The organism is Pseudomonas sp. HMSC067G02, from assembly GCF_001813485.1.
Taxonomy (GTDB): Bacteria; Pseudomonadota; Gammaproteobacteria; order Pseudomonadales; family Pseudomonadaceae; genus Pseudomonas; species Pseudomonas aeruginosa.
The window spans coordinates 57,672-106,339 of the sequence record NZ_KV812625.1; the positions used below are offsets into that span (position 1 = coordinate 57,672).

Sequence of the window (48,668 nt, forward strand, 5' to 3'; positions counted from 1 at the left end):
CCTGGCGCACCGGAATATCCAGCTGCGAAACGATCCGCCGCAGTTCGTCCAGTCGCTCCTGGGGCTGATAGGCGATGATGCTGTTGGTGCGGTCGTCGACGGTGATCGAGCCGCGCCCGCCTTCCTTGCCTTCCTGGCCACCATCGCTGGTCACCGACTGGAACAGCTTGGCGATGTCCGCGGCCTTGGCGTAGTTCACCTGGATCAGTTCCCGACGCAGTGGCGCCAACTCGGCGATCTGCTTCTGCGCTTCCAGCTCCTGGCGCTCACGGGCGGCGATCTCGTCGGCCGGGGCCACCAGCAGCACGTTGCCGAGCTTGCGCTTGTCCAGGCCCTTGGTCTTCAGCACCAGGTCCAGCGCCTGGTCCCACGGCACGTTCTGCAGGCGCAGGGTGATATTGCCCTGCACGGTATCCGAGGCCACCAGGTTCAGGTCGGTGAAGTCGGCGATCAGCTGCAGTACCGAACGCACGTCGATGTCCTGGAAGTTCAGCGACAGTTTCTCACCGGTATAGGCGAAATTGTCCTTCTTGCGCCGCTCGGCGTCTTCCGTGGTCATCGGCTTGATGCTGACGGTCAGGCGATTGTCGGTCTGGTAGACCAGATAGTCGTAGAGCCCGCTCGGTTCGATGGTGATGCTGGTACGGTCGGATTGCGCGCTGGCGTTGACGAACTGCACCGGCGTGGCGAAGTCCTTGACGTCCAGGCGAACCCGCAGCGCATCCGGCAGCTGGGTCTTGGCGAAGTCCAGGCGGATCTTGCCGCCCTGTTCTTGAATATCCGGGCTCAAGGTCGGGTCGGACAGGTCGATGACCACGTTGCCCTCGCCCTTTTCGCCACGCTGGAAATCGATGTTGCGGATGGCACGACCCGCCGGCACGTACGGCTTGGGCTTGATCGGCTGGGCATAGCTGGCCGGAGCCGGGCTTGCCTTGACCGGAGCGGCGGAAGCGACGCTGGCGCCGGCCGGCGAATTGCCGACCACCACGAAGAGGTTGTTGCCTTCCACCCGGGTGGTGTAGGACGACAGCGTGGTCAGGTTGATGATCAACCGTGTGCGATCCTTCGCCTCGACCACCGTGACGCTGCGCGTATTGCCCACGCTCAGCTCGCGATTCTTGGTGCCGAGTTTGTTCTGCACCCCCGGCAGATCGAGGGCGATTCGCGCCGGCTGCTCGATGGTATAGCCACGCGGCGCGGCGACGGGCTCGTCGAACTGCAGCTTTAGCTCGACCCGGTCGCCAGGCAGTGCCGCCACGTCGAGTTTCTCCAGGTCCGCGGCGAGCAATGCCGGCGCGAACATGGCGGCCAGCAAAGCGATCCCGAGGCGCGAGAGGCCACTGTTCATCGTCCGACTCCGTTGTACAGACTGCTGTTGGTTATGCATGTTTTTCCCCGCCCTCAGGAGCGTTCCTTGAGAGTCAGGCTGCGCGGACGCTCCAGCCAGTTCCCCTCTCCGTCAGGAACGATTTCGATCACGTCTATTTTTCCTTCGCTGATGCCGACGACCTTGCCGTCGTTGCGCCCCAGGTAGTCCCCGACCCTCACCCGGTGCACGCCACCCGCGCCCTTCACCAGGGCGAAGGTGCCCTGGGCGTTGGACAGGGTGCCGACCATCTCGAAGGTCTCGATGTTGAAGCCTTCCAGGAACTGCTTGACCCGCGTCTCATCGGGCTTGATCACCTTGTTGCCCTTCTGCCGCACGGTCAGGTCGATCTTCACCGGCGGCTGGAACGGGCTGCGTAGCGACGCGGCGCTATAGGTGAAGGCCTCGTACGGCTGGAACTTCGGCAACGGCTCGATGGTGCCCTTGGGTCGGGCGCGAACCTCGTCCATGTAGGACTGCAGATCGGCGAAATCGGAACCGCCGCCGCATCCGGCCAGGCTGGCGAGCAGCAGGCTGCTCAGAATCAGGCGGGCTCTCATTTCTTCAGCCCCTTGTCGTTGTAGCGATAGGTCTTGGCCAGGATGCTCATGCGCAGCTTGGACGTGCTGCCGGGCGCGACCGGCTTGATCTCGAAGTCATGCAGGGTGACGATCCGCGGCAGGCTGGACACGCCGCTGACGAAGGTCGCCAGGTCGTGGTAGCCGCCGACCACGCTGATCTGGATCGGCAGCTCGATGTAGAACTGCTGGGCAACCTCGGGAAGCAGCTTGATTTCCTCGAACTCAAGGCCGCTGCCCAGGCCGGTACGAGTGATGTCCTCGAGCAGCCCGGGTACCTCGGTGTCGCTGGGCAACTGCCGCAGCAAGGCGCCGAAGGACTCTTCCATCTCCTTCATCTGTGCCTTGTAGGCTTCCAGGTTCGCGGCCTGGAAGGCCTTGGTGGAGAACTGCTGCTTGAGCGTCTCCTCTTCCGCGGCCTGCTGTTCGAGCTGAGCCTGCATGTCACTCAGATGGAAGTTGTAGCCCAGCGCCAGGACCGCCGCGGTCAGCAGCACGCAGACGATGACCTTGACCGCCGCCGGCCAGGAACCGATGTTGTTCAGGTCGAGATCGTTGATATCGATCTTGCGCAGACTTTCCAGGGAACTGGCCAGACTCATTTCTTGGCTCCTTGCGCAACCCCATGCTTCGCCTTGGCGTCTTCCTCGCCGGGCTGCGTCTGCTGCACGGTCAGTTGGAACACGTTGGCCTGGTCCACCGCGCCCTGGGTCACCGCCTTGACCTCGTTCAGGGTCGGGGCGGTCAGCCACTCGGACGCGTCCATGTTGCGCATGAGATTGGAAACGCGGTTGTTGGACTCGGCCGCGCCGGCGATGGCGATGTTCTTGCCGGTCATCTTCAGGTCGGTGAAATACACGCCGTCGGGCAAGGTCCGCACGAGCTGGTCGAACACCCGTCCGATGATGGGACGGTTGCCCTGCAGGTCCTGGATGATCTTCATCCGCTCGAGCAATTGCTGGCGCCGCGACTTCAGTTCGCTGATTTCCTTGATCCGGGCGTCGAGTACGACGATTTCCTTGCGCAGGAAGTCGTTGCGGGCGTTCTGGTTCTCGATGGCCGCGGTGAAGTACTGGTCGCCAAGGAATACCAGCGCAGCCGATGCCACCAGGACGCCGCCAAGAATCACTAGGAACTGCTGCTTGCGCTGCTCGCGCAGCTCTTCGCGCCAGGGTAGAAGGTTGATCCGTGCCATCAGTCGAAACTCCTCAACGCCAGGCCGCAGGCGATCATCAACGCCGGAGCGTCGCTGGCCAGGGCGCCGGCATTCACCTTGCCGTTCAGCGCCATGTCGGCGAACGGGTTGGCGACCAGGGTCGGGGTGCCGATCTTCTGCTGGATCAACCGATCGAGATCCTGGATAGACGCCGTACCGCCCGCCAGGACGATGTAGTCGACGTCGTTGAACTGTCCGGCGGCGAAGAAGAACTGCAGCGAGCGGGAAACCTGCTGCACCACGGCGTCCTTGAACGGACGCAGAACTTCGCTGTCGTAGTCATCCGGAAGACCGCCCTGCTTCTTGGCGAGACCGGCTTCCTCCACCGAGAGTCCGTAACGCCGCTGGATCTCCTCGGTGAGCTGGCGACCGCCGAACAGCTGTTCGCGGGTATAGATGGTGCGTCCGTTGTGCAGGACGCTCAGGGTGGTCATGGTCGCGCCGATGTCCACTACCGCCACGGTCAACTGGTCGGTGTCGGCACCCAGCTGGCTGCTCAGCAGCGCATAGGAGCGCTCCAGCGCGTAGGCCTCGACGTCGACCACCTTGGCGGTCAGGCCGGCCAGCGCCAGGGCCGCTTCGCGAACCTCGACGTTCTCTTTCCGACAGGCGGCCAGGAGTACGTCCACGCGCTCGGGATTGCGCGCGGAGAGTCCCTGGACCTCGAAGTCGATGGCGACTTCCTCCAGCGGATAGGGGATGTACTGGTCGGCCTCGATCTTCAGCTGGTTTTCCAGTTCATCCTCGGAAAGCCCGGCCTCCATCTCGATGGTCTTGGTGATCACCGCCGAACCGGCGACGGCGACCACGGCCGACTTCAGGTTGGTTTTCGCCTTGACCAGCACCCGTGACAACGCCTGGCCGACCCCTTCCAGCTCGACGATGTTCTTTTCCACGACTGCATTCGGCGGAAGCGGCTCGACGGCATAGGCCTCCACTTTGTAGCGGCCTCCGGAGCGGCTCAACTCAAGGAGCTTTACCGAGGTCGAGCTGATGTCGATCCCCAGCAAGGTGTTCGCTTTCTTCTTTATGAGCCCTAGCACGACCAATTCCCTATTAGCGTTCAATACTTACGAACGATTCTTCTTTTTTCACATTAGATACCAGAGCCGAAGGCCAGGCAAATGGCTAGGTCACAGAAAAATTGCTTATAATGTGAACAGCTTTTGCCTTTTTCCTGTCCTATTCGCTTAACTCTTTCTTTTTCCTGGAAATCCGAATCTACCCATGCGCCTGCTGAAGTTCCTGTGGTGGACTTGCGTCACCCTGATTTGTGGAGTGCTGCTCAGTTTCAGCGGCGCCTATCTCTATCTGAGTCCCAGCCTGCCCTCGGTGGAAGCTCTGCGTAACGTCCAACTGCAGATCCCCCTCAAGGTCTACAGCGAGGACGGCAAGCTGATCTCCGAGTTCGGCGAGATGCGCCGGACGCCGATCCGCTTCGCCGACATCCCGCAGGACTTCATCCATGCCCTGCTGTCCGCCGAGGACGACAATTTCGCCAACCATTATGGCGTCGATGTGAAAAGCCTAATGCGCGCCGCCGCGCAATTATTGAAAAGCGGTCACATCCAGACTGGCGGCAGCACCATCACCATGCAGGTAGCGAAGAACTACTTCCTTACCAATGAAAGAAGCTTCTCGCGAAAGATCAATGAAATCCTCCTGGCCCTGCAGATCGAGCGACAGCTGACCAAGGACGAGATCCTCCAGCTCTACGTCAACAAGATCTACCTGGGCAACCGTGCCTATGGCATCGAGGCTGCCGCACAGGTCTATTACGGCAAGCCGATCAAAGACTTGAGCCTGGCCGAGATGGCGATGATCGCCGGCCTGCCGAAAGCGCCCTCGCGCTACAACCCGCTGGTCAACCCGACCCGCAGTACGGAGCGGCGCAACTGGATCCTCGAGCGCATGCTCAAGCTCGGCTTCATCGACCAGCAGCGCTACCAGGCCGCCGTCGAGGAGCCGATCAACGCCTCCTACCACGTGCAGACCCCCGAACTGAATGCGCCCTACATCGCCGAGATGGCCCGTGCCGAGATGGTCGGCCGCTACGGCAGCGAGGCCTATACCGAGGGCTACAAGGTCATCACCACGGTCCGCAGCGACCTGCAGAACGCCGCCAGCCAATCGGTCCGCGACGGCCTCATCGACTATGACCAGCGCCACGGCTACCGCGGCCCGGAGACCCGCCTACCGGGCCAGACCCGCGACGCCTGGCTCAAGCACCTGGGCCAGCAACGCAGCATCGGCGGCCTGGAGCCGGCGATCGTCACCCAGGTGGAAAAGAGCGGGATCATGGTGATGACCCGCGACGGCAAGGAAGAAGCCGTGACCTGGGACAGCATGAAATGGGCACGCCCCTTCCTCAGCAACAACAGCATGGGCCCGATGCCGCGCCAGCCCGCCGACGTGGCCCAGGCCGGCGACCAGATCCGCGTGCAGCGCCAGGAAGACGGCACCCTGCGCTTCGTACAGGTTCCCGCCGCACAGAGCGCGCTGATCTCCCTGGACCCGAAGGACGGGGCGATCCGCTCGCTGGTCGGCGGCTTCTCCTTCGAGCAGAGCAACTACAACCGCGCGATCCAAGCCAAGCGCCAGCCGGGCTCCAGTTTCAAGCCGTTCATCTACAGCGCGGCCCTGGACAATGGTTTCACCGCCGCCAGCCTGGTCAACGATGCGCCGATCGTGTTCGTCGACGAGTACCTGGACAAGGTCTGGCGACCGAAGAACGACACCAACACCTTCCTCGGCCCGATCCCGCTGCGCGAAGCCCTGTACAAGTCCCGCAACATGGTCTCGATCCGCGTCCTGCAGGGCCTGGGCATCGAGCGGGCGATCAGCTACATCACCAAGTTCGGCTTCCAGCGCGACGAACTGCCGCGCAACTTCTCCCTGGCCCTGGGTACCGCGACAGTCACACCGATGGAAATCGCCGGCGCCTGGAGCGTATTCGCCAACGGCGGCTACAAGGTCAATCCGTACGTCATCGAACGCATCGAGAGCCGCGACGGACAGGTGCTGTACCAGGCCAATCCGCCCCGCGTGCCGGTGGAAGAACAGGTCGCTGCGCCGGATGCGGAAGACGCCGGGAATCCTGGCGACCCCGAGCATCCGGAGAGCGCCGAAGGCGAAGGTTCGATCGAAGCCCAGCAAGTCGCCGCCAAGGCCCAGACCACCTTCGAGCCGACCCCGGCCGAGCGGATCATCGATGCCCGTACCGCCTATATCATGACCAGCATGCTGCAGGACGTGATCAAGCGCGGTACCGGGCGCCGCGCCCTGGCGCTGAAGCGCACCGACCTGGCCGGCAAGACCGGCACCACCAACGATTCCAAGGATGGCTGGTTCTCCGGCTACAACTCCGACTACGTGACCAGCGTCTGGGTCGGCTTCGACCAGCCGGAGACCCTGGGTCGCCGCGAGTACGGCGGTACCGTCGCGCTACCGATCTGGATCAGGTACATGGGCTTCGCCCTCAAGGACAAGCCGATGCACACCATGGCCGAGCCGCCAGGCATCGTCAGCCTGCGCATCGACCCGGTAACCGGCCGTTCGGCCGCGCCGGGCACTCCCGGCGCCTATTTCGAGATGTTCAAGAACGAGGACACCCCGCCCTCGGTCAACGAACTGCCGCCGGGCAGCTTCCCTGGCAGCCCGCTGCCGGATGACGAAGGCGCGCCGATCGACCTGTTCTGAACCGGCGCCTGCGCTTCGTCGACGACGACGGAGCGCGAGGCGCAGGCAAAAAGAAACCCCGCCAAGGCGGGGTTTCTTTTTATCCGGCGGATCGATCAGCCGTTGAAGACTTCGTCCACCGATTTCAGCGGATAGTTCTTCGGATACGGCAGGGTAGCCACGCCGGTCTCGATGGCAGCCTTGGCCACGGCATCGGAAACCACGGTGATCAGGCGCTTGTCCATCGGCTTCGGAATGATGTACTCGCGGCCGAATTCCAGCTTGTCCACGCCATAGGCGGCGCAGACGTCCTCCGGGACCGGCTGCTTGGCCAGGTCGCGCAGGGCCAGGGCGGCGGCGATCTTCATCTCTTCGTTGATGCGCGTGGCACGTACGTCCAGGGCACCGCGGAAGATGAAGGGGAAACCGAGCACGTTGTTGACCTGGTTCGGATAGTCGGAACGTCCGGTAGCCATGATCACGTCGTTGCGGGTGGCATGGGCCAGTTCCGGCTTGATCTCCGGGTCCGGGTTCGAGCAGGCGAACACGATCGGGTTCGGCGCCATGCGCTTGAGGTCTTCCGGCTCCAGCAGGTTGGCGCCGGACAGGCCGACGAACACGTCGGCGCCCTCCAGGGCGTCGGCCAGGGTACGCTTGTCGGTCTCGGTGGCGAACACCGACTTGTACTGGTTCAGATCGTCGCGACCGGCGTGGATCACGCCCTTGCGGTCGATCATGTAGATGTTCTCGACCTTGGCGCCCATGCTCACCAGCAGCTTCATGCAGGAGATGGCGGCAGCGCCGGCGCCGAGGCAGACGATCTTCGCTTCTTCCAGCTTCTTGCCGGCCAGTTCCAGCGCGTTGAGCATGCCCGCCGCGGTAACGATGGCGGTGCCGTGCTGGTCATCGTGGAACACCGGGATGTCGCACTGTTCGATCAGCGCGCGCTCGATCTCGAAACACTCGGGAGCCTTGATGTCCTCGAGGTTGATACCGCCGAAGGTGATGGAAATACGCTTGACGGTATCGATGAAAGCCTGCGGGCTCTCGGCGTCGACCTCGATGTCGAACACGTCGATGCCGGCGAAGCGCTTGAACAGCACACCCTTGCCTTCCATCACCGGCTTGGAGGCCAGCGGGCCGAGGTTACCCAGGCCGAGAATCGCGGTGCCGTCGGAAATCACTGCCACCAGGTTGCCCTTGCCGGTGTACTGGTAGGCCAGCTCGGCATCGCGGGCGATTTCACGCACCGGCTCGGCGACACCCGGGCTGTAGGCCAGGGACAGGTCCCGGGCGGTAGCGGTGGGTTTGGTCAGCTCGACACTCAGTTTTCCCGGACGGGGTTGTGCGTGATATTCGAGGGCAGCGGTTTTAAGATCGGACATTTGGGCACTTCCGCTTTATTGCTTGTTGGACAGACGGGGCGACCGAGCATACGCAAGAAGACGACGCCCCACAAGATCGTCAGGACCCGGCTGTCAAGACCTCTAGCGTACGACTTTAAGCCAATCGCCCGGACGGGGTTCACCGCTCGGATAAAGGTCATTCAGCAGACGCAGACGAGCCACGGAGTCACTCAATGACCCCTCGCCGCCAGCCGCCAATTGCTCCAGCGTCTGCCCCGCCTTGACCTGCACCAGATGCAGGCGTCGCGGCTGCGCCAGGGCCCGCTCCTTGTCGCGCAGCGGACGGAAGCTGCGGATCACGCTGAGGAAGCGGTCGTCCTGGGTCTCCAGGGAACCGACCTTGACCACGCCGACGAACAGGTAGGCGCGGTCGCCCTGGTAGATCACAGCAACCCGTCGCGCCGGGTTGCCTGGCACCACCGCCGTGTAGCCGTTCAGCCCGGCCTGCTTCAGCGACTCTTCCTGGGCCAGCCGTTGCCCGGCGTTCTTGCGCAGGAACTCCGCGGGCGTCAGGCGGGAATCATGGGGCACCAGCTTCATGCCGATGAACGACTGCTCGTCCGCCGGATAGCCAAGCAGGGCGCTGGGCTGGTTGAGGATCTTCCAGCCCGCCGGATAGCTCAGGGTGAAGTCCAGCTCGGCATGGTAGAAGTTCTGCCCGCGACGCACCCCGGCCGATGCCGAGTCGCCGAACGGCATGCCTTCCAGATGGCGAAGAAAGACCTCGCGCCCCACTTCCTGCTGTCCGTTGGCCAGCTGCCGGGCCGGGCCGACCACTTCCTGCAGGCGCCGGTCGTTGTCCGGATGGGTATCGAACAACCCGTGGTAGCCGCCGGCCTGTACCGCCTGGCCATTACGCGCGGCCTCTTCGCGAGCGAAGTCCTCCTGGTTCTTCAGCACCCGCACCACCTGGATCATCGCCGTCGGATCGTAGCCGGCGCGGGCCAGGTACTGGGCGCCGAGACCATCGGCCTCCAGTTCCATGTCACGCCCGTAGCCGCGGACGAAGGCCGTGCCGAGCACGTTGGCCAGGTCGCCGGCGGCGCCGACCCCGGTGCCGATCGCCACCGCCTGGCCAAGGATGTTCCAGGCGCTGGCCTGACTCTGCTGGCGCACGCTGTGGCGCGCCGTGACATGGCCGACCTCATGACCGAGCACCGCGGCCAGTTCGGCCTCGGAGCCAAGGTAGGCGATCAGTCCGCGATGGATATAGATGTAGCCGCCCGGCAGGGCGAAGGCGTTGATGTCCGGCGAATCGATGACGGTGAAATGATATTGCAGGTTGCTGCGGTGGCTGCTGCGGGCGACCCGCTCGCCTACCCGTTGCACGTAGGCCTGGAGCTTTTCATCGTTGTAGCGGGGGAACTGCTTGAGGATTTCCTGGTTGTAGCGAGCGCCCATGCCGAGTTCCTGCTGCTCGCTCATCATCACGAAATCGCTCTTGCCGGTGGCCGGGTTCACCGCGCAGCCGCCCAGAGCGCCGACTCCCAGCAACAGCAGCAGGAGCCAGGCGGTCTTCATGGCAACCATTCCAGCATCGCCGGATCGGTCACCGACATCTGCCAGCGCGCCTTGCCGGCCGGCACAGCGCCACGGCGGGAACGATCGACCACCCAGCCACGCACTTCCAGCGAACGTCCCGCCATCTGCATCACCCGTTTCGCATCGAACGCCTTGAGCACCTTCGGCTCGATCCGCAGGACCAGCGGACCGTCCATCTCCAGCCAGATACCGCCCCGGTTGCGTTCGACCTCGAGCACCCGCCCGCGGACCACGGCGAAGCCGCTCTGCGCCAGTCGATCGAGCGAAAGCACCGGCGAACGCTTCCATACACCCAGATTAGCCGAACGCGCGGCACGTTCCGCCGTTTGCTGACAGGCCGTCAGCTCGGTGTTCGGCGCGACCGCCACCAGGTAGCCCAGGCCCTCGCCGAGCAGGCGCGCCTCGAGGTTGGCGCCGCTGGCATCGAACAGGTGCGCCAGGGTCCTCCCGTAGTGATCGCGGGCCTGGCGGCCCGGCTGCAGCGCGAGACGCCCGTCGCTGGCCGATACCAGCGCCTGCAGCCGCTGCTTCGCGGCTTCGGCGAAGGGCTCGGTGGTGCGGCCGTTGTGCGCCAGTTCAGGCGCATTGATACCGATCAGCCGCACGCTGCGGCCATCGCGCAGGCGCACGGTATCGCCGTCCACCACCCGCGCCACCTCGACGTTCTGCAAGGCACCGGTAGGCCGGCAGGCCTCCGCCGCACCGGCGAAGGCGGAAACCACGGACATGAAAAAGGCGCCCACCAGGGACGCCTTTCTCGGTACAGCGACAAGTAGCATTGCGCGCGTTCGCGGCAAGCGGCTTACTTGGTGGCGCCGAATACGCCGAAACGCTGCTTGAAGCGGTCGATACGGCCGCCGGTGTCCAGCACCTTCTGCTTGCCGGTGTAGAACGGGTGGCATTCGGAGCACACGTCCAGGTGGATCGGCTTGCACAGGGTGGAACGGGTCTTGATGACGTTACCGCAGCTGCAGGTAGCTTCGATAGCTTCGTAAGTCGGATGGATGTCCGCTTTCATGATTCAATCCTCGAGGCGTTGTGTGCCGCCACCCAGCGCGTTTACCAGGCACCGCACGTAATTAAGGGCGTGGATCATACCAGACCGATTCATCTATGCAAGCGACCCCGCCCGCCGGTCGTCTGCTAACATCGCCGGCCCAGTCCTCGTTTCCTTCATCCCCGGAAGCCGCTGAGTGTCAGACCTGATCCTACGCCTAGCCCTGCCTTCGCCACTCCGCCGCCTGTTCGACTACCGCGCGCCCCGCGGCATTCCGCGCAGCGCCCTACAGCCGGGGATTCGCCTGCTGCTGCCGTTCGGGCGCCGGGAGCTGGTTGGCGTTCTGATAGAGGTGACGGACCGTTCCGAAGTACCCGAAGACAAGCTCAAGCCTGCCCTCAGGGTACTCGACGCCAAGCCGCCGATGCCGGCGCACCTGCTCGAACTCTGTCGCTGGACCGCCCAGTACTACCAGCACAGCCTCGGCGACACCCTGTCCTGGGCGCTGCCCAACCTGTTGCGCCAGGGCGAGCCGGCCGAGGCGCGCCAGCAGCGCTTCTGGCATGCCGCCGCGCAATCCAGCCTCGACGATCCGCGCCTGGCCCGGGCGCCGCGCCAGCGCCAGGCCCTGGCGATTCTCAAGCAGCATCCGCACGGGGTTTCCCATGAGTTGCTGAACCAATTGGAAATAAACAAGGACAGCCTCGACCTGCTCAAGGAAAAAGGCCTGGTCGAACTGGAGGTGCGGCGCCACAGCACCCCGCCGCGCGAAGGCGGCTGGCTGGCCCAGGCGGAGTTGCCGCTGAACCCCGAGCAGCGCGCCGCCTTCGAGGCGGTTCGCGCCAGCCACGGCGGTTTCCATTGCTTCCTGCTGGCCGGGGTCACCGGCAGCGGCAAGACCGAGGTCTACCTGCAACTGATCCGCGAAACCCTGGCCGCAGGCCGCCAGGCCCTGGTGCTGATTCCCGAGATCAACCTGGGCCCGCAGACCCTGGCGCGTTTCGAACGCCGCTTCAACGCGCGCATCGCCCTGCTGCATTCGGCCCTGACCGACCGCGAGCGCCTCGATGCCTGGCTCGCCGCCCGGGATGGCGAGGCCGACATCGTCATCGGCACCCGCTCGGCACTGTTCACGCCGCTGAAGCGGCCGGGACTGATCATCGTCGACGAGGAACACGACGCCTCCTATAAACAGCAGGACGGCCTGCGCTACCACGCCCGCGACCTGGCACTGGTACGCGCGCGCCTGGAGAATGTGCCGATCCTGCTCGGTTCGGCCACGCCCGCCCTGGAAAGCCTGCACAACGCCCAGGCCGGCCGCTACGGCCTGCTGCGCCTGACCCAGCGCGCCGGTGGCGCGCACCCGCCGAAGTTCATCCGCCTCGACGTGAAGAGCATGCCGCTCGACGCCGGCCTTTCCCGTCCGCTGCAACAGGCCATCGGCGATACCCTGGCGGCCGGCCAGCAGGTCCTGGTATTCCTCAATCGCCGCGGCTTCGCTCCGACCCTGCTTTGCCACGACTGCGGCTGGATCAGCCAATGCCCGCGCTGCGACGCGCGGATGACCGTGCACCAGGGCAGCGGCGAGTTGCGCTGCCACCACTGCGACCACCGCCAGCGGCCGCCGATGAACTGCCCGCAGTGCGGCAAGCTCGACCTGCGTCCGCTAGGCGCCGGCACCGAGCGCGCCGAGGAACGCCTGCGGATTCTCTTCCCGAACCATCCGGTGCTGCGCATCGACCGCGACAGCACCTCGCGCAAGCACGCCATGCGCGACCTCTTCGCCACCATCAACAGCGGTGAGCCATGCATCCTGGTCGGCACCCAGATGCTCGCCAAGGGGCACCACTTCCCACGGGTCACCCTGGTGGCGATCCTCGATGCCGATGGCGGCCTGTTTTCCGCCGACTTCCGCGCCAGCGAACGCATGGCCCAGCAGATCGTCCAGGTCGCCGGCCGCGCAGGACGCGCCGAGGAGCCCGGGCGGGTACTGATCCAGACCCACCTGGCCGATCACCCGCTGCTGGTCCAGCTCACCGAGGACGGCTACTTCGCCTTTGCCGAACAGGCCCTCAGCGAACGCCGCGCCGCCGGCCTGCCGCCCTTCGCCCACCTCGCCCTGCTGCGCGCCGAAGCGCACAAGCCGGGCCAGGCGGAAGCCTTCCTCGACAGCGCCTGCAGTGCCGCCGAGCAATTGCTCGAGCAGATGGGCGGACCGGAGGTGGAACTGCTCGGGCCGGTGCCCGCGCCCATGGAGCGGCGTGCCGGCAAGCACCGCGCGCAACTGCTGCTGCAGTGCATGAGCCGGGCGCCGCTGCATCGCCTGCTGACACCCTGGCTGCAGAGCCTCGAACAGTTGCCCGGCGGGCGCCAGGTGCGCTGGTCGCTCGATATCGATCCGATCGACCTGTTCTGAGCGCCTTCCAGGAAGACGCCCCGCTTGACTGGGGTCAGCCGGAATCCGCGATGTCCGGCGCAAACTGTCGGCTAATCGCCGCAACGGTTGGCAACGCCTGTCCGCCCACGGATAATGCGCGGTTCTGAGCCTCGACCGGCCACCCCGCGCACATCGCGGGGAGTGAACTTCGGAGCGCCGCATCCGCCGGCCCTTCCCCTGCCCGACCGTCGCGCGCCGCCCCTCTGCCCGCGAGCACGGAGAGAACGATGAAAGACACGATTCGCCAGCTGATCCAGCAAGCCCTCGACCAACTGACCGCGGACGGCACCCTGCCCGCCGGCCTGACCCCGGACATCCAGGTGGAGAACACCAAGGACCGTAGCCACGGCGATTTCGCCAGCAACATCGCCATGATGCTGGCCAAGCCGGCCGGGATGAAGCCGCGCGACCTGGCCGCCAGGCTGGTCGAGGCAATCCCCGCCCACGAGCAACTGGCCAAGGTGGAGATCGCCGGCCCCGGCTTCCTCAACTTCTTCCAGGATCACGTCTGGCTCGCCGCCAGCCTCGACCGCGCCCTCGCCGACGAACGTCTCGGCGTGCGCAAGGCAGGCCCGGCGCAGCGCGTGGTGATCGACCTGTCCTCGCCGAACCTGGCCAAGGAAATGCACGTCGGGCACCTGCGCTCGACCATCATCGGCGACGCCGTCGCGCGCGTCCTCGAGTTCCTCGGCGACACGGTGATCCGGCAGAACCACGTCGGCGACTGGGGCACCCAGTTCGGCATGCTGCTCGCCTACCTGGAAGAGCAACCGGTCGACGCCGAGGCCGAGCTGCACGACCTGGAGGTCTTCTACCGCGCGGCGAAGAAACGCTTCGACGAGTCTCCCGAATTCGCCGACCGCGCCCGCGAACTGGTGGTCAAGCTGCAGGCCGGCGACCCCGACTGCCTGCGCCTGTGGACCCGCTTCAACGAGATTTCCCTGTCGCACTGCCAGAAGGTCTACGACCGTCTCGGCGTGAAGCTGAGCATGGCCGACGTCATGGGCGAGAGCGCCTACAACGACGACCTCGCCCAGGTGGTCGCCGACCTGACCGCCAAGGGCCTGCTCACCGAAGACAACGGCGCGTTGTGCGTCTTCCTCGAAGAGTTCAAGAACGCCGAGGGCAATCCACTCCCGGTGATCGTGCAGAAGGCCGGCGGCGGCTACCTCTACGCCACCACCGACCTCGCCGCCATGCGTTATCGGCACAACGTGCTGCACGCCGACCGCGTGCTGTACTTCGTCGACCAGCGCCAGGCCCTGCACTTCCAGCAGGTCTTCGAAGTGGCGCGGCGCGCCGGTTTCGTTCCGGCCGGCATGGAGCTGGAGCACATGGGCTTCGGTACCATGAACGGCGCCGACGGCCGTCCGTTCAAGACCCGCGACGGCGGTACGGTGAAGCTGATCGACCTGCTGGAAGAGGCCGAGAGCCGCGCCTATGCGCTGGTCAAGGAACGCAACGAGCAGCGCGCCGAGCGTGGCGAGGAGCCGTTCGACGAGGTCCAGCTGCGCGAGATCGGCCGGGTGGTGGGGATCGACTCGGTGAAGTACGCCGACCTGTCCAAGCACCGCACCAGCGACTACAGCTTCAACTTCGAACTGATGCTCAGCTTCGAAGGCAACACCGCACCCTACCTGCTCTACGCCTGCACCCGCGTGGCCAGCGTCTTCCGCAAGCTCGGCCAGGGCCGCGAGCAACTGGGCGGGAAGATCGTCCTCGAGCAGCCCCAGGAGCTGGCCCTGGCCGCACAACTGGCGCAGTTCGGCGACCTGATCAACAACGTCGCGCTCAAGGGCGTGCCGCACCTGCTCTGCGCCTACCTGTACGAGTTGGCCGGGCTGTTCTCCAGTTTCTACGAGCACTGCCCGATCCTCACCGCCGAGGACCCGGCGCAGAAGGACAGCCGCCTGCGTCTCGCCGCGCTGACCGGCCGTACCCTGGAACAGGGCCTGGAGCTGCTCGGTCTGAAGACTCTGGAACGCATGTAATCGAACCCGCCCGAACAGGAGTCCGGGAACCCCCATGGCAAAGAAGAAACCCGCCCCCAAGCGCGGCGCCAGCCGCTACCAGGCGCCCGCCGCGAAGAACGGCGTTCCCGGCTGGGTCTGGCTGGTCGCCGGCCTGGCCATCGGCGGCTTCATCATGTTCCTGATGAAGCTCGAACCCGGGCGCAAGGACGTCCAGCGCGAACGCCCGGACGCCCAGCGCCCAGCCGCCGTGCAGGGCAAGCAGCCGCAGCAGAACGGCCAGGCCCAGCAGCCCGCGCAAACGCAGACGCCGGCCCAGGCCAAGCCGAAGTACGAGTTCTACACCCTGCTGCCGGAGTCCGAGGTCGTGGTGCCGCCGGAAGCGGTACCGGAGAAGGCCCCGCCGCCGCCCACCCCCGCCGAGCTGGCCAAGGCCGACGAAGCGCGGGCCAAGGCCGCACTCGCCGGGCAGGTGCCACCGCCGCTGCCGAAAGCGGTGGTCGCCGCCAGCACGCAGTTCTTCCTGCAGGCCGGCTCGTTCCGCAAGCAGTCCGACGCCGACCGCGTGCGCGCGCAGATCATCCTGCTCGGGCAGTCGGTGAACGTCGAGGCCGGCAACGTCCGCGACGAGACCTGGTACCGGGTGATGGTCGGCCCGTTCAACAGCCGCGACCAGTTGTCCCAGGCGCAGAAGACACTGTCCTCCAACGGCTTCAGCAACCTGCTGTTACAGCAACGCAAGGCCCGCTGAACGCGGGCCACGCCGTGCGTTCCGACGCACGGCGGTGCGTGCGGTTGAAAAGCCGCGGATCGCCCCTATATCTCCCAGCATTCCGGGCATTCGGCCCCGCAGTGTGGAGATTTCCCCCTTGACCACCATCGTATCTGTCCGCCGCAACGGCAAAGTCGTCATGGGCGGCGACGGCCAGGTTTCCCTGGGCAACACCGTGATGAAAGGCAACGCCAAGAAGGTCCGGCGCCTGTATCACGGTCAGGTACTGGCCGGTTTCGCCGGCGCCACCGCCGATGCCTTCACCCTGTTCGAGCGCTTCGAGCAGCAACTGGAGAAACACCAGGGGCACCTGGTCCGCGCCGCCGTCGAACTGGCCAAGGACTGGCGCACCGACCGCTCCCTGAGCCGCCTCGAAGCCATGCTCGCGGTCGCCAACAAGGATGCCTCGCTGATCATCACCGGCAACGGCGACGTGGTCGAACCCGAACACGGCCTGATCGCCATGGGCTCCGGCGGCGGCTTCGCCCAGGCCGCGGCCTTGGCCCTGCTGCAGCACAACGCCGAGCTGAGCGCTCGGGAAGTCGCCGAGACCGCGCTGAACATCGCCGGCTCGATCTGCGTCTTCACCAACCAGAACCTGACCATCGAGGAGCTGGACAGCGCCGTCTGAAGCGCTCGTCCCCCGCTGGAGTAAACGAATGTCCATGACGCCCCGCGAGATCGTCCACGAACTCAACCGCCACATCATCGGCCAGGACGACGCCAAGCGCGCCGTCGCCATCGCCCTGCGCAACCGCTGGCGACGCATGCAACTGCCGGCCGAGCTGCGCGCCGAGGTCACGCCGAAGAACATCCTCATGATCGGCCCCACCGGCGTCGGCAAGACCGAGATTGCCCGCCGCCTGGCGCGCCTGGCGAACGCGCCGTTCATCAAGGTCGAGGCGACCAAGTTCACCGAGGTCGGCTATGTCGGACGCGACGTCGAGTCGATCATCCGCGATCTCGCCGACGCCGCGGTGAAGATGCTCCGCGAACAGGAGATCCAGAAGGTCAAGTATCGCGCCGAGGACGCCGCCGAAGAGCGCATCCTCGATGCCCTGCTGCCGGCCGCGCGTCCCGCCATGGGCTTCGGCGACGAGCCGGCACGCGAGGACAGCAACACCCGCCAGCTGTTCCGCAAGCGCCTGCGCGAAGGCCAGCTGGACGACAAGGAAATCGACATCGAGGTGGCCGACAACCCGGCCGGCGTGGAGATCATGGCCCCGCCCGGCATGGAGGAGATGACCAACCAGTTGCAGAACCTGTTCTCCGGCATGAGCAAGGGCAAGAAGAAGACCCGCAAGCTGAAGGTCGCCGAGGCCCTGAAGCTGATCCGCGACGAAGAGGCGGTGCGCCTGGTCAACGAGGAAGAGCTCAAGGCACGCGCCCTGGAGGCGGTCGAGCAGCACGGCATCGTCTTCATCGACGAGATCGACAAGATCGCCAAGCGCGCCAACGCCGGCGGCGCCGACGTCTCCCGCGAGGGCGTACAGCGCGACCTGCTGCCGCTGATCGAGGGCTGCACGGTGAACACCAAGCTGGGCATGGTCAAGACCGACCACATCCTGTTCATCGCCTCCGGCGCCTTCCACCTGAGCAAGCCGAGCGACCTGGTTCCCGAGCTGCAGGGCCGCCTGCCGATCCGCGTGGAGCTCAAGGCCCTCAGTCCGAACGATTTCGAGCGCATCCTCACCGAGCCGCATGCCTCGCTCACCGAGCAGTACCGCGAGTTGCTGAAGACCGAGGGGCTGGCCATCGAGTTCGCCGAGGACGGCATCAAGCGCCTTGCCGAGATCGCCTGGCAGGTCAACGAGAAGACCGAGAACATCGGTGCCCGCCGCCTGCATACGCTGCTCGAGCGGCTGCTGGAAGAGGTCTCGTTCAGCGCCGCCGACCTGGCCAGCGAGCATAGCGACAAGCCGATCCTGATCGATGCCGGCTACGTCAACAGCCACCTCGGCGAGCTGGCCGAGGACGAGGACCTGTCCCGCTACATCCTTTGACCACCGCCGCCGCCACGGCCAACACCGTGGCGGCGGGCCGCGCGGTCCCGAACCGGGGTATCCTTGTACTCCGCCCTTCCGCGAGTCCGATGCGATGCGTATCCCTTCCGCCATCCAGCTGCACAAAGCCTCGAAGACCCTGACCCTGCGCTACGGCGAGGACAGCTACGACCTGCCCGCCGAGTTCCTCCGCGTGCATTCGCCCTCGGCCGAGGTCCAGGGCCACGGCAACCCGGTATTGCAGTACGGCAAGCTGAACGTCGGCCTGGTTGGCGTCGAACCCGCCGGCCAGTACGCACTGAAGCTGAGCTTCGACGACGGCCACGACAGCGGCCTGTTCACCTGGGACTACCTGTACGAGCTGGCGACCCGCAAGGACCAGCTATGGGCCGACTACCTGGCGGAGCTGGCCAGCGCCGGCAAGTCGCGCGACCCCGACGAGTCGGTCGTCAAGCTGATGCTCTGAAGCGCCGGGCCGAGTGCCCCTTCGCGGCACACGGCATCCTGGCGATTTTTCCCCGCTGCCCCGAACGAGGGCACGTCATTTGCAACATTCGCCCCGCAGACTGCCAGACCAGACATCCGGTCGGCGCGGTCGCCACGGCGAATGTCCTACCCTGCACGGCAGCAACGCTCTAGTCCGCAGGTCGGCCGCTCGCCGGGCCAGCCACGCCGGCCACCGATGCTTCTGCCAGCTTGCACGCCAGCGGAAACTCGCGTAACCAAGACGGTGCAGCCCCTTGTCCGGGTTCCCTTCCCTGACGTGCGTCCGCCCCGCCCTGAAACGTGCGGGTGGGCTGGTAGTCGAGCAGTAGCCGGCCGGACACCTGGTCCCCGGTTTCGTTGCGGTCCCCTGTTTCGCCTCGAACAATGGAGCGTTGCCGATGAGTCAAAAGAACAATAACGAGCTTCCCAAGCAAGCCGCAGAAAACACGCTGAACCTGAATCCGGTGATCGGCATCCGGGGCAAGGACCTGCTCACCTCCGCGCGCATGGTCCTGCTCCAGGCGGTGCGCCAGCCACTGCACAGCGCCAGGCACGTGGCGCATTTCAGCCTGGAGCTGAAGAACGTCCTGCTCGGCCAGTCGGAGCTGCGCCCAGGCGACGACGACCGGCGCTTTTCCGACCCGGCCTGGAGCCAGAATCCGCTGTACAAGCGCTACATGCAGACCTACCTGGCCTGGCGCAAGGAACTGCACAGCTGGATCAGCCACAGCGACCTGTCGCCGCAAGACATCAGTCGTGGCCAGTTCGTCATCAACCTGCTGACCGAGGCGTTGTCGCCGACCAACAGCCTGAGCAACCCGGCGGCGGTCAAGCGCTTCTTCGAGACCGGCGGCAAGAGCCTGCTGGACGGCCTCGGCCACCTGGCCAAGGACCTGGTGAACAACGGCGGGATGCCGAGCCAGGTGGACATGGACGCCTTCGAGGTGGGCAAGAACCTGGCCACCACCGAGGGCGCCGTGGTGTTCCGCAACGACGTGCTGGAACTGATCCAGTACCGGCCGATCACCGAGTCGGTGCACGAACGCCCGCTGCTGGTGGTGCCGCCGCAGATCAACAAGTTCTACGTCTTCGACCTGTCGCCGGACAAGAGCCTGGCGCGCTTCTGCCTGCGCAACGGCGTGCAGACCTTCATCGTCAGCTGGCGCAACCCGACCAAGTCGCAGCGCGAATGGGGCCTGACCACCTATATCGAGGCGCTCAAGGAGGCCATCGAGGTAGTCCTGTCGATCACCGGCAGCAAGGACCTCAACCTCCTCGGCGCCTGCTCCGGCGGGATCACCACCGCGACCCTGGTCGGCCACTACGTCGCCAGCGGCGAGAAGAAGGTCAACGCCTTCACCCAACTGGTCAGCGTGCTCGACTTCGAACTGAATACCCAGGTCGCGCTGTTCGCCGACGAGAAGACCCTGGAGGCCGCCAAGCGTCGCTCCTACCAGTCCGGCGTGCTGGAGGGCAAGGACATGGCCAAGGTGTTCGCCTGGATGCGCCCCAACGACCTGATCTGGAACTACTGGGTCAACAACTACCTGCTCGGCAACCAGCCGCCGGCGTTCGACATCCTCTACTGGAACAACGACACCACGCGCCTGCCCGCCGCGCTGCACGGCGAGTTCGTCGAACTGTTCAAGAGCAACCCGCTGAACCGCCCCGGCGCCCTGGAGGTCTCCGGCACGCCCATCGACCTGAAGCAGGTGACTTGCGACTTCTACTGTGTCGCCGGTCTGAACGACCACATCACCCCCTGGGAGTCGTGCTACAAGTCGGCCAGGCTGCTGGGCGGCAAGTGCGAGTTCATCCTCTCCAACAGCGGCCACATCCAGAGCATCCTCAACCCACCGGGCAACCCCAAGGCACGCTTCATGACCAATCCGGAACTGCCCGCCGAGCCCAAGGCCTGGCTGGAACAGGCCGGCAAGCACGCCGATTCGTGGTGGCTGCACTGGCAGCAATGGCTGGCCGAACGCTCCGGCAAGACCCGCAAGGCGCCCGCCAGCCTGGGCAACAAGACCTATCCGGCCGGCGAAGCCGCGCCCGGAACCTACGTGCATGAACGATGAAAAGCGACCAGCCTGAAGAACTGCCGCAGGAGCGATCCGCGGCCTCCGCCGACGAAACCCCGCCAGCGCCTCCGGCGCGGCCCCGCGCCGCGCGGAAGCCGGCCAGGCCCCGTATCGCCGAGCCCGCGGCTGCGCCGCCGAGGACCCCGAGCATGCCCCAGCCCTTCGTCTTCCGGACCATCGACCTCGACGGCCAGACCATCCGCACCGCAGTGCGGCCGGGCAAGGAAGGAAGCACTCCGCTGCTGATCTTCAACGGCATAGGCGCCAACCTGGAACTGGTATTCCCCTTCGTCCAGGCGCTCGACCCGGAACTGGAGGTGATCGCCTTCGACGTTCCCGGCGTCGGCGGTTCCTCGACGCCCAGCGTGCCCTACCGCTTTCCCGGCCTGGCCAAGCTGGCGGCGCGGATGCTCGACTACCTGGACTACGGCCAGGTCAACGCGATCGGCGTGTCCTGGGGCGGCGCGCTGGCCCAGCAGTTCGCCCACGACTATCCGGAACGCTGCAAGAAGCTGATCCTCGCCGCCACTTCGGCTGGCGCGGTGATGGTGCCAGGCAAGCCGAAGGTACTGATGCGCATGGCCAGCCCGCGGCGCTACATCCAGCCCTCCTATGGCGTACACATCGCACCGGACATCTACGGCGGGGCCTTCCGCCGCGACCCCAAGCTGGCCATGGCGCATGCCAGCAAGGTGCGTTCGTCGGGCAAGCTGGGCTACTACTGGCAATTGTTCGCCGGGCTCGGCTGGACCAGCATCCACTGGCTGCATAGGATCCGCCAGCCGACCCTGGTGCTGGCCGGCGACGACGACCCGATCATCCCGCTGATCAACATGCGCGTGCTGGCCTGGCGCATTCCCAACGCCGAACTGCACGTGATCGACGACGGCCACCTGTTCCTGGTGACCCGCGCCGAATCGGTGGCGCCGATCATCATGAAGTTCCTCGCCGAGGAGCGCCGCCGCGCCGTCATGCACCCTCGTCCGTTCCTGCCCAAGACCGGCTGAACTGCTGCGCGGGCAACACCAGGGCAGCAGACACTGCTTCGTCATGGTGCAGGTGCATAGTCAATGTTCCGCAACGGCGCATGGCGCCTGGCTTCGCCGCGACAGCGCAAGCTCTGCGACGCCCCTCCCGGCGTTGTGGTACAGCGCTTGCTGCCCCACTGTCGGGCGGCATCCTCCCTGTTCAGGCAGGTGTGCGGTTCTGCCCCGGGTGAAACGGAATTCACAGGCTATAACTGAGTATTCCGAGCCAGGGGACTATCGCCCATGGCATCCAGACTGTGGTCCTACGACGGAGTGTGGTCCATGCGAGAAAAACAGGAATCGGGTAGCGTGCCGGTGCCCGCCGAGTTCATGAGTGCGCAGAGCGCCATCGTCGGCCTGCGCGGCAAGGACCTGCTGACGACGGTCCGCAGCCTGGCCGTCCACGGCCTGCGCCAGCCGCTGCACAGTGCGCGGCACCTGGTCGCCTTCGGAGGCCAGTTGGGCAAGGTGCTGCTGGGCGACACCCTGCACCAGCCGAACCCTCAGGACGCCCGTTTCCAGGATCCATCCTGGCGCCTCAATCCCTTCTACCGGCGCACCCTGCAGGCCTACCTGGCGTGGCAGAAGCAACTGCTCGCCTGGATCGACGAAAGCAACCTGGACTGCGACGATCGCGCCCGCGCCCGCTTCCTCGTCGCCTTGCTCTCCGACGCCGTGGCACCCAGCAACAGCCTGATCAATCCACTGGCGGTAAAGGAACTGTTCAATACCGGCGGGATCAGCCTGCTCAATGGCGTCCGCCACCTGCTCGAAGACCTGGTGCACAACGGCGGCATGCCCAGCCAGGTGAACAAGACCGCCTTCGAGATCGGCCGCAACCTCGCCACCACGCAAGGCGCGGTAGTGTTCCGCAACGAGGTGCTGGAACTGATCCAGTACAAGCCGCTGGGCGAGCGCCAGTACGCCAAGCCCCTGCTGATCGTGCCGCCGCAGATCAACAAGTACTACATCTTCGACCTGTCGCCGGAAAAGAGCTTCGTCCAGTACGCCCTGAAGAACAACCTGCAGGTCTTCGTCATCAGTTGGCGCAACCCCGACGCCCAGCACCGCGAATGGGGCCTGAGCACCTATGTCGAGGCCCTAGACCAAGCCATCGAAGTCAGCCGCGAGATCACCGGCAGCCGCAGCGTGAACCTGGCCGGCGCCTGCGCCGGCGGGCTCACCGTGGCCGCCTTGCTCGGCCACCTGCAGGTGCGCCGGCAACTGCGCAAGGTCAGTAGCGTCACCTACCTGGTCAGCCTGCTCGACAGCCAGATGGAAAGCCCGGCGATGCTCTTCGCCGACGAGCAGACCCTGGAGAGCAGCAAGCGCCGCTCCTACCAGCATGGCGTACTGGACGGGCGCGACATGGCCAAGGTGTTCGCCTGGATGCGCCCCAACGACCTGATCTGGAACTACTGGGTCAACAACTACCTGCTCGGCAACCAGCCGCCGGCGTTCGACATCCTCTACTGGAACAACGACAACACGCGGCTGCCCGCGGCGTTCCACGGCGAACTGCTCGACCTGTTCAAGCACAACCCGCTGACCCGCCCGGGCGCGCTGGAAGTCAGCGGGACCGCGGTGGACCTGGGCAAGGTGGCGATCGACAGCTTCCACGTCGCCGGCATCACCGACCACATCACGCCCTGGGACGCGGTCTATCGCTCGGCCCTCCTGCTGGGCGGCCAGCGCCGCTTCATCCTGTCCAACAGCGGGCACATCCAGAGCATCCTCAACCCTCCCGGAAACCCCAAGGCCTGCTACTTCGAGAACGACAAGCTGAGCAGCGATCCACGCGCCTGGTACTACGACGCCAAGCGCGAAGAGGGCAGTTGGTGGCCGGTCTGGCTGGGCTGGCTGCAGGAGCGCTCGGGCGAGCTGGGCGACCCTGACTTCAACCTTGGCAGCGCCACGCATCCGCCCCTCGAAGCAGCCCCGGGCACCTACGTGCATATACGCTGAAAGACCCGGCCCGGGCGCCTGGAGCCGGGCACCTCCATCCCCAGAAGAAGTCCGGATGAAGACACGCGACCGTATCCTCGAATGCTCGCTGTTGCTGTTCAACGAACAGGGCGAACCCAACGTCTCGACACTGGAAATCGCCAACGAACTGGGCATCAGCCCGGGCAATCTCTACTACCACTTCCATGGCAAGGAACCGCTGGTGATGGCGCTGTTCGAGCGGTTCCAGGCCGAGTTGGCGCCGCTGCTCGATCCGCCCGAGGAGGTGCGCCTGGGCGCGGAGGACTACTGGCTGTTCCTGCATCTGATCGTCGAGCGCCTCGCCCACTACCGCTTCCTGTTCCAGGACCTGTCCAACCTGACCGGGCGCCTGCCACGGCTGGCTCGCGGCATCCGTACCTGGCTCGGCGCGCTGAAGCGGACCCTGGCCACCCTGCTGGCCCGCCTCAAGGCCGACCGGCAGTTGCGCAGCGACGCGCCGGCACTCGGGCAACTGGTCGAACAGATCACCCTGACCCTGCTGTTCTCCCTGGATTACCAGCGGGTACTGGGCAGCAAGGGCGAGGTGCGCACGGTGGTCTACCAGATCATGATGCTGGTCGCCCCGCATCTGCGCAGCGAGGCCCAACGCTCGGCGGAAAGCCTGGCGCAGCGCTACCTGGGACCGGAATGAAAAACGCCCGGCGAGTGCCGGGCGTGTGCGTTGCCGCCAGGACTCAGCCCTGGCTGCTCGGCGTCGCCGGAGCGTTCGCTGCCGGAGCGCTGGCAGCCGGTGTGGCGGCGGGGGCAGCGGGCGCGCTCGAAGACGCGGCGGGAGCGGCCGGTTTCGCCGCGACGGGCTTGGCGGCCGGCTTCTTCGCCGCTGGCTTTTTCGCAGCCGGCTTGGCGGCAGGTTTCGCCGCGGGCTTGGCGGCGGTCGCAGCGGCCGGCTTGGCTGCCGGCTTCGCGGCGGGCTTGGCTGCGGCAGGTTTCGCAGCAGGCTTCGCCGCAGCCTTGGCTGCCGGCTTGGCCGCCGGTTTCGCTGCGGTCTTCGCAGCCGGTTTGGCGGCGGGCTTGGCTGCCGGCTTGGCGGCCGCGGTCTTCGCTGCAGGTTTTTTCGCCGCGGGTTTCGCCGCAGGCTTGGCGGCGGCCTTGGCTGCCGGTTTAGCTGCCGGCTTGGCCGCTGCGGTTTTCGCCGCGGGCTTGGCAGCCGGTTTCGCCGCAGGCTTGGCCGCTGCCTTCGCCGCCGGCTTGACGCTGACGCCGGTGAGTTTCTCGATCTGCCTGGTCAGCGTATCGACCTTGCCGTGCAGCTCCTTCACCTCGTTGCGGCTCGGCACGCCGAGACGCGAGATGGCGCTGTTCAGGCGCTTGTCGAAAGCTTCCTCGAGCTCGCTCCACTTGCCGAGCGCACGGTCCCGAACCTCGTCGACCTTGCTCTTCGCAGAGCGGGCGGAAGCCTTCGCCGCACCGACCTGCGCGTCCACATCGGACTTCGCTTCTTTTTCAGCCTTCTCGCCGTCTTTCACCAAGGTCTCGAACAGCTTGCTGCCGTCCTTGCTGACCTTCGAGTAGGCCCCCAGACCAGCCAGCCAGATCTGCCGCGAGTATTTCTCGATCTCGCCGATCCAACTGGACTCTTTTTCGCTCTTCTTCTTGCCAGCCATCCTGCTCTCCTTATTGGGTTCTCGCGACACGCTCGAGCACTGCGCTCAGCTCATCCAGCTTAGCAGAGAGTGCTTCGACATCGTTCCGGGAAGGTATGCCTATCCGGTTCAACGTGCTAGCGACACGGCTGTCGAATGCCTGCTCGATCCTGTCGAGCTGGTCTTCGACTTTTCCCTTCACCGAAGAGAGGCCGGTCTTGACACTGTCATTGGCCGAATCGACCTGACTTGTGACCAGCGATTTGCCTTTTTTCTCCAGGGCTTCGCCAGCTTTCACCAATTCCTTGAAGTAGTCGCTGCCTTCGGTGCCCAGGCGGGAATACGCACCCAGGCCGGCAAGCCAGATCTGGCGGGCATAGTGGCGGATCTCGGAGACCAGGGAAGTGGATTTGGAAACGGTCTTTTTCTTCAGGGCAATCTTGGCCATGGGGCACCTCACGCTCGTTGGGTTGAAGAAACCGCAGGCGCCGCCGGAACGCTGGCAGCGTGAGAGCAAGGTATCGGGGAAAATTAGAAACCGCATACTAAGCGGAAGATGGGCGCCGCCAGGACGGCGAACGCCCGGCGGGATCAGGCCAGCGCCTTGTCCAGCGCCTTCTCGATCTCGCCCTTGAGCAGGCCGCTCATGGCCGACAGCATCAGGCCGAGCTTGACGTCCACCGCGACCTTGTCCGCCCCCACTGCGATCCTGCCGTCGACGCCGCTGCGCTTGAAGGTCAGCTCGTCGCCCTGCCATTCGCACTGCACGCCGTGCTCCTTCGCCAGACGTTCGGCCAGTTTCTCCGCCTTGGCCCGTGCGGCGTCCAGCCCCAGGCTGTGCGGACGTTCGATGTGGATACGCGACATGGATCGACTCCTGATTGCAGATCGGAAAACTATACGCGGCCAGACAAAACACCGCACCCGCGCCGTCGGACGGCGGCACAGCACTTTCCCCACATCCTGTTAGAATGCCCGGCATTCTTTCCAGGTGAGAACGTCATGAACGATCCCCGCAAAGGCGCCGACGCCGAACCCACCACCCACTTCGGCTACCAGAACGTTCCGGAAAGCCAGAAGGCGAAGAAGGTCGCCGAGGTCTTCCACTCGGTGGCGGCCAAGTACGACCTGATGAACGACCTGATGTCCGGCGGCATCCATCGCCTGTGGAAGCGCTTCACCATCGAGCTGTCCGGCGTGCGCAGCGGGAACCGCGTGCTCGACATCGCCGGCGGCACCGGCGACCTGACCCGGCAGTTCTCGCGCCTGGTCGGCCCGACCGGCGAGGTGGTGCTGGCCGACATCAACGCCTCGATGCTCAAGGTCGGCCGCGACAAGCTGCTCGACAAGGGCGTCTCCGGCAACGTCAGCTTCGTCCAGGCGGACGCCGAGAAGCTGCCCTTCCCGGACAACCACTTCGACTGCGTGACCATCGCCTTCGGCCTGCGCAACGTCACCCACAAGGACGAAGCGATCCGCTCCATGCTGCGCGTGCTCAAGCCCGGTGGCCGCCTGCTGGTGCTGGAGTTCTCCAAGCCGAGCAGCAACCTGCTGTCCAAGGCCTACGACGCCTATTCGTTCAGCCTGCTGCCGCTGATGGGCAAGCTGGTCACCAACGACTCCGAGAGCTATCGCTACCTGGCCGAGTCGATCCGCATGCACCCCGACCAGGAAACCCTGAAGGCGATGATGGTGGAAGCCGGCTTCGACCGCGTGACCTACCACAACATGACCGGCGGCATCGTCGCCCTGCACCGCGGTATCAAGCCTTAACCGGGGGCGCGCCGATGAGCTCGCTGCTGATCCAGGCCGTGCTGGCCGCCGCCGAAACTGGCATCAATCGCGTCCTGCGCCTCGACGGGACAGCGCTGCCGCGCCTGCGCAGGCTTTCCACCAAGGTCATCGAGGTCGACTGCCTGAGCCCGCCGCTGCGGGTCTTCATCCTGCCCGCCGGCGACGGCCTGCACTTCGCCGCGCAGCATGAGGCGGAGGTCGACTGCACCTTGCGTGCGCCGGCCGGCAACCTCCTGCACCTGGCCCTGGCGCGCGACAAGACCCGCGTCCTGCACAGCCCGGAAGTCAGCATGGACGGCGACAGCGCGGCCCTGCTGGAACTGGCCGGCATCCTGCAGAGCCTGGAGCTGGACTGGGAGTACGAACTGTCGCGCTGGCTCGGCCCGCTCGCCACCCAGGTGCTCGGCAGCGGCCTGCGCGACGCTTCGCGCTGGAGCGCGCAGAGCCTGCACAGCCTGCGCCTGAACCTGGCCGACTACCTTGCCGAGGAAAGCCGCACGCTGGTCGGCCAGCACGAAGCCGAAGCCCGCTTCGCCGAACTGGACCAGCTGAAGCTGGCCCTCGATCGTCTCGACGCGCGCGTCGGACGCCTCAGCCAAAAGACCAAGCCCGACGCATGAAGCTCCTCGCTTTCCGCCGCCTCCTGCGCATCCAGCGCGTCGTCATCCGCTACCGCCTGGACGACCTGATCCTCGAACTGCCGATGCTGCCCTGGTGGCTGCGCCTGCTCGGTGCCACCCTGCCCTGGCGCTGGCTGCCGCGGCGCAAGCTGGAACTGACCCGCGGCGCGCGCCTGCGCCTGGCGCTGCAGGACCTCGGACCGATCTTCATCAAGTTCGGCCAGATTCTCTCCACCCGCCGCGACCTGCTGCCCGACGACATCGCCAACGAACTGGCCTGGCTGCAGGACAAGGTGCCGCCCTTCCCGCCGGAGCTGGCGGTCAAGCGCATCGAGGAACAACTGGGCGCGAAGATCGAACAGGTCTTCGCCCGCTTCGAACGCGAACCGCTGGCCTCTGCCTCGGTGGCCCAGGTCCACGCCGCGCGGCTGAAGAGCGGCGAGGAAGTGGTGGTGAAGGTGATCCGGCCGAACCTGGAACCGGTGATCCGCTCCGACATCGCCTGGCTGTTCATCCTCGCCCGCCTCGCCGAGCGGGTCTCCAGCGAGGCGCGGCGCCTGCACCCGGTGGAAGTGGTCAGCGACTACGAGAAAACCATCGTCGACGAACTCGACCTGCTCCGCGAGGCAGCCAACGCCTCGCAGCTGCGGCGCAACTTCGAAGGCTCGCCGCTGCTCTACGTGCCACAGGTCTACTGGGACTGGTGCCGGCCCAAGGTGCTGGTGATGGAGCGCATCTACGGCATCCCGGTGACCGACCTGGAAACCCTGCGCGACCAGCGCACCGACTTCAAGGCACTGGCCGAGCGCGGCGTGGAGATCTTCTTCACCCAGGTGTTCCGCGACAGCTTCTTCCATGCCGACATGCACCCCGGCAACATCTTCGTCAGCACCCGCGCGCCCTGGAGCCCGCAATACATCGCGGTGGACTGCGGCATCGTCGGCAGCCTGACCGACGAGGACCAGGACTACCTGGCGCGCAACCTGATCGCCTTCTTCAAGCGCGACTACCGCAAGGTCGCCCAACTGCATATCGACTCCGGCTGGGTCCCGGCGGAAACCAAGGTCAACGACTTCGAGGCGGCGATCCGTACCGTCTGCGAACCGATCTTCGAGAAGCCGCTGAAGGACATCTCCTTCGGCCAGGTCCTGCTGCGCCTGTTCCAGACCGCGCGTCGTTTCAACATGGAGATCCAGCCGCAACTGGTGCTGCTGCAGAAGACCCTGCTGAACATCGAAGGCCTCGGCCGCCAGCTCTACCCGGAACTCGACCTGTGGGCCACCGCCCAGCCGTTCCTGGAGCGCTGGATGCGCGAACGGGTCAGCCCGAAGCAGTTGCTGCGCAATTTCCAGCAACAGGTCGAGCAGGTGCCGCACCTGTCGCAAATGGCCCGCGACACCCTCGAACGCCTGTCACAACCGCACGCCCACAATGCGCCGCCGCCGGAGTGGAAAGGTTCCCGCCACGACTGGCTCGGGCGCCTGGTGGGCGCGGTGCTGCTGGTCGGCGCCGCCGAGGTCGGCCTGGGTCAGCAGCTGGAAGCCTGGCCGGCGTGGGTGATGCTGGCCGGCGGGGTGTTCCTGATCCTGCGCCGCTAGCGCCGCGCACGGCCACTAGGCCCGCGCCGATAGCCAGTCGCGCTCCCGGCTGGCACACTACTCCCATTTCCGCCGGAAACGCACGCAACGTACCGGCAACGAACGTGGAAAGACCATGAAAGACTGGCTGGATGAGATTCACTGGAACGCCGACGGCCTGGTCCCGGCGATCGCCCAGGATCACGAGACCGGGCGCGTGCTGATGATGGCCTGGATGAACCGCGAGGCGCTGGCCCTGACCGCCACCGAGAACCGTGCAATCTATTGGTCGCGTTCGCGTGGCAAGCTGTGGCGCAAGGGCGAGGAGTCCGGGCATGTGCAGAAGCTGCACGAACTGCGCCTGGACTGCGACGCCGACGTGGTCATCCTGATGGTCGAGCAGGTCGGCGGGATCGCCTGCCATACCGGCCGGGAAAGCTGTTTCTACCGCGTCTTCGAGAATGGCGCCTGGAAGACCGTCGATCCGGTGCTGAAGGACCCGGACGCTATCTACGAACACGCAGGACACCACCATGACTGACACCCTGACCCGCCTGGCGGCGGTGCTCGAGGAGCGCAAGAACGCCGCGCCCGACAGCTCCTACGTGGCCAGCCTGTACCACAAGGGCCTGAACAAGATCCTGGAGAAGGTCGGCGAGGAGTCGGTGGAAGCCATCATCGCCGCCAAGGATGCCGCGGCCAGCGGCGACTGCCAGGACCTGATCTACGAAACCGCCGACCTCTGGTTCCACTCGCTGGTGATGCTCTCGGCCCTCGGCCAGCATCCGCAAGCCGTGCTGGACGAACTGGAGCGCCGCTTCGGCCTTTCCGGCCACGCCGAGAAAGCCGCCCGCCAACCATCGGCCTGAACCTACACATTGCGAGGAATACGACATGGGCATTTTTGACTGGAAACACTGGATCGTCATCCTGATCGTCGTGGTACTGGTGTTCGGCACCAAGCGCCTGAAGAACCTCGGTTCCGACGTCGGCGAAGCGATCAAGGGCTTCCGCAAGGCGGTGAACACCGAGGAAGACGACAAGAAGGACCAGCCCGCCGCCCAGCCGGCCCAACCGCTGAACCAGCCGCACACCATCGACGCCCAGGCGCAGAAGGTCGAAGAGCCGGCGCGCAAGGACTGACGGGTAGCCATCGATGTTCGGAATCAGCTTCAGCGAACTGTTGCTGGTCGGGCTGGTCGCCCTGCTGGTGCTCGGCCCCGAGCGCCTGCCGGGCGCCGCACGTACCGCCGGCCTGTGGATCGGCCGCCTGAAGCGCAGTTTCAATACCATCAAGCAGGAAGTGGAACGGGAAATCGGTGCGGACGAGATCCGCCGGCAACTGCACAACGAGCACATCCTCTCGATGGAGCGCGAAGCGCAGAAGCTGCTGGCCCCGCTGACCGGCCAGAATCCCCCGCAGGAAACCCCGCCGCCGGCGGCCGAGAGCCCGGCGCCAAGCGTACCCACGCCGCCGCCGACCAGCACGCCTGCGGTTCCGCCCGCGGACGCCGCGGCACCGCCGGCAGTCGCTACCTCCACTCCCCCTTCGCCACCGTCCGAGACGCCGCGTAATCCATGAGCGCCGATAAACCCGAGCAGCCCGAGCACGACCAGGAAATGCCCCTGGTCTCGCACCTGACCGAACTGCGTACGCGCCTGCTGCGCAGCGTGGCGGCGATCTTTCTGATCTTCGCCGGCCTGTTCTACTTCTCGCAGAAGATCTACACCCTGGTCTCCGAGCCGTTGCGCCGCTTCCTTCCGGAAGGCACCAGCATGATCGCCACCGACGTCGCCTCGCCGTTCCTCGCGCCGTTCAAGCTGACCATGGTGGTGGCTCTGTTCCTCGCCATGCCGGTGATCCTCGCGCAGGTCTGGGGCTTCATCGCGCCCGGCCTGTACAAGCACGAGAAGCGCGTGGCGCTGCCGCTGCTGGTGTCCAGCATCATCCTGTTCTACGCCGGGATGGCCTTCGCCTACTTCCTGGTGTTCCCGATGATCTTCCACTTCTTCGCCAGCGTGACGCCCGAGGGCGTGGCGATGATGACGGACATCAACAGCTACCTGGACTTCGTCCTGACCTTGTTCTTCGCCTTCGGCGTCGCCTTCGAGATCCCGGTGGCCACGGTGCTGCTGATCTGGATCGGGGTGGTCGACGTCGAGTACCTGAAGAAGATCCGCCCGTACGTGATCATCGGCTGCTTCGTGGTCGGCATGGTCCTGACCCCGCCGGACATCTTCTCCCAGACCATGCTCGCGGTGCCGATGTGGCTGCTGTTCGAGATCGGCCTGCTGTTCGGCCGCCTGGTACGCAAGCGCGGCGAGCATCCGGACGACCAACCGGCCAGCGACGGCGACCAGCCTCCGGCCACCCGCCAGTGAACCTGCTGCTCCTCGACGACGCCGACTTCGTGTCGGCGGATCGTGCGGTCCTGCACGATCGCCGCCTCAAGCACCTGCACGAAGTGCACCGCGCCGAGAACGGCGACACCCTGCGGGTCGGCCGCCTCGGCGGCTGGATGGGCGAAGGCCGCCTGCTGAAGCTCGACGCCAGCGAGGCGACCCTGGAGGTGCGCTTCGACCAGCCGCCGCCGGCCAAGTTGCCGATCACCCTGCTGCTGGCCTTGCCGCGACCGAAGATGCTCCGCCGGGTGTTGCAGACCATCGCCGCAATGGGCGTACCGAAGCTGGTGCTGCTGAACAGCTACCGCGTGGAAAAGAGCTTCTGGCAGACCCCGTTCCTCGACCCGGCGGCGATCCGCGAGAACCTGGTCCTCGGCCTGGAGCAGGCCCGCGATACGGTGCTGCCGGAAATCATCGTCGAGAAGCGCTTCAAACCCTTCGTCGAAGACCGCCTGCCGGCCCTGGCCGCCGGCAGCCTCGGCCTGGTCGGCCATCCCGGTCCCTGGCCGGCCTGTCCGCGCGTGGTGGAGAAGCCGGTGACCCTGGCGATCGGCCCGGAAGGCGGCTGGATTCCCTACGAGGTCGACAAGCTGCGCGAAGCCGGACTGCATCCGGTGCAGCTCGGCGAACGTATCCTGCGCGTGGAAACCGCGGTCAGCGCCTTGCTTGCGCGGTTGTTCTGAAAAAACTCCGGTAAAAGACTGAAGGTTTTCCCCGCCCGGCCGACATCCTCTGTCGCGCAGGGCTCCGCACGACAACCATAAGACCTCGCCCGCCGGCCACGTACCGGCCCTCCGCGCCCGCACGCCGGACGCGACGACGCTGAGCCATTACCTGTTCCGCCACGCCATGGGGCTGCCAACCCAGGGTGTCGCACTGCCTGGAGTAATGACGATGTACGATTGGTGGGTTCTCCAACTGGCCAAGCTGAGCGTCAGCCGCAAGCTGATGGTCGGTTTCGGTGTCCTCCTCGCGCTGCTTCTGCTGGTGGTGATCAGCAGCAACCGCACCCTCACGCACCAGACCGCCCTCAGCGAGCAGCTCGCCGAAGTCGCCAGCCTGATGGAACAGGCCCAGCAAGCCGAACAAGGCCGCCTGGCATTCGAAGCCGGCAGCGACCCGCGCCAGGCCGAGCAGGTCCGCCAGACCCTGGCCGGGATGCTCCAGCGCCTGCAGGCGCTGCGCGACAACGAGCTTGACCCGGCCGCCCTGGCCCACCAGGCCGAAGCCATCGAAGCCTACCGCAAGGCCTTCGACGACCTCGCCGCAGCCGATCAGCAACGCAGCGCCGCCCGTGGTGTGCTGGTGGGCACTGCACAGCAGGCGCTGGACAGCTTCGCTCGCCTCGAGGAACTGATGGACGCCAGCCTCGCGCAGCAGGCCGGCGACCCGCAGGCGTTGCAACGTAGCCGTGCGGTGGCCGACCTGCACCAACAGTTGCTCATGGTGCGTTACCAGGTGCGCGGCTACGTCTTCGAGCGCAGCGACAAGGCCGAGCAGGCCGCGTTCGCCGCGTTCGACGCCCTCCGCCAGGCCGGCACGACGCTGCGAGGCCAATTGCCCGGCGAGGCCGATGCGGCGCTGGAACAGGCCATGCGCAGCCTCCAGGGCTATCGTGGCGGCATCGAGCAGTTCCGTGCCGGCGTCGTCCGCACGCGCCAGGCGCAGCAAGCGATGCAAAGCAGCACCCAGGATATGGCCCGGGCCGGCCGGACCCTCACCGAAGCCGGTCGCCAATTGCGCGAGAGCACCGCCAGCCGCGACCGCGCCAGCCTCTGGCTGATCGCCGCGCTGGCCCTGGCCTTCGGCTGCGTCGCCGGCTGGGCGATCAACCGGCAGATCGTCCGGCCGCTGGACGAAGCCCTCGCGCAGGCCGAGGCCATCGCCGCCGGCGACCTCGGCAAGCGTCCGCAGAATCCCCTGACCCTCCAGCGCCGCGACGAACTGGGCCAGTTGCAGCGAGTCATGCAGCGCATGGGCGACAGCCTGCGCGAGCTGGTCGGGCGGATCGGCGACGGCGTCAGCCAGTTGGCCAGCTCCGCCGAGGAACTCTCGGCGGTCACCGAGCAGACCCGCGCCGGGGTCAACAGCCAGAAAGTGGAGACCGACCAGGTCGCCACCGCCATGCACGAGATGGCCGCCACCGTGCAGGACGTCGCGCGCAACGCCGAGCTGGCCTCCCAGGCCGCTCGCCAGGCCGATGAAGAGGCGCGCCAGGGCGACGCGGTGGTCGACCAGGCGGTGACCCGCATCGAGCGCCTGGCTACCGAAATGGACGTTTCCAGCGAAGCCATGGCGCGCCTGAAGAACGACAGCGAGCAGATCGGCAGCGTCCTCGACGTGATCAAGTCGGTGGCCGAGCAAACCAACCTGCTGGCGCTCAACGCCGCCATCGAAGCGGCACGCGCCGGCGACGCCGGACGCGGCTTCGCGGTGGTCGCCGACGAGGTCCGTGGCCTGGCCCAGCGCACCCAGCAGTCCACCGCCGAGATCGAGGGCCTGATCCAGCGTCTCCAGCAGGGCGCCGGTGAAGCCGCCGAACGCCTGGAGAACAGCCGCTCGCTGACCGCCAGCACGGTGGAACTGGCGCGCCGCGCCGGCGCCGCGCTGGACAGCATCACCCGCACCGTCTCCGACATCCAGAACATGAACCTGCAGATCGCCACTGCCGCGGAGCAACAGAGCACGGTGGCCGAGGAGATCAACCGCAGCGTCCTCAGCGTGCGCGACGTCGCCGAACAGTCGGCCGCCGCCAGCGAGCAGACCGCCGCCTCCAGCGGCGAACTGGCGCGCCTGGGCACGCAGTTGCAGGCGCAGGTGGGACGCTTCCGCCTGTAACATCCCGAGAGGATCCTCCTTGCATCGGCAGCCCCTCCCGTCCATCGAAAGCGGACAGGAGGGGCACCTTTGCGTAGGATCAGGCTTTCGCCTTTTGGGAGATGACGCCATGCGCCCGATGACCATCGATATCGACGAACTGGCCTTCGCCCTGGATACCCCGGGAATCGACCACTACCTCGACCTGCACAGCGGCAAGGTGCTGCTGATCTCCGCCGAGGCGCCCGATCCCGAACTGGACGCATTGCTGGAAAACGAGCCGGAACGCCTGCTGCTGATCGACCCGCTGAGCACCACCCAGTCGCTGGGACTGATGCAGGATTTCCTCCGCGAGGTGGAAGAGCCGCACGCCTATGCGACGCTCGCCAACGCGCTGCAGAGCCGCAAGCCGTTCAAGGCCTTCAAGCACTCTCTGATGGAGTACCCGGAACTGTTGCAGGACTGGTACCGCTACCAGAACGAGCGCCTGCGCGAATGGGCGCTGGACTGGCTGGAGGACAACGATATCCAGCCGGCCGCGCGGCAGAGTCCGACGTCGCTCCTGCCGCCGCCGGGCAAGCCGTTCGCCTAGCGCGGTACTAGAGGACCTGGCGGAGGAAGGCCTGGGCCCGCGGGTCCTGCGGATTGTCGAAGAACTGCGCCGGCGGCGCGTCCTCCAGCAGCTTGCCGTGGTCGAAGAACAGCACGCGGTCGGCCACTTCGCGGGCAAAGCCCATCTCGTGGGTCACGCAGACCATGGTCATGCCTTCCACGGCCAGGGTCTTCATGACGTCGAGGACTTCGCCGACCATCTCCGGATCGAGCGCCGAGGTCGGTTCGTCGAACAGCATCACCTTGGGGTCCATGCACAACGCGCGAGCGATCGCCACGCGCTGCTGCTGGCCGCCGGACAGGCGCGAGGGATATTCGTCGGCCTTCTGCCCGATACCGACCTTGGCCAGCAGCGCCCGCGCCTTGGCCTCGCGCTCGGCCTTGCCGCGTTTGCGCACCACGCGCTGGGCCAGGCAGAGGTTCTCGAGCACGGTCATGTGCGGGAACAGGTTGAAATGCTGGAACACCATGCCGACTTCGCGGCGGTAGGCATTGATGTCGGTCCTCGGGTCGGCCAGGTCGACGCCGTCGATGCTCACCGAGCCTTCGTCGAACTCCTCCAGGCCGTTCAGGCAGCGCAGGAAGGTCGACTTGCCGGAACCGGACGGACCGATCACCACCAGCACCTCGCCCCTGGCCACGCGGGTACTCACGTCGTCCACCGCGCGCACTACCTGGCCGCGGGTATCGAAGACCTTCAGCAGGTTGCGTACTTCAATCACTTTGTCCGAGCCTCCGCTCCAGTCGGGATGCCATGTGCGAAAGGGGCAGGTTCAACAGCAGGTACAGCGCGGCGACGCAGAACCAGATCTCGAAGGTGGAGAACGAGGTGGTGATCGCCTCGCGGCCGCTCTTGGTCAGTTCGGTGATGGCGATCACCGAGACCAGCGAGGTGTCCTTGACCAGGCTGATGAACTGCCCGGCCAGCGGCGGCAGCACGCGCTTGAAGGCCTGCGGCAGGATCACGTAGCGCATCGACTGGCCGGCGTTCAGGCCCAGGGAGCGGGCGGCCTCGTTCTGTCCGCGGGCGATGGACTGCACGCCGGCCCGGATGATCTCGGCCACGTAGGCGCCGGTGAACAGCGCCAGCGCCGCGACCCCGGCGAACTCGCGGGACAGGTTGAGCACGGTGCCGATGAAGAAGTAGAAGATGAAGATCTGCACCAGCAACGGCGTGCCGCGCACCAGCTCGACGTAGATCGTCGACAGGTCGTGCAGGGTCGGGTTCTTCGACAGTCGGCAGAGGCCGGCGACCAGGCCGATCGCCAAGCCGATGGCACCGGACACCAGCGATAGCCAGAGGGTGGTCCACAGGCCCCAGAGCAGTGGGCCGGCGGCCCAGTGGCGGGTCACCCCGACCGCGTCGCCCTCGGCCACGTCGTCGCCTTCGGAGAATTGCAGGCTGTCCTGGGCGACGGTCACGACCTGCTTCTCGCCGCTCTCGCCAAGCAGCGTGACGCGTGCGTCCCTGCCCTGTTCCTCGATAGCCTCGACCCGGCCGATCTCGTTGGCCCGCAACGGCTCCTCGGCCTGGTAGGCGAAGTACTGCGGAACGCGGTTCCAGCGCCATTCATAGGAAATCAGCGAGGTGGAGAACCACAGCGCCCAGGCCAGGACCAGCAGGATCAGCCCGGTCAGCAGGTGCCAGGGCCAGACGGAACGTTTCTTCTTGGTCACGGAAACTCTCTCGAACGATGGAATGCGCAGGTACGACGGCCCCCTTCGCGGGGGCCGTCAGCGGTTCATTCCATTTCCTTCAGCCACTCGGTGTTCTTGAACCACTTGTCGTGGATGCGCTGATAGGTGCCGTCTTCGCGGATCTGATGGAGGAAGTTGTTGATGAAATTGATGCTGTCGTAGTCGCCTTTCTTCAGGCCGAACGCCAGCGGCTCGTAGGTGAACGGCTGGTCGAGGTAGACCAGCTTGCCGGCGCCGAACTTGCTCACCGCCACCACGTTGTAGGGCGAGTCGTAGATGAAGGCGTCGGCCTTGCCGTTGACCACGTCCATCACCGCTTCCGGCTCGTTGTCGAAGCCGTGGTACTTGGCCTTGCTGATCAGCTTGCGGGCAACGATCTCACCGGTGGTGCCGATCTTCGAGGTGATGCTGTACTGTGGATCGTTCAGGTCCTTGTAGGACTTGATCTTGCCTTCCAGCTCCTTGCGCACCAGCAGGGTCTGGCCGACCACGATGAAGGGCTCGGAGAAGTTCAGGCGCAGGTTGCGCTCCTGGGTCAGGGTCATGCCCGAGCCGATCATGTCGAACTTGTCGGTCAGCAGCGCCGGAATGATGCCGTCGTAGCTGGTGGAGACCAGCTCCAGCTTGACGCCCATGGACTTGGCCATGGCCTTGAGCAGGTCGACTTCGAAGCCGATGATCTGGCCGCGCTTGTTGGTCATCTCGAACGGCATGTAGGTCGGGTCCATGCCGACCCGCAGGGTGCCGCGCTTGACCGCGTCCTCCACCGCGCCGGCCGCCTGGACCGAAGCCACGCCCACCAGGGCGCAGACGCCCAGAACCAATGAAGCAAGATACTTTTTCATTCCCCAATCCCCAGCAGTCTTAGAAACACAGTCGTCGAACGGATGCTCTCGTCGTGTCGCCGTCCCGGGCGGGCAGCAGGCCATGACCGGCTGCGCAAAAGGCGGCCGATAGTACCTCAGCTGGCGAACGATACGAGACTTTCTGGATTGCCGGCGCAGGGTAACAGCAGCGCCGCACGGGGAAAACAGGCAAGAAACAGACCATGCCCCCGGCGGCGTTCCGCCGGGGGCATGGGATCAGGACTGGGCGGCGGGCAGCAGGCCGGCGTCGCCGGGCACTACCTGGGCCAGCGGTACGCTGGCGGCGTGGGGGTCGTCCGCCTCGGCCTTGCGCCAGCGGCCGAGCCAGTCGTCGCGGTCCTCTTCCCAGACCCGCGTATGCAGGCGCGAAAATGCTACCGGGTCACTCAACAGGGCCAGGCGAGTGGCGCCGTCGAGCTGTTCCGGGCCCTTCTCGATGGCCTTGCCGATACGCTCGCCGCGCACCGTCTCGATGGCTTGCGCACGGTTGTGGCGAGCCGTGCCCATGGCGCAGGCCAGGGCGTTGAGCAACGGATCGACGGCGGCCTTGAGGAAGCCATCCTTGAGCGCATGCCAGCGGTTCTCGTAGGTGTACTCGTCGGTGGCGCGCAGCTCGCGCGGCGTGTCGTACTCCTCCGGGATCAGGAACAGCTTTTCATCGCGGGCGCGCAGGCCCAGCTTCACCCGGCTGGAGATCACCGATACCGGGATCGACAGGATCAGCGAACCGACGATCGGCGACAGCCACCACAGGAAGCGCGGGTTGAGCCAGGCCACCAGCAGGGTCCAGGCGATACCCAGCAGGGTCTGCATGCCGTGCCGGCGGATCGCCTCGCTCCAGGGCGTGGCGTCGTCGTCGCGCTGCGGCGAGTTCCACTGCACCGACCAGCCGAGGAAGGCGGCCAGCACGAAGCGGGTGTGGAAGAGCATGCGCACCGGCGCCAGCAGCACCGAGAAGAACATCTCCAGGAGCATGCTCAGGGTCACTCGGATCACCCCGCCGAAACCCTTGGCGCCCTTGGCCCAGATCAGCATTACGCTGAGCAGCTTGGGCAGGAACAACAGGGTCAGGGTGGTGGAAAACAACGCGATGGCCTTCTCCGGATGCCACTGCGGCCAGATCGGGAACAACTGCCGCGGTTCCAGGAAGTACTGCGGCTCCATCAGCTGGTGCACCGCCAGCAGCGCGGTGGAAAGCACCAGGAAGAAGAACCACAGCGGCGCCGACAGGTAGGACATGACCCCGGTGAGGAACACCGCGCGGTGCACCGGGTGCATGCCCTTGACCAGGAACAGGCGGAAGTTCATCAGGTTGCCGTGGCACCAGCGGCGGTCGCGCTTGAGTTCGTCGAGCAGGTTCGGCGGCAGTTCTTCGTAGCTGCCGTCGAGGTCGTAGGCGATCCACACGCCCCAGCCGGCACGGCGCATCAGCGCAGCCTCGACGAAGTCGTGGGACAGGATCGCGCCGGCGAACGAGCCCTTGCCCGGCAACGGCGCCAGGGCGCAGTGGTCGATGAAGGGCTGCATGCGGATGATCGCGTTGTGGCCCCAGTAGTGCGACTCGCCGAGTTGCCAGAAGTGCAGGCCGGCGGTGAACAGCGGGCCGTAGACGCGGGTGGCGAACTGCTGCATGCGCGCATACAGGGTGTCCATGCCGGACGCCTTCGGCGCGGTCTGGATGATCCCCGCCTCAGGATTGGCCTCCATCAGGCGCACCAGCTTGGCTAGGCAGTCGCCGCTCATCACGCTGTCGGCGTCCATCACCACCATGTAGCGGTAGTCGCCGCCCCAGCGCCGGCAGAAGTCGTCGATGTTGCCGCTCTTGCGCTTCACCCGGCGCCGGCGGCGACGGTAGAAGATCTTGCCGAAGCCCTTGGTCTCGCGGCACAGCTCGAGCCAGGCCTGCTGCTCGGCGACGGCGATATCCGGGTCGTTGGTGTCGCTGAGGACGAAGAAGTCGAAGCGCTCCATCTCGCCGGTGGCGGCCATCGACTCGACGGTCGCCCGCAGGCCGGCGAATACCCGCGGCACGTCTTCGTTGCAGATCGGCATGACGATCGCCGTGCGGGCGTCGGCGGCGATCGGCTCGCTGCCGGCGCTGCTGCCGGAGATCCGGTAGCGGTCACGCCCGGTGAGCAGCTCCCAGAAGCCCATCAGCGCGGTCCAGAAGCCGGCCGAGACCCAGCAGAAGAGGATCGCGAAGAGCGCCAGGATGCCGAACTGGATGACATAGGGCAGCACCTGCTGGACGGTATCCAGCAGGCTCTGCTGGGCCAGTTCCTCCAGGTCGACGAAGGCCCAGCCCTGGTAGGGCAGGATGCCTTTCATGTAGTAGGTGGCGACCGAGGTCTGCGCCAGCATCAACAACAGCAGGATGAACCGGCGCAGCGAGCCGACCCGCTGCCAGCGGGCCCGCGGCAGGGCACGCTTGGGCTTGGGCGGGTTGCTGCGTCCGGTCAGCCGACGCCAGCCGCGCACCAGGATGTTGGTGCGCCAGGGCTCGGGAATCACCTTGGTACGGCGGATCGGCGGGGAAATCTTGAGGAAGGTGCGACCCTGGGCGTCGACGCCGAACATCTCGGCGTCGTCCAGCTCAGGGGTGCCCAGCTGCAGGCGGGCGCGTACCGAGGCCAGGGCGGGATCGCCCCCGGCATCGGCAGCGGCGCCTTCCGCTCCCGCCAGGCGAGCGTGCAGCTCGGAGAAGGAAGCGGACTCGCCAAGCCGCTCCCGCTCCTCTTCCGCCAGGGGAAGATGAGCGAGGTAGTCGGCCAGCGGTGCTTTCGTAGTGGATGGGTTATTCATCGGCAGGCAGCTGATAGCTCCAGGTTTCGCTCAGTGGCTTCTGCGCCTCGTCGACCAGCGCCGCGCGCATTTCCACCGGCTTCTTCGGATCCTTGACCTTGATCCGCAGCGTCAGGCGCCAGCCTTTCAGGACCGGGTTGTAACGCAGGCTGTTCTCCACCACCTCGGCGTTGCTGTCGGTGCTGACCTGGGTGGTCACCGGCGCGTCCGGCGCCAGGTCCTTCAGGGCCGGCCCTTCGAAGTCGACGACCAGGGCGGTGCTGCCGTCCTGCTGGCGGATCAGGTTCTTCTGCTTCACGTCGCCGACCGAGCGCATGGTCTGCTTGACCCAGGAGGATTTCGGGTCGTGCAGCTCGTCTTCATCCATGGTCCAGTGCAGGCGGTAGGCGAAGTCCAGCGGCTTTCCGACCTCAGGCTGGGTCTCGGGGTTCCAGAACGCGACGATATTGTCGTTGGTTTCGTCCGGGGTCGGGATTTCCACCAGTTCCACGGTGCCCTTGCCCCAGTCGCCCTTCGGCTCGATCCAGGCGCTCGGACGCAGGTCGTAGCGGTCGTCCAGGTCTTCGTAGCGGGAGAACTCGCGGCCGCGCTGGAGCAGGCCGAAGCCTTTCGGGTTCTCCACGCTGAAGGTGCTCACCGACAGGTGCTTCGGATTGTTCAGCGGACGCCACAGCCACTCGCCGTTGCCGGCATGGATCTGCAGACCGCTGGAGTCATGCAGCTCGGGCCGGAAGTTGTGCTGCTCGGACGGCTGGTTGGAGCCGAACAGGTACATGCTGGTCAGCGGCGCCAGGCCCAGTTTGCTGACCTTGTCGCGGAGGAACACGCGGGCCTGGACATCCATCACCGCATCCTTGCCCGGACGCAGCACGAAGCGGTAGGCGCCGGTGGCCCGCGGCGAGTCGAGCAGGGCATAGATCACCAGTTGCTTGTCCTGCGCCTTCGGCCGCTCGATCCAGAATTCGCGGAAGCGCGGGAACTCTTCGCCCGAAGGCAGCGCGGTATCGATCGCCAGGCCGCGCGCCGACAGACCGTAGACCTGGCCCTTGCCGACCACGCGGAAGTAGCTCGCGCCAAGGAAGGTGGCGATCTCGTCCTGCTTGTCGGCCTTGTTGATCGGATAGAGCACGCGGAAACCGGCATAGCCGAGATCCTTGGTGGCATTCTCGTCGAACTTCAGGGATCCGAAATCGAACTTGGTGCGATCGTACTTGATCGGCTTGACCGTGGTAGCGGTCACCTCGTTGATCTTCACCGGCGTGTCGAAGTGCATGCCCTGGTGATAGAAGCTCAGCTTGAACGGCGTCTTCAGCTTGCCCCAGTAGGCGCGCTCGTTGATGAAACGGATCTGCTGGTAATCGGCGAATTTCATTTCGCTGAATTCCGATGGCAGGTTGCTGGTCGGCGCGGAATACTTGTCGCCGGCCAGGTCCTTGGCCTTGCTCGCCACGTCGTCGATGCTGAACGCCCATACCGGGGCGGCGACGAATGCCAGCGCGGTCGAGCCGGCAAGCAGCAGGGTGCGCACGCGGGCGCGGAAATCGGTGTTTGAAACGGAACGGAAAATCACGAGGCCCCCTCGTCCGTGAACATGAATTACTGAAGACGCCCTGACCGTTCAGGGGTCTCCGACGGCACCGGAGTGCCGGTCGAACATGGTTTCGCCACATTCGCTGCCAAACCCGATAGATAGCCAGATTTGGCGCGATCTGACAAAAAGAATGCCTGTTTCCAGTCATTCGCGTTACGTGCACCGGGCCTGGAAAACCAGGGGGCATGCCGCTCGTCGGCTAGCGACCCCAGAGGTTCCGACCCTGCCCGGGCGGAATGATTCCCGTCCATTGGGTTGCAGGACGCCCCGCCCGGCATCGGGATGCCGGCCGGCCTGTCCTGTACAGCATGAAATCGGCGTGCGGATGATGCACCGAGGTTGTGACAAAAGGCCATGTATCTGTCACAAAAATTCACCGTTCCGGCCCCGCCATCTCTCCCTGAAGCACCTTGGGGAAAATCCCCTCGACGCCGATCAACTCTCCAGCAGGAAGGTCACCGGCCCGTCGTTGACCAGGTGCACCTGCATGTCGGCGCCGAAACGCCCGGTCGCCACCTGCGGATAGGCCTCCCGCGCCAGTTTCACCAGGTGCTCGAACACCGTCTCTCCTTGCGCCGGCGGCGCCGCGCTGGAGAAGCTCGGACGCAGTCCGCTGCGGGTGTTCGCCGCCAGGGTGAATTGCGAGACCAGCAGCAAGCCGCCCTGCACGTCGAGCAAGGACCGGTTCATCTTGCCCTCGTCGTCGCCGAACACCCTGTAGTTGAGCAGCTTGTGCAGCATCTTCGCCGCGCAACGCTCGCCATCCTCGGGCTCGACCCCGACCAGCACCAGCAGGCCGCGATCGATGGAGCCGACGATTTCGCCGCCAACCTCCACCCGCGCCGCGCCGACGCGCTGCAGCAATGCCTTCATTCGGCCTCCGGCGGCAGGTCGAGCAGTCGCCGGCCGATCTCGTTGGTGGCGCGCACCAGCGCATCGACTATCCCCGGCTCGCTGGCGGTGTGCCCGGCGTCGCGGATGATCTGCAGTTCGCTGTTCGGCCAGGCCTGGTGCAGGGCCCAGGCATTGTCCAGCGGACAGATGGCGTCGTAGCGGCCATGCACGATCACGCCAGGCAGATGGGCGATGCGGTGCATGTCCTCGAGCAACTGGTTGGGCCTGAGGAAGCCCTGGTTGACGAAGAAGTGGTTCTCGATGCGCGAGATCGACAGCGCCCTGCCCGGCTCGGTGAAGCGGTCCACCACCATGGGGTTGGGGCGCAGCGTGGCGGTGCGGCCCTCCCAGGTCGACCAGGCCTTGGCGGCGTGCATCTGGGCGATCTGGTCGCTACCGGTCAGGCGCTTGTGGAAGGCCGCCAGCAGGTCGCCGCGCTCTTCCGGCGGGATCGGCGCGACATAGTCTTCCCAATAGTCGGGGAACAGGCGGCTGGCGCCTTCCTGGTAGAACCAGTGGATGTCCTGCGGACGGCAGAGGAAGATGCCGCGCAGGATCAGCGCATGGACCCGCTCGGGATGGGTCTGCGCGTAGGCCAGCGACAGGGTCGAGCCCCAGGAACCGCCGAACAGCACCCACTTCTCGATACCCAGGTGCTCGCGCAGGCGCTCCATGTCCGCCACCAGCTCCCAGGTGCTGTTCTTCTCCAGGCTGGCGTGGGGCGTGGAACGGCCGCAACCGCGCTGGTCGAAGGTGACGATACGGTAGAGGTTGGGATCGAAGAAGCGACGCGACAGGGCATCGCAACCGGAGCCGGGGCCGCCGTGGACGAAGACGACCGGCAGTCCGTCCGGCGAACCGCTTTCGTCGGCATACAGCACATGCGGTTCGTCGACGGCCAGCTCGTGGCGAGCGTAGGGTTTAATTTCCGGATACAGAACTAGCATGATGCGCTCCCGAGGCGATGTGTTCGGCCCCCGGCGCAAACGTCGACAGCGGGGCCCGTCCTTTGCTCTGCCGCGCATGATACTTCGGCGCCGGGAAAAAAACCGAGCGGCTTTCATGTCCGCCCCGGTAGACAGGAAACCATCAATCCAAGCAACGGCGCCTGGCGCCGGGAGAGCGAGCATGGCCGAGGCCTTGCGACACCGTATCCGCGCCGCCGGCCTGCTGGTGGTGGAGCAACGCATCCTGCTGGTCCGCCACGAGGTCGGCGGCGACATCTACTGGATTCCGCCCGGCGGCGGCTTCGAGTCGGAATGCGACGAATCGACGAAGGATACCGTCCGGCGCGAGTTTTTCGAGGAGACCGGCCTGCGGGTGGACGTCGGCCCGCTGGTCTACGTGCGCGAATTCGCCGAACCCGCCGCCGGGCGCTTCCACATGGAGCTGTTCTACCGCATCGACGCCTGGCGTGGCGAGCCGACCCTGGCCAACCTGAAGGGCCTGGGCGGCGACGAGTTCGATATCCGCGAGGTCGGCTGGATCGCCCGCGACGAACTGCCTGGCCTGCCGTCCTTCTATCCAGCCGAACTGGCCGACGACGTCTGGTCGCGCCTGGACGCGCCGACGCCGTCGATCCGCCACCTCGGCCTGCAGCGCTAGACGCTCACTGCACCGGATCGCTGGTGGGGTTCTCGAGGATCGCCTTCAGCTCCGCGGTCATGGGGAACTCCAGGTTCAACCCCTTGGGCGGGATCGGCTGCTGGAACCAGCGCTGGTAGATGCCCTGTATCTCGCCCGAGCGATACAGCCCGGCCAGGGTCTCGTTGACCAGGGCAAGGAACTGCGGGTCGTCCTTGCGCACCATGCAGCTGTAGATCTCCCGCGATTGCGGCTCGCCGACCACCACCCAGTCGTGCGGCTGGCGCGCCTTGGCGCGTTCGCCGTAGAGCAGCGCATCGTCCATGTAGAAGGCCACCGCGCGACCCGATTGCAGCATCTGGAAGGCTTCGCCGTGGTCCTTGGCGCTGACCACGTTCATCCCCAGCTTGTGTTCGGCGTTGTAGTTCTTCAGGTAGCGCTCGTTGGTGGTACCGGCGGTGGTCACCACGTTCTTGCCCTTGAGGTCGTCGAAGTGGGCGATGCCGCTGTCCTTGCGGGTCAGCAACTGGCCCTTGACGTAGATGAAGCCGTAGGAGAACGCCACCTGTTTCTGCCGCTCGGCGGTGACCCCGGTGGAGCCGCACTCCAGGTCGACGGTGCCGTTCTGCACCAGCGGGATGCGAGTCTGCGAAGTGACCAGGTTGTACTTCACCTTGAGTTCCGGCTTGCCGAGGGTGCTTTTGAGCCGCTCCACCACCTTGCCGGCCAGTTCCACCGAATAGCCCATGGGCTGGCCGCTGTTATCGCCAAGGTAGGAGAAAGGCACCGAGGCATCGCGATAACCCAGGGTTATCGTGCCGTTGTCGGCAACCTTCTTCAGGGTGCCGCTGAGTTCCTCGGCCTGCGCGGCGCCGATGGCGAGCGACAGGGAGAGTGCGAGGGTGCTGGATACAAGGGTTTTCATCGGAGGTTCTGCCTCTTTTTTCTTATGGCTATGGAAAGTAAGTCAGCCCCTGGCCGCCACCACGGTGATCTCCACCAGCACCGACGGACGCGCCAGCTCCGCCTGGACGGTGGTCCGGCTGGGTGCCTGGCCGGTCGGCAACCACTGGGTCCAGACCTCGTTCAGGGCGGCGAAATCGCGGGCGATGTCCTTCAGGTAGATGGTCGCGCTGAGGATACGCTCCTTGCGCGACCCGGCCTCGGCCAGCAGCGCGTCGATCTTCGCCAGCACCTCGCGGGTCTGGCCATGGATATCCTCGGCCTGGCCCGGCACCTGGCCGGAAAGAAATACCAGGGCGTCGAAGCAGACCGCGGCGGACAGGCGGTCGTTGGTGGCGATACGGGTCGGTTCCATGGGAGTGCTCCAGTCGAGGGGGGATCAGCCAGCCAGCGCGCCGCGCGGCAGCAGGCCAGTGGTATCGATGCTCGGCGGGCGGCGGCCGATCTGCTCGGCCAGCAGGCGCCCGCTGCCGCAGGCCAGGGTGAAGCCGAGCGCGCCGTGGCCGAGGTTGAGCCAGAGGTTGCGGTAGCCGCCGTTGCCCACCAGCGGTACCCCGGTGGGCGTGGCCGGGCGCATGCCGGCCCATTCGACGGCGGCGTCGAAATCGCCGCCCTGCGGGAACGTGTCCCGCGCCTGCTGGCGCAGCAGTGCCAGGCGCGCGGGCTCGAGGCCGGGGTCGAAGCCGACGATGTCGACCATCGCGGCGATCCGCAGCCGCTCGCCGATTCGCGCGTAGACGATCTTGCGGTCGTAATCGGTGATGCTGGTATCCGGCGCGCGGTGCTGCGCGCCGACCGGCAGGGTCAGGCTATAGCCCTTGAGCGGGTATAGCGGCAGGCGCAGGCCCGGCAGCATCAATTCGGCGCTGCGGTAGCCGGCGGCCAGCACCACATGATCGGCCTCGATGAGATCGCCGCCGACCTCGACGCCACGCACCGCCGCGCCGCCCTCGACGATCTTCGTCACCCTGCGGCCATGCAGTTGCCGGCAATGTCCGGAAGCCTGCAAGCGCTCGGCAAGTTGCACGCAGAAGGCATGGCAGTCGGCGACCTCCTCGTCCGGCGTGTGGATGCCGCCGACGAAGGGCGCGGCGGACAGGGCCGGCTCCAGCGCGAGGCACTCGGCGGCGGTCAGGACGAATTGCGCCGAAGGATCGGCCAGGCCCTGGCGGGCCCGCGCAAAGCTGGCCGGTTGGCGAAACGCCACCAGCTTGCCGTTGCGCCGCCAGTCGAAGCCATCGAGGCCATCCTCCTCGCGCCAGTCCTGCAGGGTGCGCTGGCTGAGCAATGCCAGGCGCAGCAGGTGCGCGGCATTGCGGCGGTTCAGCGAGCCGCGGCAGGCCGCGAGGAAGCCCAGCAGCCAGCGCCACTGCGCCGGATCAAGACGCGGCCGCAGGCGCAACGGCGCATCGTTGCGCAGCAGCCAGCCGAGCGCCTGGGCCGGCACGCCGCTGTCGGCCAATGGCGCCACGTAGCGATAGGACAACTGCCCGCCATTGGCGTAGCTGGTTTCCAGCCCGCCCCGCTCGCGCGCTTCCACCAGGGTCACGTCGAATCCTTCGCGAACCAGGGCGTAGGCCGTGGCCAGGCCGACCACGCCGGCGCCGATGATGCAAACCCGCTGAGCCATGACAATCGTTATCCAGGTGTTTTCCAGGGCTTCGACGATAGGCGCGGATGACAGCGGTAGGACAATGAATAAAGATGGCCAGGGTATAAATCCAGGTTATGGGTTCGCGCCGATGAAGCTCCGCCATATCGAAGTGTTCCAGGCGATCCGCCAGGCTGGCTCGGTCAGCGGCGCCGCGCAGTTGCTGCATGTGTCCCAACCGGCGGTGAGCAAGGTCCTGCAGCACGCCGAGCAGCAACTGGGCTTCCCGCTGTTCTTGCGAGTGCGCGGCAAGCTGCTGGCGACTCCGGAAGCGCTGGAACTGGAGCGCGAAGTGGCCAAGCTCAGCGATAGCCTGCAGGCCGTGCGGCGCCTGGCGCAGAACCTGCGGCGCCAGCCGGGCCACAGCCTGCGCATCGGCGCCACCCCGGCCCTGGCGCTGTCGCTGCTACCGCGGGCGATCGGCGAATGGAGCGCGCGCTATCCGCAGAGCGGCTGCGAACTGGCCACCTTGCATTCGCGCGAGCTGGTGCAGGGCCTGCTGATGCGCGAACTGGACCTGGCCCTGAGCCTGAAGCAGCCGGAACACCCCGGCCTGCGCGGCGAAGCCATCGCCAGCGGCGTATTGGTGGCCCTGGCGCCGCGCGAACACTGGCCCGAAGCGGAACGCCGGCAGCCGCTGAGCCTGGCCGGGCTGGCCGGCGAAGCGCTGATCGGGCTGTCCACCGCCGACCCGCTGTTCGCCCGCCTGGAGGATTACCTCAGCGCCGTGGAGCCACCGCCGCAGGTGAAGATCGCCGTGCAGACCTACGCCCTCGCCCGCGCCCTGGTGGAGGCTGGGGCCGGCCTGGCGCTGGTCGATCCCTTCACCGCCCTCGGCGCCGACCCGCACAGCACCGCGATCCGCCCATTGAGCCCGGCCTTCCCGGTCACCCTCTACGCCATCACCCGCGCCGACGAAACCCCGCCGCACACCCTCGCTCCGCTGCTGCGGATGCTCGCCCGCCAGGCCGAGGAGCGTTTGCGGGCCGTGCAGATGTAGCATTTGCCGCCTGGCCTGCCGCTGGAAACCTTGGACGTCGTTCTGGCCCACGCCTCGCGTACTTACCGCTCCGGCTTCCAGTCTGGGTGGTCCGCGTCGTAGCCCTGGGTGGGATGAGGAGGCAGAGGATAGTCCTCTATCAGATTGGGGAAACGTAAGTCGGGGTCAGCTTCAAGCTTTTTGTAGATTGAATAATACGCTTCTCGCAACTTTTCGTCGGGGGCGTACCACATTGCACTTGCAGGGGGAGTCTCACTTCCGAAGACTCGTGATAGGAAAAAAGCCGCACTCTTGCCCCCCTGAGAGACTGACACCTGATAATAAACCAGTGCCTTTGGGAAATTGTGTTCTACTATCTTGTAATACGCCCCCAGCTCATAACTAGCCGGCGCATAACCCTGACTAGCAGCACAGTGAGTATACGCCAACCCCAAATCCTTTTTTTTGGCCACATATATATAAAGCTTACCTAGTTCAGTTAGTGCCGGCGGATTTCCTAGGCTAGCAGCCTTATCAAGGAAAGTAAGTCCGTCAGTTGCAGGGTTTTTAACCCCGGCGCGATTTCCAATCATTGCTCCCATATCATAGAACCCCTGAGGCACATCCAGATCTATCATCTTTTGATAGAGATCCAATGCCTTCTGCG

47 protein-coding genes (1 of these 47 only partly in view) are annotated in these 48,668 nt (G+C 65.9%); 24 read left to right on the plus strand and 23 right to left on the minus strand.

What is annotated here, in order from left to right:
• The 5 genes in view from pilQ to pilM are tightly spaced (at most 53 nt apart) and all read right to left on the minus strand, a layout consistent with a single transcriptional unit that may run on beyond the window.
• Nucleotides 1-1,348: the 5' portion of a type 4a pilus secretin PilQ gene (gene pilQ / locus HMPREF2914_RS02855; protein WP_003095835.1), read on the minus strand. The gene continues 797 nt to the left of window position 1, outside the view; 1,348 of the gene's 2,145 nt are visible here — the first part of the coding sequence; its start codon is at nucleotides 1,346-1,348; its stop codon lies beyond the left edge, outside the window.
• A 53-nt stretch (nucleotides 1,349-1,401) separates the two neighbouring features.
• On the minus strand, nucleotides 1,402-1,926 hold the full coding sequence (gene pilP / locus HMPREF2914_RS02860; protein ID WP_003095836.1) for a type 4a pilus biogenesis lipoprotein PilP: 525 nt from the start codon (nucleotides 1,924-1,926) through the stop codon (nucleotides 1,402-1,404).
• Nucleotides 1,923-2,546 carry a type 4a pilus biogenesis protein PilO gene (gene pilO / locus HMPREF2914_RS02865; protein WP_003103268.1) on the minus strand — a complete coding sequence of 208 codons (624 nt, stop codon included), beginning with the start codon at nucleotides 2,544-2,546 and terminating at the stop codon, nucleotides 1,923-1,925. The genes pilP and pilO overlap by 4 nt, the downstream gene beginning before the upstream one ends.
• The gene (gene pilN, locus HMPREF2914_RS02870; protein WP_003095839.1) at nucleotides 2,543-3,139 is read right to left on the minus strand and encodes a type 4a pilus biogenesis protein PilN; all 597 of its coding nucleotides are present in this window, start codon (nucleotides 3,137-3,139) and stop codon (nucleotides 2,543-2,545) included. Before pilN ends, pilO begins: the two co-directional genes overlap by 4 nt.
• Entirely contained in the window at nucleotides 3,139-4,203 is a 1,065-nt protein-coding gene (gene pilM / locus HMPREF2914_RS02875; RefSeq protein ID WP_003110888.1) for a type IV pilus assembly protein PilM, read from the minus strand. Before pilM ends, pilN begins: the two co-directional genes overlap by 1 nt.
• A 184-nt stretch (nucleotides 4,204-4,387) precedes the next feature.
• Between pilM and HMPREF2914_RS02880 the strand changes: the two genes are divergently transcribed.
• Nucleotides 4,388-6,859 (plus strand): penicillin-binding protein 1A, encoded by a 2,472-nt coding sequence (locus HMPREF2914_RS02880; protein WP_023092706.1) that lies wholly within the window; start codon nucleotides 4,388-4,390, stop codon nucleotides 6,857-6,859.
• 95 nt (nucleotides 6,860-6,954) lie between these two features.
• On the opposite strand, the gene HMPREF2914_RS02885 is transcribed toward HMPREF2914_RS02880, so the two are convergent.
• The 4 genes from HMPREF2914_RS02885 to rpmE form a co-directional block, all read right to left on the minus strand.
• On the minus strand, nucleotides 6,955-8,223 hold the full coding sequence (locus HMPREF2914_RS02885) for a malic enzyme (protein WP_003095842.1): 1,269 nt from the start codon (nucleotides 8,221-8,223) through the stop codon (nucleotides 6,955-6,957).
• 102 nt (nucleotides 8,224-8,325) lie between these two features.
• A complete protein-coding gene (locus HMPREF2914_RS02890; protein ID WP_003095844.1) occupies nucleotides 8,326-9,765 on the minus strand; it encodes a M48 family metalloprotease in 1,440 nt (479 codons plus the stop codon).
• The gene (locus tag HMPREF2914_RS02895; protein ID WP_003141789.1) at nucleotides 9,762-10,529 is read right to left on the minus strand and encodes a thermonuclease family protein; all 768 of its coding nucleotides are present in this window, start codon (nucleotides 10,527-10,529) and stop codon (nucleotides 9,762-9,764) included. The genes HMPREF2914_RS02890 and HMPREF2914_RS02895 overlap by 4 nt, the downstream gene beginning before the upstream one ends.
• A 59-nt stretch (nucleotides 10,530-10,588) precedes the next feature.
• Complete coding sequence (gene rpmE / locus HMPREF2914_RS02900) at nucleotides 10,589-10,804, minus strand: 50S ribosomal protein L31 (protein WP_003095846.1); 216 nt, start codon at nucleotides 10,802-10,804, stop codon at nucleotides 10,589-10,591.
• 175 nt (nucleotides 10,805-10,979) lie between these two features.
• Between rpmE and HMPREF2914_RS02905 the strand changes: the two genes are divergently transcribed.
• The 10 genes from HMPREF2914_RS02905 (at nucleotide 10,980) to HMPREF2914_RS02950 (ending at nucleotide 24,198) form a co-directional block, all read left to right on the plus strand.
• Entirely contained in the window at nucleotides 10,980-13,199 is a 2,220-nt protein-coding gene (locus HMPREF2914_RS02905; protein WP_022579991.1) for a primosomal protein N', read from the plus strand.
• 248 nt (nucleotides 13,200-13,447) lie between these two features.
• Nucleotides 13,448-15,211 (plus strand): arginine--tRNA ligase, encoded by a 1,764-nt coding sequence (gene argS / locus HMPREF2914_RS02910; RefSeq protein WP_003110892.1) that lies wholly within the window; start codon nucleotides 13,448-13,450, stop codon nucleotides 15,209-15,211.
• A gap of 34 nt (nucleotides 15,212-15,245) precedes the next feature.
• Nucleotides 15,246-15,941 (plus strand): SPOR domain-containing protein, encoded by a 696-nt coding sequence (locus HMPREF2914_RS02915; protein WP_003095850.1) that lies wholly within the window; start codon nucleotides 15,246-15,248, stop codon nucleotides 15,939-15,941.
• Between the two features lie 118 nt (nucleotides 15,942-16,059).
• The gene (gene hslV / locus HMPREF2914_RS02920; protein WP_003095852.1) at nucleotides 16,060-16,593 is read left to right on the plus strand and encodes an ATP-dependent protease subunit HslV; all 534 of its coding nucleotides are present in this window, start codon (nucleotides 16,060-16,062) and stop codon (nucleotides 16,591-16,593) included.
• A gap of 28 nt (nucleotides 16,594-16,621) precedes the next feature.
• A complete protein-coding gene (gene hslU / locus HMPREF2914_RS02925) occupies nucleotides 16,622-17,965 on the plus strand; it encodes an ATP-dependent protease ATPase subunit HslU (RefSeq protein ID WP_003095854.1) in 1,344 nt (447 codons plus the stop codon).
• Between the two features lie 94 nt (nucleotides 17,966-18,059).
• A complete protein-coding gene (locus HMPREF2914_RS02930; protein ID WP_003095857.1) occupies nucleotides 18,060-18,431 on the plus strand; it encodes a gamma-butyrobetaine hydroxylase family protein in 372 nt (123 codons plus the stop codon).
• Between the two features lie 418 nt (nucleotides 18,432-18,849).
• Complete coding sequence (gene phaC, locus HMPREF2914_RS02935) at nucleotides 18,850-20,529, plus strand: class II poly(R)-hydroxyalkanoic acid synthase (protein WP_022579990.1); 1,680 nt, start codon at nucleotides 18,850-18,852, stop codon at nucleotides 20,527-20,529.
• 152 nt (nucleotides 20,530-20,681) lie between these two features.
• A complete protein-coding gene (phaZ, locus tag HMPREF2914_RS02940) occupies nucleotides 20,682-21,539 on the plus strand; it encodes a poly(3-hydroxyalkanoate) depolymerase (RefSeq protein WP_003095866.1) in 858 nt (285 codons plus the stop codon).
• A 303-nt stretch (nucleotides 21,540-21,842) separates the two neighbouring features.
• The gene (phaC, locus tag HMPREF2914_RS02945; protein ID WP_070702799.1) at nucleotides 21,843-23,525 is read left to right on the plus strand and encodes a class II poly(R)-hydroxyalkanoic acid synthase; all 1,683 of its coding nucleotides are present in this window, start codon (nucleotides 21,843-21,845) and stop codon (nucleotides 23,523-23,525) included.
• 55 nt (nucleotides 23,526-23,580) lie between these two features.
• The gene (locus HMPREF2914_RS02950; RefSeq protein ID WP_003103292.1) at nucleotides 23,581-24,198 is read left to right on the plus strand and encodes a TetR/AcrR family transcriptional regulator; all 618 of its coding nucleotides are present in this window, start codon (nucleotides 23,581-23,583) and stop codon (nucleotides 24,196-24,198) included.
• A 43-nt stretch (nucleotides 24,199-24,241) separates the two neighbouring features.
• Here HMPREF2914_RS02950 and HMPREF2914_RS02955 read toward each other — a convergent pair whose 3' ends face one another.
• From HMPREF2914_RS02955 to HMPREF2914_RS02965, 3 genes are all read right to left on the minus strand, one after another.
• The gene (locus HMPREF2914_RS02955; protein WP_023092707.1) at nucleotides 24,242-25,171 is read right to left on the minus strand and encodes a phasin family protein; all 930 of its coding nucleotides are present in this window, start codon (nucleotides 25,169-25,171) and stop codon (nucleotides 24,242-24,244) included.
• Nucleotides 25,172-25,181: 10 nt separating this feature from the next.
• Nucleotides 25,182-25,598 (minus strand): phasin family protein, encoded by a 417-nt coding sequence (locus HMPREF2914_RS02960; protein ID WP_023092708.1) that lies wholly within the window; start codon nucleotides 25,596-25,598, stop codon nucleotides 25,182-25,184.
• A 143-nt stretch (nucleotides 25,599-25,741) separates the two neighbouring features.
• Complete coding sequence (locus HMPREF2914_RS02965) at nucleotides 25,742-26,017, minus strand: polyhydroxyalkanoic acid system family protein (protein ID WP_003095874.1); 276 nt, start codon at nucleotides 26,015-26,017, stop codon at nucleotides 25,742-25,744.
• A gap of 135 nt (nucleotides 26,018-26,152) precedes the next feature.
• Between HMPREF2914_RS02965 and ubiE the strand changes: the two genes are divergently transcribed.
• The 11 genes from ubiE (at nucleotide 26,153) to HMPREF2914_RS03020 (ending at nucleotide 34,953) form a co-directional block, all read left to right on the plus strand.
• Nucleotides 26,153-26,923: a bifunctional demethylmenaquinone methyltransferase/2-methoxy-6-polyprenyl-1,4-benzoquinol methylase UbiE gene (gene ubiE, locus HMPREF2914_RS02970; RefSeq protein WP_003103462.1), complete on the plus strand. Its 771-nt coding sequence runs from the start codon at nucleotides 26,153-26,155 to the stop codon at nucleotides 26,921-26,923.
• A gap of 14 nt (nucleotides 26,924-26,937) precedes the next feature.
• Nucleotides 26,938-27,564 (plus strand): ubiquinone biosynthesis accessory factor UbiJ, encoded by a 627-nt coding sequence (locus HMPREF2914_RS02975; RefSeq protein ID WP_003110866.1) that lies wholly within the window; start codon nucleotides 26,938-26,940, stop codon nucleotides 27,562-27,564.
• Nucleotides 27,561-29,162 (plus strand): ubiquinone biosynthesis regulatory protein kinase UbiB, encoded by a 1,602-nt coding sequence (gene ubiB / locus HMPREF2914_RS02980; RefSeq protein WP_003116128.1) that lies wholly within the window; start codon nucleotides 27,561-27,563, stop codon nucleotides 29,160-29,162. Before HMPREF2914_RS02975 ends, ubiB begins: the two co-directional genes overlap by 4 nt.
• Before the next feature lie 115 nt (nucleotides 29,163-29,277).
• Complete coding sequence (hisI, locus tag HMPREF2914_RS02985) at nucleotides 29,278-29,682, plus strand: phosphoribosyl-AMP cyclohydrolase (RefSeq protein ID WP_023092709.1); 405 nt, start codon at nucleotides 29,278-29,280, stop codon at nucleotides 29,680-29,682.
• A complete protein-coding gene (locus HMPREF2914_RS02990; RefSeq protein WP_003110868.1) occupies nucleotides 29,675-30,010 on the plus strand; it encodes a phosphoribosyl-ATP diphosphatase in 336 nt (111 codons plus the stop codon). The genes hisI and HMPREF2914_RS02990 overlap by 8 nt, the downstream gene beginning before the upstream one ends.
• A gap of 25 nt (nucleotides 30,011-30,035) precedes the next feature.
• Nucleotides 30,036-30,284, plus strand: a complete 249-nt coding sequence (locus tag HMPREF2914_RS02995; RefSeq protein ID WP_003095893.1) for a twin-arginine translocase TatA/TatE family subunit — start codon at nucleotides 30,036-30,038, stop codon at nucleotides 30,282-30,284.
• A 13-nt stretch (nucleotides 30,285-30,297) separates the two neighbouring features.
• Nucleotides 30,298-30,723: a Sec-independent protein translocase protein TatB gene (gene tatB / locus HMPREF2914_RS03000; protein WP_003135795.1), complete on the plus strand. Its 426-nt coding sequence runs from the start codon at nucleotides 30,298-30,300 to the stop codon at nucleotides 30,721-30,723.
• Nucleotides 30,720-31,523: a twin-arginine translocase subunit TatC gene (gene tatC / locus HMPREF2914_RS03005; RefSeq protein ID WP_003095896.1), complete on the plus strand. Its 804-nt coding sequence runs from the start codon at nucleotides 30,720-30,722 to the stop codon at nucleotides 31,521-31,523. Before tatB ends, tatC begins: the two co-directional genes overlap by 4 nt.
• Nucleotides 31,520-32,227, plus strand: coding sequence for a 16S rRNA (uracil(1498)-N(3))-methyltransferase (locus tag HMPREF2914_RS03010; RefSeq protein ID WP_023092710.1), 708 nt, complete (start codon nucleotides 31,520-31,522; stop codon nucleotides 32,225-32,227). Before tatC ends, HMPREF2914_RS03010 begins: the two co-directional genes overlap by 4 nt.
• Nucleotides 32,228-32,438: 211 nt before the next feature.
• A complete protein-coding gene (locus tag HMPREF2914_RS03015; protein WP_023092711.1) occupies nucleotides 32,439-34,382 on the plus strand; it encodes a methyl-accepting chemotaxis protein McpK in 1,944 nt (647 codons plus the stop codon).
• Between the two features lie 109 nt (nucleotides 34,383-34,491).
• Nucleotides 34,492-34,953, plus strand: coding sequence for a UPF0158 family protein (locus tag HMPREF2914_RS03020; RefSeq protein WP_003135810.1), 462 nt, complete (start codon nucleotides 34,492-34,494; stop codon nucleotides 34,951-34,953).
• A 7-nt stretch (nucleotides 34,954-34,960) separates the two neighbouring features.
• Here HMPREF2914_RS03020 and HMPREF2914_RS03025 read toward each other — a convergent pair whose 3' ends face one another.
• The 7 genes from HMPREF2914_RS03025 to pip all read right to left on the minus strand — a co-directional run bounded on the left by HMPREF2914_RS03025 (nucleotide 34,961) and on the right by pip (nucleotide 43,771).
• Nucleotides 34,961-35,695, minus strand: coding sequence for an amino acid ABC transporter ATP-binding protein (locus HMPREF2914_RS03025; RefSeq protein WP_003095906.1), 735 nt, complete (start codon nucleotides 35,693-35,695; stop codon nucleotides 34,961-34,963).
• The gene (locus tag HMPREF2914_RS03030; RefSeq protein WP_003103450.1) at nucleotides 35,688-36,650 is read right to left on the minus strand and encodes an amino acid ABC transporter permease; all 963 of its coding nucleotides are present in this window, start codon (nucleotides 36,648-36,650) and stop codon (nucleotides 35,688-35,690) included. The genes HMPREF2914_RS03025 and HMPREF2914_RS03030 overlap by 8 nt, the downstream gene beginning before the upstream one ends.
• 65 nt (nucleotides 36,651-36,715) lie before the next feature.
• Nucleotides 36,716-37,516, minus strand: a complete 801-nt coding sequence (locus tag HMPREF2914_RS03035; RefSeq protein WP_003095910.1) for a transporter substrate-binding domain-containing protein — start codon at nucleotides 37,514-37,516, stop codon at nucleotides 36,716-36,718.
• Between the two features lie 237 nt (nucleotides 37,517-37,753).
• The gene (gene mdoH, locus HMPREF2914_RS03040) at nucleotides 37,754-40,339 is read right to left on the minus strand and encodes a glucans biosynthesis glucosyltransferase MdoH (RefSeq protein ID WP_022579986.1); all 2,586 of its coding nucleotides are present in this window, start codon (nucleotides 40,337-40,339) and stop codon (nucleotides 37,754-37,756) included.
• Nucleotides 40,332-41,909 carry a glucan biosynthesis protein G gene (locus HMPREF2914_RS03045; RefSeq protein WP_003095915.1) on the minus strand — a complete coding sequence of 526 codons (1,578 nt, stop codon included), beginning with the start codon at nucleotides 41,907-41,909 and terminating at the stop codon, nucleotides 40,332-40,334. The genes mdoH and HMPREF2914_RS03045 overlap by 8 nt, the downstream gene beginning before the upstream one ends.
• Before the next feature lie 456 nt (nucleotides 41,910-42,365).
• Nucleotides 42,366-42,803, minus strand: a complete 438-nt coding sequence (gene dtd, locus HMPREF2914_RS03050; protein WP_003095916.1) for a D-aminoacyl-tRNA deacylase — start codon at nucleotides 42,801-42,803, stop codon at nucleotides 42,366-42,368.
• Nucleotides 42,800-43,771 carry a prolyl aminopeptidase gene (pip, locus tag HMPREF2914_RS03055; RefSeq protein ID WP_003095918.1) on the minus strand — a complete coding sequence of 324 codons (972 nt, stop codon included), beginning with the start codon at nucleotides 43,769-43,771 and terminating at the stop codon, nucleotides 42,800-42,802. The genes dtd and pip overlap by 4 nt, the downstream gene beginning before the upstream one ends.
• Nucleotides 43,772-43,952: 181 nt before the next feature.
• Between pip and HMPREF2914_RS03060 the strand changes: the two genes are divergently transcribed.
• Complete coding sequence (locus tag HMPREF2914_RS03060; RefSeq protein WP_003095920.1) at nucleotides 43,953-44,429, plus strand: NUDIX domain-containing protein; 477 nt, start codon at nucleotides 43,953-43,955, stop codon at nucleotides 44,427-44,429.
• A gap of 4 nt (nucleotides 44,430-44,433) precedes the next feature.
• Here HMPREF2914_RS03060 and HMPREF2914_RS03065 read toward each other — a convergent pair whose 3' ends face one another.
• Genes HMPREF2914_RS03065 through HMPREF2914_RS03075 form a run of 3 tightly spaced genes read right to left on the minus strand, consistent with a single transcriptional unit; the run spans nucleotide 44,434 to nucleotide 47,001 of the window.
• Nucleotides 44,434-45,333: a transporter substrate-binding domain-containing protein gene (locus HMPREF2914_RS03065; RefSeq protein ID WP_003095923.1), complete on the minus strand. Its 900-nt coding sequence runs from the start codon at nucleotides 45,331-45,333 to the stop codon at nucleotides 44,434-44,436.
• A gap of 42 nt (nucleotides 45,334-45,375) precedes the next feature.
• Complete coding sequence (locus HMPREF2914_RS03070; RefSeq protein WP_003095925.1) at nucleotides 45,376-45,726, minus strand: RidA family protein; 351 nt, start codon at nucleotides 45,724-45,726, stop codon at nucleotides 45,376-45,378.
• A 24-nt stretch (nucleotides 45,727-45,750) separates the two neighbouring features.
• A complete protein-coding gene (locus HMPREF2914_RS03075) occupies nucleotides 45,751-47,001 on the minus strand; it encodes a D-amino acid dehydrogenase (RefSeq protein ID WP_003095928.1) in 1,251 nt (416 codons plus the stop codon).
• Nucleotides 47,002-47,065: 64 nt separating this feature from the next.
• Between HMPREF2914_RS03075 and HMPREF2914_RS03080 the strand changes: the two genes are divergently transcribed.
• The gene (locus tag HMPREF2914_RS03080) at nucleotides 47,066-48,022 is read left to right on the plus strand and encodes a LysR family transcriptional regulator (RefSeq protein ID WP_022581075.1); all 957 of its coding nucleotides are present in this window, start codon (nucleotides 47,066-47,068) and stop codon (nucleotides 48,020-48,022) included.
• 62 nt (nucleotides 48,023-48,084) lie between these two features.
• Here HMPREF2914_RS03080 and HMPREF2914_RS31150 read toward each other — a convergent pair.
• The coding region (locus HMPREF2914_RS31150; RefSeq protein WP_083323300.1) for a tetratricopeptide repeat protein at nucleotides 48,085-48,668 on the minus strand (584 nt) is incomplete at its 5' end.

Excerpts from the sequence above, each read along its gene's own strand:
- pilP (WP_003095836.1), bottom strand. The coding sequence starts at position 1,926 with ATGAGAGCCCGCCTGATTCTGAGCAGCCTGCTGCTCGCCAGCCTGGCC.
- pilO (WP_003103268.1), bottom strand. The coding sequence starts at position 2,546 with ATGAGTCTGGCCAGTTCCCTGGAAAGTCTGCGCAAGATCGATATCAAC.
- pilN (WP_003095839.1), bottom strand. The coding sequence starts at position 3,139 with ATGGCACGGATCAACCTTCTACCCTGGCGCGAAGAGCTGCGCGAGCAG.
- HMPREF2914_RS02880 (WP_023092706.1), top strand. The coding sequence starts at position 4,388 with ATGCGCCTGCTGAAGTTCCTGTGGTGGACTTGCGTCACCCTGATTTGT.
- HMPREF2914_RS02885 (WP_003095842.1), bottom strand. The coding sequence starts at position 8,223 with ATGTCCGATCTTAAAACCGCTGCCCTCGAATATCACGCACAACCCCGT.
- HMPREF2914_RS02890 (WP_003095844.1), bottom strand. The coding sequence starts at position 9,765 with ATGAAGACCGCCTGGCTCCTGCTGCTGTTGCTGGGAGTCGGCGCTCTG.
- rpmE (WP_003095846.1), bottom strand. The coding sequence starts at position 10,804 with ATGAAAGCGGACATCCATCCGACTTACGAAGCTATCGAAGCTACCTGC.
- argS (WP_003110892.1), top strand. The coding sequence starts at position 13,448 with ATGAAAGACACGATTCGCCAGCTGATCCAGCAAGCCCTCGACCAACTG.
- HMPREF2914_RS02915 (WP_003095850.1), top strand. The coding sequence starts at position 15,246 with ATGGCAAAGAAGAAACCCGCCCCCAAGCGCGGCGCCAGCCGCTACCAG.
- hslU (WP_003095854.1), top strand. The coding sequence starts at position 16,622 with ATGTCCATGACGCCCCGCGAGATCGTCCACGAACTCAACCGCCACATC.
- HMPREF2914_RS02930 (WP_003095857.1), top strand. The coding sequence starts at position 18,060 with ATGCGTATCCCTTCCGCCATCCAGCTGCACAAAGCCTCGAAGACCCTG.
- phaC (WP_022579990.1), top strand. The coding sequence starts at position 18,850 with ATGAGTCAAAAGAACAATAACGAGCTTCCCAAGCAAGCCGCAGAAAAC.
- phaZ (WP_003095866.1), top strand. The coding sequence starts at position 20,682 with ATGCCCCAGCCCTTCGTCTTCCGGACCATCGACCTCGACGGCCAGACC.
- phaC (WP_070702799.1), top strand. The coding sequence starts at position 21,843 with ATGCGAGAAAAACAGGAATCGGGTAGCGTGCCGGTGCCCGCCGAGTTC.
- HMPREF2914_RS02950 (WP_003103292.1), top strand. The coding sequence starts at position 23,581 with ATGAAGACACGCGACCGTATCCTCGAATGCTCGCTGTTGCTGTTCAAC.
- HMPREF2914_RS02955 (WP_023092707.1), bottom strand. The coding sequence starts at position 25,171 with ATGGCTGGCAAGAAGAAGAGCGAAAAAGAGTCCAGTTGGATCGGCGAG.
- HMPREF2914_RS02960 (WP_023092708.1), bottom strand. The coding sequence starts at position 25,598 with ATGGCCAAGATTGCCCTGAAGAAAAAGACCGTTTCCAAATCCACTTCC.
- HMPREF2914_RS02965 (WP_003095874.1), bottom strand. The coding sequence starts at position 26,017 with ATGTCGCGTATCCACATCGAACGTCCGCACAGCCTGGGGCTGGACGCC.
- ubiE (WP_003103462.1), top strand. The coding sequence starts at position 26,153 with ATGAACGATCCCCGCAAAGGCGCCGACGCCGAACCCACCACCCACTTC.
- HMPREF2914_RS02975 (WP_003110866.1), top strand. The coding sequence starts at position 26,938 with ATGAGCTCGCTGCTGATCCAGGCCGTGCTGGCCGCCGCCGAAACTGGC.
- ubiB (WP_003116128.1), top strand. The coding sequence starts at position 27,561 with ATGAAGCTCCTCGCTTTCCGCCGCCTCCTGCGCATCCAGCGCGTCGTC.
- hisI (WP_023092709.1), top strand. The coding sequence starts at position 29,278 with ATGAAAGACTGGCTGGATGAGATTCACTGGAACGCCGACGGCCTGGTC.
- HMPREF2914_RS02990 (WP_003110868.1), top strand. The coding sequence starts at position 29,675 with ATGACTGACACCCTGACCCGCCTGGCGGCGGTGCTCGAGGAGCGCAAG.
- HMPREF2914_RS02995 (WP_003095893.1), top strand. The coding sequence starts at position 30,036 with ATGGGCATTTTTGACTGGAAACACTGGATCGTCATCCTGATCGTCGTG.
- tatB (WP_003135795.1), top strand. The coding sequence starts at position 30,298 with ATGTTCGGAATCAGCTTCAGCGAACTGTTGCTGGTCGGGCTGGTCGCC.
- tatC (WP_003095896.1), top strand. The coding sequence starts at position 30,720 with ATGAGCGCCGATAAACCCGAGCAGCCCGAGCACGACCAGGAAATGCCC.
- HMPREF2914_RS03015 (WP_023092711.1), top strand. The coding sequence starts at position 32,439 with ATGTACGATTGGTGGGTTCTCCAACTGGCCAAGCTGAGCGTCAGCCGC.
- HMPREF2914_RS03020 (WP_003135810.1), top strand. The coding sequence starts at position 34,492 with ATGCGCCCGATGACCATCGATATCGACGAACTGGCCTTCGCCCTGGAT.
- HMPREF2914_RS03035 (WP_003095910.1), bottom strand. The coding sequence starts at position 37,516 with ATGAAAAAGTATCTTGCTTCATTGGTTCTGGGCGTCTGCGCCCTGGTG.
- mdoH (WP_022579986.1), bottom strand. The coding sequence starts at position 40,339 with ATGAATAACCCATCCACTACGAAAGCACCGCTGGCCGACTACCTCGCT.
- dtd (WP_003095916.1), bottom strand. The coding sequence starts at position 42,803 with ATGAAGGCATTGCTGCAGCGCGTCGGCGCGGCGCGGGTGGAGGTTGGC.
- pip (WP_003095918.1), bottom strand. The coding sequence starts at position 43,771 with ATGCTAGTTCTGTATCCGGAAATTAAACCCTACGCTCGCCACGAGCTG.
- HMPREF2914_RS03060 (WP_003095920.1), top strand. The coding sequence starts at position 43,953 with ATGGCCGAGGCCTTGCGACACCGTATCCGCGCCGCCGGCCTGCTGGTG.
- HMPREF2914_RS03065 (WP_003095923.1), bottom strand. The coding sequence starts at position 45,333 with ATGAAAACCCTTGTATCCAGCACCCTCGCACTCTCCCTGTCGCTCGCC.
- HMPREF2914_RS03070 (WP_003095925.1), bottom strand. The coding sequence starts at position 45,726 with ATGGAACCGACCCGTATCGCCACCAACGACCGCCTGTCCGCCGCGGTC.
- HMPREF2914_RS03075 (WP_003095928.1), bottom strand. The coding sequence starts at position 47,001 with ATGGCTCAGCGGGTTTGCATCATCGGCGCCGGCGTGGTCGGCCTGGCC.
- HMPREF2914_RS03080 (WP_022581075.1), top strand. The coding sequence starts at position 47,066 with ATGAATAAAGATGGCCAGGGTATAAATCCAGGTTATGGGTTCGCGCCG.